This is a genomic window from Aquibacillus rhizosphaerae (genome assembly GCF_030282825.1).
In the GTDB taxonomy this organism is placed as follows: Bacteria; Bacillota; Bacilli; order Bacillales; family Amphibacillaceae; genus Aquibacillus_C; species Aquibacillus_C rhizosphaerae.
Map to the genome: position 1 here is coordinate 57672 of NZ_JASTZU010000041.1, position 57671 is coordinate 115342.

Below are 57671 nucleotides of genomic sequence, written 5' to 3' on the forward strand. Positions count from 1 at the left end.
TCTTCTCTTTATTTTTTTCATGGAACAGAATCATACTTAGTACAAGATCTAAAACAACAAATACTTACATACGCTTTATCAGAAGAAGATAAAGATACAAATATATCGATTTATGATTTAGAAGAAACGGAAATTCAAGAAGTCATTGCTGATGCAGAAACCTATCCTTTTTTTGGAGAGCAAAAGGTAATTTTTGTTCATAATCCAATGTTTTTGAAGGCTAAACCAGATAAGGTTTCTGTTGAACATAACTTGGACATACTTCAATCTTATCTTCTCCATCCTGTGGACTATTCAATCATCGTTTTTATAGCTCCTTATGAAAAAGTAGATGAAAGAAAAAAGATCACTAAATTAATGAAGAAACAGTGTGAGACCGTAGCTTGTGACCCAATTAAAGAATGGGATCTCTCAAAATGGATAGAGAATATTGCTACAAGTTTTAATGTAACGATAGAAGAATCAGTTTTTGAATTAATCGTTCAAGAAGCAGGGGCAAACCTGCTCATGCTTCAAAATGAAATAGAAAAGATGGCAACGTTTGTAGGTGAAGGTGGGACAGTTAGTATGGAGGTAGCTGAGAAGTTGCTTTCACATAATTCAAATACTTCAGGTTTAAAGCTAGTCGATGCAGTTATAACAAGAGACTTAAAAAAAGCGATTACGATTTTTAAGGATTTAGAAAAAATGAATGAAGATGCTATTCCTCTGTTAGCCTTGCTTGCTTCACAATTCAGAACGATTTTCCATGTGAAGGTCCTGAAACAAAAAGGTTATAGTCAACAACAGATGGCACAACAATTGAAGGTTCACCCCTATGTAATCAAAATGTCGATAAGTAGGGAGAAAACTTTTTCATCGAACGAGTTAAAAGAAATTATCCATGTTTGTACAGAAACAGATACGAAAATAAAGCAAGGAAAGATGGATAAATCGTTAGCTTTTGAACTACTTTTATATCAATTAATTAATCGGAATTCATTAAATAAACAAGTTATAAGAGCATAGAGGAATTTTTAAATCCATGTGATATTGATTCACATGGATTTTTAATGTCCAGTGGATAACTGAACTATTAGCATGTGCAAATCCAAGTCCAGCTAAAGCCCGTCTGAGTCTTATGTTAAACATCTTTGTGGTAAAGAGTAAGACATAGTTGTTCGTATTAATTGCACTGTGAGAAAGGCGCTCTATCAAACTTATTCAAAGTAAAAACGACCCATGATTGGATCGTTTACTGTTGGTCATTTATAAGCAATTGTTTGTTAGGCACTTAGTTCGTTAACTTTTTTAGTTAAACGAGCTTTTTGACGGTTGCCTTTATTTTTATGGATAATGCCTTTTTGAACTGCTTTATCAATTTTTGTAACAGCTTTTTGTAGTGCTGCCTGTGCATTTGTTGTGTCTTTACCTTCAACTAGACTTTCTACACGCTTAATCTGAGAACGCATGTCTGTCTTGATTGAAATATTGTGTGCACGTTGGTCGTTGTTTGTACGAACACGTTTGATTGCTGATTTTATGTTAGCCATTTATATTCACCTCCATAGTAAAAAACGTTCAAATAACTAGTTTGGAACAAAAGTCATTGTACCAAAGCGCGGTCAAGTTTTCAAGTAGCAATCTTTTAAAACAACCGATATTTGTATGTTTTATTTAAAATAAGGCAACCCTAATTATAAAAAGGGAGGCTTTTAATTTTATGAAAAAAGACAATCAAGATAAGCAATTATTTCAAGTGCGGACAGATTTAGCAGTAGAAGCAAAAGATATGTATGTAGAAAATGAAAAAAAAGAAGATAGACAGATTAAAGGTGTTCAAGTTAAAGAAAGAAATGAAGGCGATATTAATGTTACTTATGTACAAATAGATGAAACTGGTGCTACTTCTTTAGATAAAAAAGCTGGAAATTATATTACGATTCATTCTGAAGGGGTAAAACGACAAGATACAAAGATGCAAGAACAAACTGCAAAAATACTAGCAAAAGAATTAATAGAGTTAATTCGTGAAAGTAATATTCCAAAAGATGCAACTTGTTTAGTCGTTGGACTCGGTAATTGGAACGTTACACCTGATGCCCTGGGCCCAATGGCTGCTGAAAAAGTTTTGGTCACTAGTCATTTATTCAAACTTCAACCTCAATATGTTGCTGAAGGTTATCGACCTGTATCTGCAATGACCCCTGGAGTAATGGGGATAACTGGAATAGAGACAAGCGATATTATATTTGGAGTTATTGAAAAGACTAAGCCAGACTTTGTTATTGCGATTGATGCATTAGCATCTCGTTCTGTGGAACGTGTGAATGCGACAATTCAATTATCCGATTCCGGTATTCATCCTGGTTCAGGTGTCGGAAATAAACGTAAAGAAATTAGTAAGGAAACTTTAGGAATACCCGTTATTGCACTTGGTGTTCCGACAGTGGTGGACGCAGTTACAATTACAAGTGATACGATTGATTTTGTCCTTAAGCACTTCGGGAGAGAATGGAATGAGCGAAATAAACCTTCAAAGGCGTTAACTCCAGGAGGAATGAATTTTGGTTCTCGAAAATTAACCGATGAAGATTTACCTCATCCTGAAAAGCGAAAAGCTGTTCTAGGGATGATAGGAGAGTTAACGGAGGAAGAAAAAAGGTCGTTAATCAAAGAAGTACTTACCCCATTGGGACACAATTTAATGGTTACACCAAAAGAAGTGGATGGGTTTATGAAGGATATGGCCCATGTCATTGCTGAAGGGGTAAATGCAGCACTTCATGAAAATGTAAATATTAAAAATTTTGGCTCCTATACAAGATAAATATTATCCTTAATATTTTTCTAGTAAATAAGATAGTTTACGTATCCGTTTTTTGACAGGTAGTTAGCATGAATGATAATGGAGGTGGTTATTCCTCTCGGATTTTATTGCGCATTATAGAAAAGTTTAAATTGATAAGTATAGCTGATTTTTTAAAAAAGAGATTCAACAATTTTGTAATACACGTTCTACTTTCTGAACCATCGTCATAGAGTCTACTAAAGATGATAGAAAGGTTCAGAAAGGATGGAACGATGAATAAACCAAATATAAACTCAGTCCGAGAAATAATTATAAGATCTAAACCTTGGAAGAAGTTAACAATATTAATTGCAAGTGTTTTAGCTTTATTTATTTTTATTGGATTATTAACCACAATACAACCAGCTTATAGACTTTACTCATCAACAATTAGTGAGTGGACAAGTCAGATTCAAGGTTCTTCTTTTCTATATTTATTACGAATGGAGAACAAATCATTTGATCAAGCTTTTCCTGAGGATAAAGAGTCTATTGATTTATCATATTTAGTTTTTGAAATGGCTACCAGTGTTAAACCAAATGATGCTAGAAGTTTACTAGGTCGAGAATTACCGGGATTTGAAGCCTACGACAGGCAAATATTAATCGCAGGGGAAGGAACAGACTATACTAATTTAACAGCAGAATCTACTCCTCCATTAGAAGTTGTTTTAGAAGATCGAGAAGCTGATATGCCAGATGACGATACGGATGGAACGACCGAGGAAGAAGATGTACCAAATGATAGTGCAGAGCAATCAACTGGAGAACGGGAAGTAGTTTTTATATATAGCACACATAATCGTGAATCTTTTTTGCCGCACCTTCCTAAGACTGACGAACCGGATAACGCTTTTCATCCAGAAGTTAATATAACAAAGGTGAGTGAACAGCTTGCAAAGGAATTGAAAAATCAAGGGATTGGGTCAGAAGTAGACACTACCGATTTTATGACTATCTTACTAGAAAACGATTGGAATTATACAACCCATTCTTATCAAGCTTCTAAACCTATCGTGGAAACTGCACTTGCTAATAATAAGGATTTGAACTTTGTGTTTGACCTACACAGAGATAGTACAAGAAGAGATGTGACAACCAAGTCAATTAACGGTGAAGATTATGCGAAGTTAATGTTTGTAATTGGAGGAGACAATGCTAATTACGAGCGGAATCTTAAACTAGCTTCAGAATTACATGAAAGGTTAGAACAACGTTATCCAGGTTTAAGTAGAGGGGTAGAAAAGTACGGAGGAGCAGGAAGAAATGGTGTTTATAATCAAGATGTTTCTAATAATGCTTTAACAATTGAATTTGGTGGCGTAGATAATAACATGGATGAATTATATAGGTCAGCGGAAGCTTTAGCGAAAGTATTTAGTGATTATTATTGGGATGCTGAGAAAGTCCAAGGAAATCCCTAAAATCGGAGGTGCCAAGATGACAAAAGTTCTAGTTTCTATGCTATTGATGGTTATTTTATTTATGGGTGGGGTTCTATTTGGGATCGATCAAGCAAATGAAGGAATAGCTAATACTAGGGGATACACAGCCACTAACTTTGAAGATGCCATTGATTCAGGAATAAATGAAGATGGTTCTTATGAAGTCAACGTAATGGGTGAAGATTTTGAACAGATAAACTTAGAGGATAAAGAGCTAGAATATGAAGAGGTTCAAACAAATCATTTCACCCAAAAGCTTGCTGGTAATTTGGAAAATAGTGTGAAGTGGTTCTATAATCAGGTCATCGATACTGCATACCAAATAGCACAAGTCTTTTTCTAGGAAATGAAAATAGTAATAGATTGAAAAAAGTTAATAAAATAGGTCGAAGTATTCTTAGTAGGGGCTTCTAAAGCATGTTAAGTGGACATGATTAAACAAGTGCGAATCGAATTATCAAACAAATTATGCTGTTCTAAACCAGACTGATTGAGGATTAACTTTATTTTTATTGAATCTAATTGCTTCGACTGCTATAATCAATCCTAGTATTGTTGCTCGAAAATAGGAGTGATCACCATTGACAAAAGGTAGAAATCAGAGTAGAGTACGAAATTTTTCAATTATTGCACATATTGATCACGGGAAGTCGACATTGGCTGACCGTATATTAGAAAAAACGAAAGCACTAACATCTAGAGAAATGAAAGAGCAGTTCTTAGATGGAATGGATTTAGAACGTGAACGCGGAATCACAATTAAACTTAATGCTGTTCAATTAAAGTATCAACAAGAAAATGGCGATGAATATTTGTTTCATCTTATTGATACCCCTGGTCACGTCGATTTTACATATGAAGTATCTAGAAGCCTTGCTGCTTGTGAAGGTGCTATTTTAGTAGTAGATGCTGCCCAGGGAATTGAAGCACAAACGCTTGCTAATGTTTATTTGGCTTTGGATAACGATTTGGAAATTATCCCAGTTATAAATAAAATTGACTTGCCAAGCGCTGATCCAGAAAGAGTAAAGCAAGAGATTACGGATGTAATCGGAATTGATGGCGAGGAAGCTATCTTGGCCAGTGCCAAATCAGGTATTGGAATCGAAGAGATTTTATCGCGTATTGTCGAAAAAATACCTGCACCTTCGGGTAATCCGGAGGAACCATTAAAAGCATTAATTTTTGATTCTTTATATGATTCTTATCGGGGTGTTGTTGCCTATGTATGTATTAAAGAAGGATCTGTAAAAGTAGGCGATAAGATTAAAATGATGGCTACGGGTAAAGAATTCGAAGTAAATGAAATTGGTGTGTTTACTCCGAAACCAGTTCCGCAAAATGAGTTATCGGTAGGAGATGTTGGTTACTTAACAGCATCGATCAAAAATGTTGGCGACACAAGGGTTGGTGATACAATCACTCTAAGCAATAACCCTGCAGAACAGGCGTTACCAGGTTATCGTCGCTTAAATCCTATGGTTTTTTGTGGGTTGTATCCAGTGGACTCTAATAATTATAATGATTTAAGAGAAGCTCTTGAAAGACTAGAATTAAATGATTCGTCTTTGCAATATGAGGCAGAAACATCTCAAGCATTAGGTTTTGGTTTCCGATGTGGTTTCTTAGGTCTTCTTCATATGGAGATTATCCAAGAAAGAATTGAAAGAGAATTTAACATTGATCTTATTACTACAGCACCAAGTGTTATTTATCAGGTGCAACTTACTGATGAGTCTGAATTGCAAATTGACAATCCGTCATTTATGCCAGATACACAAAAAGTAAAAGAAATCCGGGAACCATACGTAAAGGCAACAATTATGGTCCCAAATGATTTCGTAGGGGCAGTTATGGAACTTTGCCAGAAAAAACGTGGTGATTTTCTAGATATGCAATACATGGATGATAGTCGTGTCAATGTTGTCTATGAAATTCCATTATCTGAAATTGTTTATGATTTCTTTGATCAGTTAAAGTCTCAAACTAAAGGTTATGCATCATTTGATTACGAAATGATTGGATATAAGGAATCCACCTTAGTGAAAATGGATATATGGTTAAATGGTGAAACAATAGATGCACTGTCCTTTATTGTTCATAAAGACTTTTCGTTTGAAAGAGGAAAGCAGATAGTAGAGAAATTGAAAAAATTAATACCTAGACAACAGTTTGAAGTGCCAATTCAAGCAGCAGTAGGAAATAAAATTGTTGCGCGTTCAACGATAAAAGCAATGCGTAAAAACGTACTTTCAAAATGTTATGGTGGCGATATTTCAAGAAAAAGAAAATTGCTTGAAAAACAAAAAGAAGGTAAAAAACGCATGAAGATGGTAGGGTCAGTTGAGGTACCACAAGAAGCATTTATGGCCGTTCTTCGTATGGATGATGATTAATAGTAGCACCTTGGCCCTTGTCGATTAAGTTGACAAGGGTTTCGCACTTATAATAAAGGTATATAACTTTTATTGTTCTGTGTTTCTAAAATTTATAGAATTCTATGTAGCTACTATGTTGATTTGCGCTCCGTGAAACGCTTCAGCTTTCTCGGAAGAAAACCGTTCCCTGAAAAAGCCCCCCTTTTTATGCAGCGCAGATTGTAAAAAATGGCAGAAATCCAGGTCAAGCGGATTTTTGATCATTACGAAGGTTTAAAATCTTTCATAAAGCCCAAAATTAAAATCACTAAAAATAAGTGTTAACCAAAATACAAGGAGATGAAATTTATGGTTTCATCCGTTTATATCCATATACCATTTTGTGAAAAAATTTGTCATTACTGTGATTTCACAAAATTCTTTTATGAAGAAAAGATGGCCGATGATTACATTGAAGCATTAAGAAAAGAAGTATCAACATATATTAAAGAACCTAAGAAAAAAATGAAAACTATTTTTGTTGGTGGAGGAACACCAACTGCATTAAACAACCGACAACTTGAAAGCTTACTAAAGATTATCGATAGTCATTTTGATGTTGGACAATGTGAGGAATTTTCATTTGAAGCAAATCCTGGAGATTTGAACAGAGAAAAGATAAAGTTATTAAAAGATTATGGTGTAAATCGTATCTCGATGGGTGTTCAGGTATTTGATGATGTGATGCTAGAACAACTTGGTAGACTTCATCGGATTGAAGATGTGTATGCAAATGTCGATGCGCTTAAACAATATGGTATTAACAACATTAGTATTGACTTAATTTATAGTTTGCCAAACCAGACTTTAGACCATTTAGAACGAACATTGAACGAGGCACTATCATTCGATTTGCCACATTACTCTGCATATTCACTACAGATAGAACCTAAAACCGTATTTTATCAAAGGTATAAAACAGGAAAGTTAATAAAACCAAAAGAGGAAGTAGAGGCAAATATGTTTCAACTTCTAAGGGGAAAAATGCAGTCACATGGCAAAATGCAATATGAAATCAGTAACTTTTCGATACCTGGATATGAGAGTCAACATAATCTAACTTATTGGAATAATGATTATTATTTCGGTTTTGGAGCAGGGGCACATGGTTATTTACCAGGTAAGAGAATTGTTAATTTAAGACCATTCCCAGCATATGTTAAAAAAGCAAATGAAGACGGGTTACCCGTATTACACACAGAAGAAATTGGATTGAAAGAACAAATTGAAGAAGAAATGTTTTTAGGATTGCGTAAGTTACAGGGAGTTTCAAAGAATCAGTTCCTTAACAAGTTTGGGGTAGAGATGACGGACCTTTATAAACATGCAATCCATATCCTTTCGCAAAAAGGATGGGTACAGGAGAATGACGACTGCCTTCAATTGACAGAGGATGGTCTTTTGTTTGGAAATGAAGTTTTTCAAGAATTTTTGTTAGAACCAGATTCTTTGAAGCTTTCGAATTGACAATCGCACTAGCTTTTGATAATTTAATAATAGATTTAGCACTCGTTAGCTAAGAGTGCTAACAGAGGTGATCATCGATGTTATCAAATAGACAATTGTTAGTACTACAAGTTATTATTGATGAATTCATCCAAACGGCGCAACCGATTGGTTCACGTTCTATTTCTAAAAAGGATGAAGTGTCATTTAGTTCTGCTACAATTCGAAACGAAATGGCGGACTTAGAAGAGCTGGGTTTTATTGAAAAAACTCACTCTTCTTCGGGTAGAGTACCTTCAGAAAAAGGATACCGCTTTTATGTAGACCACCTATTATCTCCTTTTCATTTGTCAAATAATGATATGAGTATGATTACACACACGTTTGAAAAGGGTATGGTTGAATTTGAGCAAGTTGTTCAAAAGTCAGCTAAGGTGTTATCAGACTTAACTAATTACACTTCAATTATTTTAGGACCTGAAGTTTTTGAGACAAAGCTAAAGCAACTACAAATAATTAGCTTATCTCCACAAACTGCAGTAGCGATATTAGTTACAAATACAGGTCATGTAGAACATAGGTCGTTTAGCGTCCCTACAGAAATTCATCCAAGTGATTTAGAGAAGTTGGTTAATATCTTAAACGAAAGACTAGTTGATGTACCAATTATTCAACTACATGAGATGCTTTCAAAGGAAATTGCAATATTACTGAACACTTATACGGATGATTTTGACTTAGCATACCATTATTTAAGAGCTGCATTATTTGACGAACAACCAGTGAAACTTTATGTTGGTGGTAAGACGAATATAATGATGCAACCCGAATTTAAAGATGTAAACAAAATAAGGTCGCTTTATTCCATCATAGAACAAGAAGAGGAAATGGCTGATTTGCTTCGTTCTAGTAAGGATGGTATTAAAGTATCTATTGGCCAAGAAAACAAAATGGATGCTATGCAACATTGCAGTTTAATTACTGCGACGTATTCGCTTGGTGACCAACAAATGGGTACCATAGCTTTATTAGGACCAACTCGAATGGAATATTCACGTGTTATCTCACTAGTTAATGTGCTTTCTGCTCGATTAACTAAGACATTTCATTCTTGGTATTAATTTTCCTAATAAAGGGTATAGATGGAAGTGGTGGGGAGTTTTCCCATCCTTTATTTCTGTTTTGCTGGACATACTAGCTTTAAACTTTGTAGTCCAGCAATAATTTGTAAAACGAAATGATTTATTTACAGAGTCATTCGTGATATATTCAACAAGGCTATATTATAGGATGTTTTAGGAGGTGACAGTCGTGGAAAAAAAGGAAGAAGTGCATGAACAAAATAACACAGAAGAAGTGGTAGAAGAAGTAGATCAAGAACTTGTTGAAGAGGATACAAATGAAGAATCTAGTGATACTGAGGATTCAGAAATCGAAGTCCTACAACGAGAAAAAGATGATATCTATCAACGATTGTTAAGGGTGCAAGCTGAATATGATAATTTCCGCAAACGTACACAGAAAGAAAAAGAAGCGGATCGTAAATATAGATCGCAATCACTTATAACAGAATTATTGCCAGTAGTTGATAGCTTTGAAAGAGCATTACAGATAGAGATTAAAGATGAATCTGCTGGGGGTGTCGTAGAAGGCCTGAAAATGGTGTATCGACAATTAGCAGATGCCTTGCAAAAAGAAGGCGTTGAAGAAATTAAAACAACGGGTGAATCATTCGATCCACACTTACACCAAGCGGTCATGCAGGTGGAAGATGATCAATATGAATCCAATGTTGTCGTAGAGGAATTGCAAAAAGGATACAAACTAAAAGATCGGGTTATTCGCCCGGCAATGGTAAAAGTAAACCAATAAATTACATATGTAGTAAAGGAGGAAAAAGTCATGGGAAAAATTATCGGAATTGACTTAGGTACAACAAATTCTTGTGTCGCTGTAATGGAAGGTGGCGAATCAAAAGTAATCCCTAATCCAGAAGGGAATCGCACTACACCATCTGTAGTCGCATTTAAAAATGGTGAACGTCAAGTAGGTGAGGTTGCAAAACGCCAAGCCATCACGAATCCAAACACAATTCAATCAATAAAAAGACATATGGGAACAGACTATAAAGTGGAAATTGAGGGGAAAGAACATACTCCTCAAGAAATTTCAGCTATTATCCTTCAGCATATCAAATCTTATGCAGAAGACTATCTTGGAGAAACAGTTGATAAAGCTGTAATTACAGTACCTGCTTATTTTAATGATGCAGAGCGTCAAGCTACAAAAGATGCTGGTAAAATTGCAGGTCTTGAAGTAGAACGTATCATTAACGAACCTACAGCTGCAGCACTAGCTTATGGTATTGATAAAGGGGATCAAGATCAAACTATTCTAGTATATGACCTTGGTGGTGGTACGTTTGATGTATCTATCCTTGATATCGGTGATGGAGCATTTGAAGTGGTATCTACTGCAGGTGACAACCGTTTAGGTGGGGATGACTTTGATGAGTTAGTTATTGATCACTTAGTGGCTGAATTTAAAAAAGAACAAGGTATCGACTTATCTAAAGATAAAATGGCACTACAACGTCTAAAAGATGCAGCTGAAAAAGCTAAAAAAGATTTATCTGGTGTAGCTCAAACACAGATTTCTTTACCGTTTATTACAGCAGGGGAAGCTGGACCACTACACTTAGAAATGAACTTAACTCGTGCTAAATTTGATGAATTAACTTCTAGTCTTGTAGAACGTACGATGGCTCCAACACGTCAAGCTCTAAAAGACGCTAGTATGTCTGCAAGTGATATTGATAAAGTTCTTCTAGTTGGTGGTTCTACTCGTATCCCAGCTGTAGTAGAAGCGATTAAAAAAGAAATTGGAAAAGATCCTTCTAAAGGCGTAAACCCGGATGAAGTTGTTGCACTTGGTGCTGCAATTCAAGGTGGAGTTTTACAAGGAGATGTAAAAGACGTTGTTCTTTTAGATGTTACGCCACTTTCTTTAGGTATTGAAACAATGGGAAGCGTGACAACTAAATTAATTGAACGTAATACAACAATTCCAACTAGTCATTCACAAGTATTTTCAACTGCTGCCGACAATCAAACGGCTGTTGATATTCATGTCCTGCAAGGGGAACGTGAAATGGCTTCAGATAACAAAACACTAGGTCGTTTCCAGTTGACTGATATTCCACCAGCACCACGTGGAGTTCCTCAAATTGAAGTATCTTTTGATATTGATTCAAATGGTATTGTTAATGTTCGTGCTAAAGATTTAGGAACGAATAAAGAGCAATCAATTACCATCAAATCATCTTCAGGTCTTTCTGATGAGGAAGTAGAACAAATGGTGCGAGATGCTGAAGAAAATGCAGAAGAAGATAAAAAGCGTCGTGAAGAAATTGAACTTCGTAATGAAGCGGATCAAATGATCTTTACAACGGATAAAACAATAAAAGATCTTGGCGATAAAGTTTCGGAAGAAGAAAAACAACAAGCAGAAACAGCAAAAGAAGAGCTTCAAAAAGCAATAGAAGCTGATGATATCGAACAAATCAAAGAAAAGAAAGAAGCACTTCAAGAGCAAGTTCAAGCTCTTTCTGTTAAGCTATATGAACAAGCTGCTGCAGATGCGCAAGCACAAGCTGGTGCTGAAGGCGGAGAAGAACAAGGCGAAGATGTTGTAGACGCTGATTACGAAGAAGTAAATGATGATGAAGAGAAAAAGTAATACGTAAAACTTTAGGCGAGCAAACTTAGCTAGTAAACATGAAAAGTCAAAGTCAGGTTCTTCTTGACTTTGACTTTTTTCATAAATGTTCGCTACATAGTTATCTGTTTCATACCGCGGAAATATAGGAGAAAGTCATAGTTTTTATAAGATGAATACATTTGCTCTAAAAATAGATTCAATGTTATTATAAACTCTATGCAAAAGAAGAGTCGGGAGAGTGATCGTCAAGTGAGTAAACGAGACTATTATGAAATTTTAGGTGTTTCTAAAGATGCATCAAAGGAAGAAATGAAAAAAGCTTACCGTAAGTTAGCTCGAAAATATCACCCAGATGTTAACAAAGAGGAAAATGCTGCTGATAAGTTTAAAGAAGCAAAAGAAGCGTACGAAGTATTAGGCGATGAGCAAAAACGCGCACAATACGATCAATTTGGCCATTCAGGGCCACAGGGTCAAGGATTTGGTGGCGGATTTGGTGGTGCAGAAGATTTCGGTGGATTTGGCGATATTTTTGATATGTTTTTTGGTGGCGGTCGTCGCCGCGATCCAAACGCACCTAGACAAGGTGCTGATTTGCAATATACGATGACATTAGATTTTGAAGAGGCTATTTTTGGAAAAGAATCAGATGTTGAAATTCCGAAAGAAGAATCTTGTGATACATGTAATGGTTCAGGAGCTAAGCCTGGAACAAGTCCTAAAACGTGTACACATTGTAACGGTTCAGGGCAACTTAATATGGAACAAAACACACCGTTTGGCCGTGTAGTAAATAAAAGAGTGTGTCACCATTGTCAAGGATCAGGAAAGATTATTCCCGAAAAGTGTAATACATGTGGTGGAGCGGGAACAGTTAACAAACGTAAAAAGATTCACATTAGTATTCCAGCTGGAATTGATGAAGGACAACAAATAAGAGTTTCAGGTCAAGGTGAGCCGGGTGTTAATGGTGGACCATCTGGTGATTTATATGTTGTTATTCAAGTTAAACCACATGAATTTTATCAACGTGAAGGCGATCATATATTCTGTGAAATGCCAATTACATTTGCTCAAGCTGCACTCGGTGATGAAATACAGATTCCAACCGTACATGGAAAGGTGAAACTAAAAGTACCAGCAGGAACGCAAACAGGGAAAACTTTCCGTTTAAAAGGAAAGGGAGCACCAAATGTTCGTGGTTATGGACATGGAGATCAACATGTAAAAATTAGGGTCATTACACCGACTAATCTAAATGAACGCCAAAAAGAACTATTAAGAGAGTTAAATGATATTAGTGGAGATAAAGCGACAGATGAACATGAAGATTCGTTTTTTCAACGTGTAAAAAGAGCATTTAAAGGTGAATGATAAAGATTCAGTAAAAAAAGCTTGATAGCATATGGTTTTGCAATTTGATTTATCATTTAGATAAAAGTAATAAATGGCCCAACTGACCATGTTTTAATTTGGTCTAAATATAGACGAAATGAGTTGATCTTTTGAAGTGGTCTGAATTAAGCATCCATACTACAAATGAGGCAATTGAGCCAATCTCTAACATATTACATGAAGCAGGAGCGAGTGGGGTTGTCATCGAAGACCCAAGCGATTTGCTCCAAGAACGTGATACATCCTTTGGAGAGATTTATGAGTTGAATCCAGATGATTACCCAGAAGAAGGTGTCATGCTTAAAGCCTATTTACCTATGAATAGCTTCTTAGGTGAAACGGTCGATGAAATTAAGCAGGCTGTAAATAATTTACTGATTTATGATATCGATTTGGGTGTAAATCAAATTAGTTTAAGCGAAGTTAATGAAGAAGAATGGGCAACTGCGTGGAAAAAATACTATAAGCCTGTGAAAATATCAGAAAGAGTAACGATTACTCCTACTTGGGAGGATTATTCACCTGTTTCAAGTGATGAGCTCATCATAGAATTAGATCCGGGAATGGCTTTTGGAACAGGAACACATCCTACAACTGTATTAAGTATCCAAGCGTTAGAGCGATATATTAAAAATGGCTATCATGTAATAGATGTGGGTTCAGGTTCTGGAGTCTTAAGCATTGCTTCTATTTTATTAGGCGCAAAAAAAGTGGATGCCTATGATTTAGATGATATAGCTGTGAAAAGCACCAGACTTAACGCAAAGTTAAATAAAGTAGATAACAAAATCAGCTCAAAGCAAAATAATCTGTTAAACAATGTTAATCAGCAAGTGGATATTATTGTATCCAATATATTAGCTGAAATTATCATGCGCTTTGAGCAAGATGCGTTTGATTGTCTTAAGTCTGGTGGTTTTTTTATCACTTCAGGGATAATTCTAGCAAAAAAAGAACAGGTGAAAGAGGCTCTGATCTCTGCTGGATTTGAAATTATAGAAGTGAATCAAATGGAAGATTGGATTTCTATCATTGCAAAGAAACAGTAATAAAGGCAGGTGATCTTGTTGTGCAACGATATTTTATATCTTCCTCTAATTGGTCTGAGGATGGAAAAGTAGTTATTACGGGTGATGATGTTCATCATATCGTCCGTGTCATGCGAATGGATGTAGATGATGAAATTATATGTACTCATCCTAACGGTGAAGCGGCCATTTGTAAGATTATAGAAATATCATCTGATAAGGTATTTGTTAATATAGTTAATTGGAAAGAAGAACAAGTTGAATTACCTATCCATGTTACAATTGCACAAGGATTGCCAAAGGCTGACAAGCTAGAGTTGATTCTACAAAAAGGTACAGAACTCGGGGCAAACAAGTTTATACCATTCCAGGCTTCACGATCAATTGTGAAATGGGATCAAAAAAAAGCCGATAAAAAAATAGAACGTTTTAATAAGATCGTAAAAGAAGCAAGTGAACAGTCACATCGAACACGAATTCCTCATGTTAAATCAGTTTATAGCTTTCAAAAGCTATTAGAGGAAAGTAAGGATTATGATGTTAAGTTATTTGCGTTTGAAGAAGAAACACGTTCTAAACAATCTGAAAAGCTCAGTCATATTTTTGATGAAATAAAATTAGGCCAGTCTGTAATTGCTTGCATAGGTCCAGAAGGTGGCTTTGCTTTAGATGAGGTGACTCTTTTAAAGGAATACGGTTTTTCACCTGTAAGGTTAGGGCCAAGAATACTTAGAACTGAAACTGCTCCTTTGTATTTCTTATCAAGTATTTCCTATCATTTTGAAGAATTGAGGTGATGAAATTGCCTACAGTAGCATTTCATACATTAGGTTGTAAAGTTAATCATTATGAAACAGAAGGAATATGGCAAAAATTCAAGGCAGAAGGTTATGAAAGAGTGGATTTTGATCATTCCTCAGATGTATATGTGATTAATACTTGCACAGTAACCAATACTGGAGATAAAAAAAGTAGACAAATTATTCGTCGTGCCATTCGTAAAAATCCAGAGGGAGTAGTATGTGTTACCGGCTGTTATGCACAAACATCTCCGGGTGAGATTATGGAAATTCCAGGTGTAGATGTGGTCGTTGGTACACAGGACCGTGGTAAAATGATTGATTACATTGAAAATCACAAAATAAATCGTCAGCCTATAAACGGTGTGTCTAATATTATGAAAAACCGTGTTTTTGAGGAAATGGATGTTCCTGCATTTACAGATCGAACAAGAGCATCGCTGAAAATCCAGGAAGGCTGTAACAATTTTTGTACTTTTTGTATCATCCCTTGGTCGCGGGGTCTGTTGCGTTCCAGGGAACCAGAAAATGTCTTGAAACAAGCGCAACAACTAGTGGATGCAGGTTATAAAGAAGTAGTATTAACTGGCATACACACTGCTGGCTATGGTGAAGATATGAAAGACTATAACTTTGCAAAGTTACTACGCGAACTTGAAACGAAAGTGGACGGCTTAAAGCGGATAAGAATTTCATCAATTGAAGCAAGTCAAATTACAGATGAAGTAATCGAGGTACTGGACCAATCAAAAAAAATTGTTAGACACTTGCACATTCCACTTCAATCTGGATCCGATTCAGTCTTGGAAAGAATGAGAAGGAAGTATTCATCAACTTTTTATAAAGAAAAAGTTGATAGAATAAAACAAGCTTTACCAGGTCTTGCTATTACATCTGATGTTATTGTTGGTTTTCCTGGTGAAACCGAACTGGAGTTCATGGAAACATATCGGTTTATTCAAGAAATTGGTTATTCTGAGTTACATGTATTTCCTTTCTCTAAGCGAACTGGAACTCCTGCTGCCCGAATGGATGATCAGGTAGAAGATGATATTAAAAATGACCGTGTACACCAACTAATTGAATTATCAAATCAACAAGCCAAAGGATATGCATCGCTTTTTGAGGATGAAGTATTAGAAGTCATACCAGAAGAGAAATATGATAGTCAAGAAAGTGAAAACTTACTTGTCGGTTATTCCGATAATTATTTGAAAGTTAAATTCGAAGGAACCGAAGATATGATTGGCAAGATTGTGCGTGTCAAAATTAATAAGGCAGGATACCCTTATAACGAAGGAACCTTTGTGAAAATTATGGATGAACCAAATATAAAACAGAATATAGAAATGTCTTCATAAATGAAACCCGGTATTACTGGGTTTTTGTTTTGTAATAAATCTAGAATAAAAAACAAATAGTAAAGGTTAAGCTGTTTTTATTGTCTATGAAGATAATAAAATTTGCAGATTTTATATAAATTGGTATTTTTGTTGTAGAGATGCTATCATTTGACTGAATAATCGAAAAGGAAGGTAGAATAATGAATAATATAGCAAAGATGATCGACCATACACAATTGAAACCAGATACAGTGAAAGAAAAAATCAATCAGATTATTGAAGAAGCACGCGAACACGAATTTGCTTCCGTTTGTGTTAACCCCTATTGGGTCTCGTACTGTTATAGTAAACTTAAGGATACTGATGTAAAGGTATGTACTGTTATTGGATTTCCGCTTGGTGCTACTACATCAGAAACAAAGTCTTTTGAAACAGAACAAGCAATTAAGAACGGTGCTACAGAAGTAGATATGGTAATCAATATAGGTGCATTGAAAGATAAAGATTATGATACAGTAGAGAACGATATAAAAATGGTGGTAGATACTGCAAGAGGTAAAGCCCTAACAAAAGTTATTATTGAGACTTCTCTTCTAACTAACGAGGAAAAAGTAAAGGCTTGTGAATTAGCTAAAAAAGCAGGTGCTGATTTTGTGAAAACATCTACCGGTTTTTCAGGCGGTGGAGCAACGATAGAGGACATTACTCTAATGAGAAACACTGTTGGACAAGAGGTGGGTGTAAAAGCTTCTGGTGGTGTCCGTAACCGTCAAGATACGGAAGCGATGATTGAAGCAGGTGCTACGCGTATCGGGGCTAGTTCTGGTGTTCAAATTATTGCTGATGAGCAGGGCCAATCAGGTTATTAAGATGTTGTATAACACCTTTCGTATATACGAAAGGTGTTATTTTTAAAATTTGTCATAGAAATTTTTATTTTTTGAATTTGATAGAAAGTGTGAAGTGAAACTTAATTATGATTTTAGTGGTAAGGTAATACGTCGTTGCGGAAAACACTAGTTTTTCATAGGTGTGTTTTAGCCTACTCACGAGCAAATGTTATCGATAGGCCGAGTTACCGCAGGCCCAAAGAGCGTTTCCTTAAAAAAGAACAACACTCTTTTTTGTGTGAGATGTAATTTCACTGGAGATTTTGATTCTGTGGGGCTTTCAACTGTTGCTTTCCCATAATACCACTCAAGCATCATTGCAACGTAAAAGAATTATACAATAGTTAAGAATACTAGTGCAGACTTTATGAACAATAACTTCTTAAGAATATACAATCTATTTTTATTACCGATTTTGTTTAACTTAATTATTTACCATGAAATTTATAAATGAATTTTTCAAATAAACTAACAAAAGGTAAGAAAAATAAAACCGAAAAAACATTAAAAAGTACGGAAATATGAGCCAGCTGTTCTTTTACATCTGTCGCAAGCAATTGAGCTATATCTGTAAGCCAATCAAGGAACGGAATAAACATTAAAACACTGAGAACATTAAACCAGATATGCGCCATTGCAACTAACTTAGCCTCTTTCTTTGTTCCAATTACTGCTAATAAAGCAGTGACGCATGTCCCAATGTTAGACCCAAGAACTATAGCGATGGAAACAGCCAAGGTAATTAACCCTTCATTTAAAATGCTCATGGTAATTCCAATTGTCGCACTAGATGATTGAATGATTCCACTAACGAGTATGCCAATTAAAACGCCAAAGGAAGGGATGTTGTTAGCCCAATAAAGACTGTCGGTAAGAATAGGCATTTCTGTTAATAGTTGTGCCAATGATTCAAATCCATCCAGAGCTACAAAAATAGTCCCTAAACCTACTAAAATTGCTCCGATACTAAATATAGTTCGATTGTTAATAAATATTAATACAGAGCCAATAATAACAAAAGATGTCTCAGGAATGACGTTTGAAAATGCCATTAACTCTCCAGTAACAGTGGTGCCGATATTAGCACCAAATATAATACCGATAGACTGTCTAAAGGTTAAGAAACCTATGCTAACAAAGCTTATCGTTAATACCATAATCAATGAACTACTTTGTAAGATGGCAGTAGCAATAATACCAGTAAGTATGCCTAAATATGTATTTTTCGTAAAGTTAGCTAATAAATATTGCATCTTACTATAAGAAAGTTGATATAAACCTGTCCTTAATATTGTCATTCCTAAAAAAAACAACATAATAAATACAGCTGTTAAAGATACTAAATCTCCCACCGTCTTCACCTCTATATCATTGTATGGACAAGATTTATAAACATGAGAAAAATTTTTATAATGAGTCAATTTCATAATTACCTTATTCACTCATCTAAGAGCAATATATAGTTTGAAAATGGTTTTATCCAACTATATATTGTTGGAAGTGACGAGAAAATTGGTATTATGAAATTGATTAAATACATAAAAATTAAAATAATTCATGTATTATTCTAAAATAAGTTGACCAGGAAAAATCATTATATTATAATTGGCGATAGGCATATGTGGTAATACATATGTCGCTATAAATTTGTTGTATGCTTCGGAGGGAGGGAAATTAGCATGTCAAACACAACTCGCGTTCGTAAAAACGAGTCTCTTGAAGATGCTCTTCGTCGCTTTAAGCGCAGTGTATCAAAAAACGGTACATTGGCAGAATATCGTAAAAAAGAATTTTATGAAAAACCTAGTGTGCGTCGTAAGAAAAAGTCTGAGGCGGCTAGAAAGCGTAAGTAATTAAAGAGGGTGTAGAGAGCAAATGTCATTATTGGACCGTCTGAACCAGGATATGAAACAAGCAATGAGGAATAAAGATAAGCTATCATTAGGAGTTATCCGAATGGTTAAAGCTTCTTTACAAAATGATGCTATTAAACTGGGGAAGGACGCTTTATCTGAAGAAGAAGAATTATCTGTTTTGACTAGAGAGTTGAAACAGCGTAAAGATTCCCTCCATGAATTTAAAGAAGCTGGACGCGATGATCTTGTAGCGAAACTTAATGATGAAATAAAAGTTTTACAAGTATATATGCCAGAGCAGCTATCTCAAGAAGAGCTTGAAGAGATTATCGTACAAACCATTAATGAGGTAAATGCCACTTCTAAAAAGGAAATGGGTAAAGTGATGGGTGCTTTAATGCCTAAAGTTAAAGGTAAAGCAGATGGCGGACTAGTGAATCAACTAGTGATGAAACATTTATCATAATTTACCCACATACGATTATAGATTAGTAAGGCATTATTGTTTCTAAGAATATATCCCTTGTCACAAAGTGACAAGGGATTATTTATTAAATAAATAATACATATTTGTGAAACCTTATAATTAACGTTACCGTATACATTGTTATGTCGATAGAAAGGAGGATTGGGATGCGACTAACTAGATTTATACCCATTATACCGCTCCTTATTGCGATTAGCTGTATTTTAATGATGCCACTTCAAGAAAACACTGCTCTCGCAGATGGTGAAGGAAAGTTGGTTTATGTTATACCAATAGAAAAAGAAGTGGAACGTGGTCTAGAAGCATTTTTACAAAGAACTACAAATGAAGCGATTGAAGCTAATGCTGATCACATCATATTCGAAATAGATACACCAGGTGGTAGAGTAGATGCAGCTGAAAATATAGGAGAGATACTACAAAATGTTGAGATACCTACCTCTTCTTTTATAACAAGTCGAGCGTTATCTGCAGGGTCTTACATAGCGCTTAACACGGATAATATTTTTATGAAGCCTCAAGCTACGATAGGTGCGAGTGGAGTAATCAATTCAGATGGAACAGCTGCAGAAAAAAAAGCTCAATCTGCATGGATTGCTGCTATGACAGGGGCAGCAGAGTCTAAAAATAGAAATCCATTATATGCAAAAGCAATGGCTGATGCTGAGATTGATTTACCTGAGTATGGCGCTGGCAAAGGGGAGTTTTTAACACTGGATGCTAATTCAGCTGTTAAGGTTGAATACGCCGAAGCAATTGTAAATCACCGTACAGAATTGTTAAGTAATTTGAAATTAACTAATGCAACTGTGGTTGAAATGGAAGTTACAATCTCAGAAGAAATAGCTAGGTTTTTGACAAATCCAGTAGTAGTTCCTATATTGTTATCATTAGCTAGCATTGGGTTAATTGTTGAACTGTATTCTCCAGGGTTTGGTGTTCCAGGTTCCATCGGTTTATTATCCTTAGTTTTATTCTTTTATGGACATATTGTTGCTGGATTAGCTGGATATGAAGCGATAATATTGTTAGTATTAGGTATTGGACTAATAGTAGCAGAAATATTTGTTCCAGGTGGTATTTTAGGTATCATAGGTGTAGGGGCAGTCGTCGGCTCCTTATTATTATCAACGAATGATATTGGGTACATGGCAATGAGTATTGGAATTGCTCTATTAGTTACAATTATCGTTTCTGTGATAATGTTTAAGAGAATGGGACTAGAAAAAGGTATATTTAGACATATTATCCTAAAAGATGCGACGACAACGGAAAGTGGATATGTGTCTACAGTAAATCGTTTAGAGTTAATTGGTTTAGAAGGTAAAACGGTTACACCTCTTCATCCGAGCGGCACCGCTCTGTTTGATGATGAACGAATGGATGTTGTATCCGAAGGCGGCTTCATAAATAATGATTCTTCTGTAAAAATTGTAAAAGTGGAAGGATCTCGAATCGTCGTTCGTGAAACAAATAAATAGAAATAGAAATAGGAGGAAATAAATATGGAATTGAACGAACTGATGCCGATTATTTTAATCGGGATAATTATTATTGCTGTAGCAGTATTATTTACATTTATTCCAGTAATGCTTTGGATTAGTGCTTTAGCTGCTGGTGTTCATGTTAATATTTTTACACTTGTAGGGATGCGTTTAAGAAGAGTAGTTCCTGCTCGAGTAATTAATCCGTTAATCAAGGCACATAAAGCAGGACTTAATGTTAATACAAATCAATTAGAGAGTCATTACTTAGCAGGTGGTAATGTTGATAGAGTGGTAAATGCATTGATCGCTGCCCAACGTGCTAACATTGAGTTGATTTTCGAACGTGCAGCTGCTATTGATCTAGCAGGCCGTGATGTATTAGAAGCTGTACAGATGAGTGTAAATCCTAAAGTTATTGAAACACCATTTATTGCTGGTATTGCGATGGATGGTATTGAAGTAAAAGCAAAAGCAAGAATAACTGTACGTGCTAACATTGACCGTCTAGTCGGTGGTGCTGGTGAAGATACAGTTATAGCTCGTGTTGGTGAAGGTGTCGTAAGTACAATTGGTAGTTCTGAAACACATAAGAAAGTATTAGAAAACCCTGATTCGATTTCTAAAAACGTATTAAGTAGAGGTCTAGATGCAGGAACAGCATTTGAAATCTTATCGATTGATATTGCTGATGTCGATGTAGGGAAAAACATTGGTGCGATGTTACAAACAGACCAAGCTGAAGCAGACAAAAATATTGCACAGGCTAAAGCAGAAGAGCGTCGTGCGATGGCTGTTGCACAAGAACAAGAAATGCTTGCTCGTGTACAAGAAATGCGCGCGAAAGTTGTGGAAGCTGAAGCCGATGTACCATTAGCGTTAGCTGAAGCTTTACGTTCTGGGCACATGGGTGTTATGGATTATATGAACTATAAGAATATAAATGCGGATACAGACATGCGTGATTCTATAGGCAAGATTTCTAAAGATGAAGATGAAGAGTAAAAGGTAATCCTCGAAAGGAGGGTTTTTGATGGAAGATTTGTTTGGAATGATTATTCCATTACTAGCAGCGGCTGCTTGGTTGTTCGGTTCGTTTAAAAAGCAAGATGAAAAGAATAAACCAGCCGAAAAAAATCAGCATCCGAGACCAACTTCGACGCCATCCGGGAGAACTGACTACGAAGTAAGTTCGCCTGTAGATGATTATGATGACTCATCTACTAAAATGGGACCACAAAGATATTATGAAGAGAAGAAACAGCAATTAGATCAACTGAAAGATCATATGGAGATTGGTGGAAACATCACATCTGGTCAAAGAGAACAAAACAGCATGATAAATGAGGTTTCCAGAAAAGGAAAGAACAAGAAAACGAATAAATCTCCTAGTAGTAGAAAAAGTGAAACTTTTTCTATTGCTAAAAATATGTCTAAACGTGGATTAGCAGAAAGTATTGTTATGGCAGAGGTATTAGGACCACCAAAATCACAAAAGCCACATCGTAATATAATGCAGAATCGAAGAAGTTAGTAAAAAACTCTGTCACAAAAGTGACAGAGTTTTTTTATGGCCATTAGGGTTAAATGTAAAATTACGGGCAAGCAAAGACTTTTTCGTATTGACTTCTTATAAACGAGGGAGTCTGTTTGTTAGGTTTAAAAACTAATTTTAGGCAATTTGTGCTCATATTTAAAATAGACTCATTTCTTATAAATCTAAACATAAGTATAGCTTATACAGTACTACATTCACGACCTATGAAAACAGATAAGGGGTGGGCTTGCGGTAAAGCAGTCATTTCATAAGTTTTTCCTGTTCTTATACAATTCATAGTTTCATACATATGTATGTGAGGGGGGGCATCTTAGATGAAAAAATGGCAACAACGCATCGGTAGTTGGTTATCTGACCACCTCGAACTACCTTCCGATGTGGTCCTCGAACTACCAAGAATTACTATGATAGGACAATTACACGCATACATAGAAAATCATCGAGGATTATTATTATTTTCTGATAATGAACTTCGACTAAATATGGGAAACGGTTATTTAAAAATAACTGGAAGTAATTTTGTTTTAAAAATGATGTTACCGGAAGAAATTTTACTTGAAGGTACAATCAAAGAAATTATTTTTATAGACAATTAGTTTATGAAAGGATGGAAAGGTGGAAATTCTATGAGGCATACACAGGGTGTATTTTTTACAGGTTATGTAACAATAAAAGTAATGGGTTACCACCCTGAATTATTTTTTGATCTTTGTGCAAGAAATAACATAACAGTTTGGAATATTAAGAAACTAAGTGATACAGAATGTAAAGGGAACATTAAACTGAAAGACCTAAGTAGCGTAACCTCACTTCGTCGTAATACAATTTACAAAATCTCCTTCATAGAAAAAAATGGTCTTCCATTTTTAACGGCAAAAATCTTGTTTAAAAGACCATTAGTTATTGGTTTGTTATTAAGTATCTTATTTGTCTTTTTCTTATCTAATATTGTCTGGGATGTTAAAGTTAAAGGGGTTCACCCCGAATTAGAAAAAAGAATCATAACCGAATTAAATAAATATGGTATTCAACCAGGAGCACTGAAATTAAAAATTGGTTCTCCTGGAGAAATTCAACAGCAGCTATTAAATGATATTCCTGAATTACTTTGGGTAGGTGTAACAGAAAAAGGGACAACTTATCACTTAGAGGGTGTAGAGAAGACAGTTGTGGAAGAGAAGGAAGAACATGGCCCAAGAAATTTGGTAGCATCCAAAGAAGGCGTTATTGTGGATATGTTTGTTTCGAAAGGACAACCTTTAGTAAATGTAAATGATTTTGTTGAAAAAGGTGATATCTTAGTATCGGGTGTTTTAGGGAAAGAGAAAAACGATAAGGAAAACGATAAGGAAGAAGATGAGGAATCTGATGAGAACATGGTGGAAGCAGAAGCAGAAATTATTGCAAAAACTTGGTATGAAACAGAAGTAAATATACCAATAAAAGCGAATTATGAAGTGTTAACTGGAGAAAATAAAAAGAAATACTATTTAAGATTTGGAGACTTTCTCCTGCCAATCTGGGGATTTTTAAACCCTGAGTATGAAAACACCGAAGTCGAGTCAACGCAAAAAACTTTAAACTTTTTAAAATGGGAACTTCCAATTTCCTTTGTGAAACAAAAGATTCAAGAAAAAGAATTGGTGAATGAGACAAGAACAACGAAAGAGGCAAGAACAGAAGCAATTAAACAAGCAACCAAAGATTTACAGAAAGATCTTGGTCATGAAGCAGAAATATCTTTTGAAAATGTTTTGCACGAACGTATAGACAATGGTAAAGTAAAATTATCGTTATACTTTACTGTATTAGAAGACATAACAAAACCACAACCATTATCTCAAGGAGATTGATTATGCCTGAAGATTTAAAAACTATTGACTTACAATTAGACAACCCAAGTGAAGCTTTGAGCTTATTTGGAACTGAAGACAAACATTTAAAACAAATCGAAGAGCAATTAAATGTTTCGATTGTAACTAGAGGAGAACTAGTAAGGGTATCTGGATCTGAAGAAGATATTCAAATGATAGAGGATATTTTAATGGCTTTGTTGAAGATAATTAAAAAAGGTCTTACAATTGCTGAGAGAGATGTTGTTTATGCTGTTGAACTAGCTAAGAAAGGTAAAATTAATCAGTTCGAAACATTGTTTGAAGATGAGATAACAAAAAATGCAAAAGGAAAATCTATCCGCGTTAAAACGCTTGGACAACGTAATTATGTAAATGCGATAAAGTCAGATGATCTTGTTTTTGGAATAGGTCCTGCAGGCACGGGAAAAACGTATTTAGCTGTTGTAATGGCTGTGAATGCATTGAAAAAGGGATCGGTTAAAAGGATAATATTAACACGTCCTGCAGTAGAAGCTGGAGAAAGCCTCGGGTTCTTACCAGGAGATTTAAAAGAGAAAGTGGATCCATACTTACGTCCGCTTTATGATGCCCTCCATGATGTTTTAGGCAATGAGCATACACTTCGTTTAATTGAGCGTGGCACGATTGAGATTGCACCTTTAGCTTATATGCGTGGTAGAACGTTAGATGATGCATTTGTTATTTTAGATGAAGCTCAAAATACTACACATGCACAAATGAAAATGTTTTTAACTCGGTTAGGATTTGGTTCCAAAATGGTTATTACAGGTGATATTACCCAAGTTGATTTACCAAGAGGAGTTAATTCTGGATTGAAGGTTGTAGAAACAAAGTTGAATCCAATTAAAGGAATATCATTTATATATCTCAAACAATCAGATGTTGTGCGTCATCCTCTTGTGCAAAAGATTATCGATGCATATGAAAAGCCAGGAGAATAAGTGTGAGATTCAGGCTTATTTTAAGACCCATAAATTTGGGTCTTATTTCTGTATTATAAGGTGTGTGTTAAAAGGGGAATAGTGTATGAAGACTAAATGGGATAAATTGATTAGATTATCAAAAAATCAAAAAAAATGGATGAAAATTTGTTTACCTGTTCTCTTATTAGGATGTTTTTACTTTCTTTTGACTTTTTCGAATGTATTTACTGAGACATATGATATTGAAAGGTTTAGCAATGCAAAAGAGACTATTCGTTCCCCTATTACAATTGAAAATGAAAAAGAGACTGAAAGTAAGAGAAGAGAAGCTGTTCAATCTGTAGAGGATAGGTTTAATGTATCTTCAGAAATAACTCAGGAAAGAATAGGGTATGTCGAAGAGTTGTTTGAGGCAATTGAAATATTAGGTGAAGAGCATAAAACAAGTGAGAATGAGGAAGAAAGTATTCCTCTTACAAGTCAAGAAAAAATTCAACAATTACAACAATTATTAAGTCCAGATATTTCAGACTCACTTACTACTGAAGAACTCACAAAACTGGTTGAAGCAAGTTCTCATGAGAGAGCACTTGGAAAAGAATTGTTAACGACATCTTTATATGATGTGTTGAATGAAGGTGTTCGCTCCGAAAATGTACAAGCAGCAAAAAGTAGCGTAAATCAGAAACTGCGTTATTCAAGCTTGGATGAGACCTTTAAAGAGGCACTTTTAGCCATAGCTAGATTTGCTGTTGTAGAAAATTCTTTTTATGCCGCGGATAGAACAATGGAAGCTGAAAAACAAGCAATCAATAATGTGGATCCTGTTATGATTCGTGCTGGAGAAGTTATCGTAAGAGAGGGTCAAACAATTACCAATGAAGTTTATGAAGAATTAGCTTTAGTTGGTTTACTTAATGAAGACCGGAATATTTATCCTGTAATCGCTTTAAGTGTGCTCATTATATTATTAAGTGGGATAATGATATATGAAATCGGGGCATCTGCAAAAATTAGAGACTTAGATAATGGAAAATTAGCAACTATTTTCATTATATCTATTTTAACCGTTGTTATTATGAAGTTTGTTAGCATTTATACTACACCTGTAAATCAGTTGTACTTGTTAGTTCCTGCGGCAACTGGATCCATGTTATTGAAGATACTAGTGCATGAACGTTTAGCAATCGTTTTTTCGTTTATCTATGCGATTGTAGGGAGTATTATTTTCAATTCGGAAATTACTGGCTCTTTGAACATGGAAGCTTTTATCTATTTGTTATTCACACAAATAGCTGGTGTTATTTTTCTCATGAGTGTTAAAGATCGAACTGCGATTGTCAAAGCGGGTGCAGGGATTTTAGTGATAAATCTATTAACGATATTAATTTTTTTGTTATTATCATTTGAAAAATACACGGTTTATGATTCCTTATTACTTGGTGGATACGGGGTTGCGGCAGCTTTTCTGTCCTCAGTTTTAACTATTGGTATGTTACCGTTTTTTGAAGCTAGTTTCGGGATTCTTTCAGATACTAAATTGCTTGCTTTATCCAGTCCAAATCATCCTTTGTTAAGAAAGATACTAACAGAAGCACCTGGAACATATCATCATAGTGTCATGGTTGCAAATATTAGTGAAGCTTCTTGCGAGGCTATAGGTGCAAATGGTTTGCTAGCTAGGGTGGCTGCGTATTATCATGATTTAGGAAAGACATTAAGACCACATTACTTTATTGAAAACCAAATGGGGATTAAAAACCCACATGATTTTATTGAACCGATTCAAAGCGCTGAAATAATTATTAGTCATCCTTATGATGGTGCAGCAATGTTGAAAAAGCATAAGTTGCCAAAGGAAATTATTGATATTGCTGAACAACATCATGGCTCCACCTTATTGAAGTACTTTTATTTCAAGGCTAAAGAAACAACTAATGAAATAAATGAAGAGGATTTTCGTTATCCTGGACCAAAACCTCGTACAAAAGAAGCGGCAATTGTATCTATTTGTGATTCTGTTGAGGCCGCTGTTAGATCGTTGAAAGAACCAACAAAAGCTAAAATTGACGAGCTAATTAATTCAATTATTAATGATCGTCTTATGGATGGGCAACTAAATGATAGTTCTTTGACTTTTAGAGAGTTAGAAGTTATTCAGAAGTCAATTAGTGAAACATTAAATGGAATTTACCATTCTAGGATTCAATACCCTACCGAAAAGGAAATAAAGGAGGCAAAATAAATGCGTATTGATTTTCACGATGAAACGAATTCAATCAAAGAAGATTATGTAGACATGATTCAGCGCTTATTAACTTTTGCATGTAAAGAAGAAAATGTTACGCAGGAGGCTGAAATATCTATTAGTTTTGTTGATGACAAAGAAATACAAGAGATAAACCGAAATTATCGACAAATAAATAAACCTACAGATGTTATTTCATTTGCGCTTGAAGAAACCGGAGAGGGAGAAGTTAAAGTTATTGGGGAAGACCTTCCTATAGTTCTAGGAGATATCGTTATATCAGTTGAGAGGGCCAAAGAGCAGGCAACTGAGTATAATCATTCCTTTGATCGTGAGCTAGGTTTCTTAACATTGCATGGCCTCCTACATCTATTAGGATACGATCATATGAATGAGGTAGATGAAAAGCGAATGTTCCAAAGACAAGAGGAAATTCTCCATGCATTTGGACTCCCAAGACAATAAAAAGCGTAGAGTAGGCTTTAGTTGTGCGATTAATGGGATTAAATCAGCCATCAGCTCAGAAATAAATATAAAGATTCATCTTATAGCCACGATCATTGTTATTTTTGTAGGTTTTTTATTTCAGATTTCTTTGTTTGAATGGGCAATTCTCTTACTAACAATTGGCTCTGTATTGTCTTTTGAAATGATTAATACGGCTATGGAACGAGCAATGGATTACCTTGCACCAGAGTTTCACCCATTGGTTGGTTTAGTAAAAGACTTATCAGCTGGTGCAGTCTTTATTTCAGCATTAACGTCTATATTAGTTGGGAGTATTATTTTTTTACCGAAAATAATACAATTAATTTGGTAATGAATATGGCAAAATGTTAACCAAAACTCTTATTGCAGAATAGGCAATAAGAGTTTTTTTGCTTATACGATTATAATCAAACTTACCATTCATAATCGTTTTCGGACTTGGTAAGTCAACAGTGGGAAAGATTTACTATTTGCGGTTTTGTTCATGAAGATGATCTAAGTTCTGCAGGTACAGCAGGCTGAAGATCAACGAAGGAACCAAATAAAATGATGAAAAGCATTGAAGCAATAATATTTAATTACGGTTATAACATACCCTTTGCGAAATTTGTAGTTATATAAGAAGGAGTTATAATTTTAGCAGCAAAAATTTATGAACAAATCTTTGCTACTAGAACCTAAAAATATGAATGAGTTATAAATATTATGCCATCATTTTAATAGAGGTTTTGTCGAAAACATGAAAGAGTCTTCATTTTATAGTAAAATAAGGGTAATCATAATAAATGAATCGACATCACAATGGAGGAAACAACATGGATAATATACACAAGTCAGGTTTTATCACTATTATAGGCAGACCAAATGTGGGGAAATCAACTTTTTTAAATCACGTAGTAGGTCAAAAGATAGCAATAATGAGTGATAAACCTCAAACTACTAGAAACAAGATACAAGGTGTTTTAACAGAAGAAGACGTGCAATTCATATTTTTAGACACACCGGGTATCCATAAGCCAAAGCACAAACTAGGTGACTTTATGGTAAAAGTAGCAGAACATACTTTAAATGAAGTGGACGTTGTAATGTTTATGATCAATGCAGCTGAAGGTTACGGACGTGGAGATCAATTTATATTAGATCGTCTTCAAAATGTAAAAAAACCAGTTTTTTTAATAATAAATAAAATTGATCAGGTTCATCCTGATAAACTCTTGCCATTAATTAATCAGTACAAGGACAAGTATGATTTTGAAGAGATTATACCAATCTCTGCTTTGGAGGGAAATAATGTTCCTCATTTGCTTCAGGTACTTAAAAAACAGCTACCTGAAGGCCCGCAGTATTACCCTGAAGATCAAGTTACTGATCATCCAGAACGGTTTATAATCGGTGAACTTATTAGGGAAAAAGCCCTACAATTAACTAGAGAAGAAGTACCGCATTCGATTGCTGTTGTCATTGAAAATATAAAGCAAAAAGAAACTACCGAAAAGTTGCTCGTACAAGCGACTATAATTGTAGAAAGAAAGTCACAAAAGGGTATTATTATCGGTAAACAGGGTTCTATGCTAAAAGACATTGGAATGAAAGCCAGAAAAGATATTGAAGGGTTGCTAGGTACAAGAGTGTTTCTCGAATTGTGGGTAAAAGTACAAAAAGATTGGAGAAATAAGCAACATCAATTGAACGAATATGGTTTTCGAAGTGATGAATATTAAGAGCTCCTATACATGGAAAATATTTTAACACATGCAAATATGGCTACTTGGTAATTCTATTATTAGGCACGTAACTTAACTGATAGAAAGGTGGGGTTTCTTGTGATCGACATGTCATGGAAAATCTTTAGTCAGACAGGAAACATAGAAGCCTATTTATTATTAAAAGAATTAGAAACTGTCTATGATAAAGATTCGGGTGCACAAATGGATAAAGAAATAACTGAGATAGACTCACACTTGTAAATAGCGATAAGGGAAAGGTGAACTTTTTTGTTTGAAAAAGTGGAAGGAATTATCTTACGGACACAAGATTATGGGGAAACACACAAAATTGTTACGATTTTAACTAGAGAAAAAGGAAAAATAGGTGCAATTGCAAGAGGTGCAAAAAAACCGAAAAGTAGAATGGCTGCAATTACGCAGCCATTTATACATGGGTCATATTTAATTCAGATGGGTTCAAGCCTGGCTACTTTACAACAAGGTGAAGTATTAAGTTCTTTAAGGAAAATTCGTGAAGACATAATAAAAACTGCATATGCAACTTATATTGCTGAGTTAACAGATAAACTAATTGATCCAAAATTGCAGGATCCTTTTTTGTTTAAGCAATTATTTCAAACGTATCAATGGATTTCTGAAGGTAAGGATCCTGAAATTCTAACCATAATTTATGAGTTGAAAATGTATAAGTTAGCCGGTTTTGCACCTGTAGTTAATCGTTGTGTATCTTGTAATAAGAGAAATGAATCATATGCCTTTTCAGTTATGGAGGGCGGGCTAATATGTACTTCTTGTCAATGGAAAGATCAGGGTGCTACTAATTTGTCGAACAACATTATTAAGTTGTTATATGTTTTTTCTGAGATTGACGTTGAAAAAATTGGGAATATTTCAATTAAAGAAGAAAACAAGAAAATACTTCAACATCTAATGGAAATGTATTATGACCAATATGGCGGTTATTATCTTAAATCAAAGAAATTTTTAAAGCAGTTAGACTTATTGCGATAAATATATTATAGTTGACAAAGAATACTTTATTTACTAATATTTAAGACAAATTTGAAATTTTGCAATGATGGAGATTATAACTTACTGTATCTACTTTTGTAGCGAGTCTGGGATGGTGTGAGCTGGACAAAGGGACGTGAGGAAGGCACTCTTGAGCAAAGATTAAAAAAGTGGCTATTTTTTAAATAGCAAATAGGGTGGAACCGCGGAAATCCCGTCCCTATGTTTCCTTTTTGGAGACATAGGGACGGGATTTTTTTACAACATAGTATTGCCCTGTGGATAACTGACTATTAGTATGTGCTACGTCCACCTACAGCCCTATCCCGCCCTGAGTGTATAAGTCAATCCTCTATGTGGCAAAAAACGAAACGAAGAGGCTAGTCTTAACTATGTCGGAGATGAGCCAGGTGGCCCGCGCTTTTGTTGCACATAGAAAATTATTCAGTCGGTTTTAAATAAAGAACTAGGGATTTTAAAAACTTAATGGAGGTTGGTAAAGTGAATATTCAAGAAATGATTTTAACCTTACAAAAACATTGGTCAGATCAAAATTGTATTTTGATGCAAGCTTATGATGTAGAAAAAGGTGCTGGAACAATGTCCCCAATGACATTACTTAGAAGTTTGGGGCCAGAGCCATGGAACGTAGCGTATGTAGAACCTTCTAGAAGACCGGCAGATGGTAGATACGGGCAAAATCCAAATCGTTTGTACCAGCACCATCAATTTCAAGTAATTATGAAGCCATCACCTGATAATATACAGGACTTGTATTTAGATTCATTAAAATCATTAGGTATTGACCCTTTAAAACATGACATTCGATTTGTTGAAGATAATTGGGAAAATCCAACCTTAGGTGCTGCAGGATTAGGGTGGGAAGTTTGGTTAGATGGAATGGAAATCACACAGTTTACTTATTTCCAACAAATTGGTGGACTGGAAGCAAGTCCAGTCGCTGTTGAAATTACATATGGAATTGAGCGACTAGCTTCCTACATTCAAGATAAAGAAAATGTGTTTGATTTAGAATGGACGAATGGGGTAACCGTTGGTGATATATTTTATCAACCGGAATATGAACATTCAAAATATACATTTGAGGAATCGGATACAGATATGTTATTTAATCTCTTTTCAACATTTGAAAATGAAGCAAAACAAACAATGGATAAAGGCCTAGTCTTTCCGGCATATGATTACGTTCTGAAATGTTCACACACTTTTAATTTGCTTGACGCAAAAGGTGTTATATCTGTGACTGAACGAACCGGTTATATTGGAAGAGTAAGAAATTTAGCAAGGGAAATAGCAAAATTATACGTGGAAGAAAGAGAACGTTTAGGATACCCGATGTTGAAAAAGGAGGCAATCAACAATGACAGTAACTAATGTTTTGTTTGAAATTGGCTTGGAAGAAATGCCTGCGCGATTTCTAAATGATGCCAAAGAGCAATTAGAAAGTAAAACGGACGCGTGGCTAAAGGAATTAAGACTTCCTTATAAGGATTTAAAAGCGTATGTGACGCCTAGAAGACTTGCTATTGTAATAACCGAGATTGCTGATAAACAACCAGATATTGAGGAAGAAGTGAAAGGTCCTGCAAAAAAAATTGCTTTAGATAAAGAAGGTAATTGGTCGAAAGCGGCGATTGGTTTTTCAAAAGGACAGGGAAAGTCAGTAGACGATATTTACTTTAAAGAAATTAAGGGAATTGAATATGTTCATGTAAATAAATTTATTAAAGGTCAGCCTACGTCGGAATTATTACCAGCATTTAAGGATGTATTTTTAAGTTTAACTTTCCCTAAAAATATGCGATGGAGTAATTTGAATCTCCGTTTTATTAGACCAATACGTTGGATTGTGGCATTACAAGGGTCAGAGGTATTACCCATAGAAATTGCCGGAGTCCATTCTTCAAATACCACAAAAGGACATCGTTTTTTAGGACAGGATATTGTGTTAAATGATGCCTCAGAGTATCAAGAAAAGCTAAAAAGTCAATTTGTTATTGTAGATCCAAAACTACGTGAAGAAATGATTGTACAAGGAATTAAAAATATTGAACAAGAGAATTATTGGCAGATTTCTATTGATGCGGATTTACTAAATGAAGTAAAGCATTTAGTTGAGTATCCAACTGTATTTCATGGGTCATTTAGTGAAGAATTCTTAGTTGTTCCTGAGGAAGCTCTAATTACTTCAATGAAAGAGCATCAAAGATACTTTCCGGTTAAGTCTTCAACTGATAAATTATTGCCTCATTTTGTCGCAGTTCGTAATGGGGATGAAAATCATATCGATATGGTGGCAAAAGGAAATGAAAAGGTACTTAAGGCTAGATTATCAGACGCTAGATTTTTTTATGAAGAAGATCAGAAGCAAACAATTGATCAAAATATAGAAAAGTTAGGAAGAATGGTTTTTCAAGAAAGTCTTGGAACTATTGCAGATAAAGTAGCTAGAGTAGTCCGTATTACGAAGAATATTTCAGATTTAATAAACGTTGACAACCAAACGGCGAATAATGCGGTCCGTGCAGCTGAAATCAGTAAATTTGACTTAGTTACACATATGGTTAATGAATTTACAGAGCTTCAGGGAATTATGGGTGAAAGGTATGCTAGTTTATTTGGTGAAAACGAACGTGTAGCAACAGCAATCAACGAACATTACATGCCTAGACACTCTAAAGATAACTTGCCTTCAACAAGAGAGGGTGCAATCGTAAGTGTAGCGGACAAGTTAGATACAATTGTTGGTTGCTTATCAGTAGGTATTATTCCTAGTGGTTCCCAAGACCCTTATGCACTTCGTAGGCAGGCACTCGGTATTCTGCAAATCGTGAACGATCAGCGTTGGAATATAAATCTAGAATCATTATTCGAAATAACACAAGATATATATGAGTCACTGGATGTTAATACAATAAGTAGAGCAGAAATTAAAGCGAATCTAAATGAATTCTTTAAAGCAAGAGCAATATTCCTGATGAAAGAATTGAAAGTAGACCATGATGCAGTCGATGCAGTACTTACAGGTGGAATTGGAAATTACGCTTTTGCAATAGATAAGGCATTACTTCTTACTGAAAAACGATTAGATGAATCGTTTAAAAATGTACAAGAAGCACTTGTTAGGACGATAAACCTGTCTGAAAAGGGTACTGATAAAGGTGTAAATGAAGGTCTATTTGAGAACTTGCAAGAAGAAAAACTATACAAAAAGTATCAAGAGATTTCCGGTCCTTTTGAAGCTGCTCTTGAAAAACACAAGCACAAAGAAGCTATTGAAATTCTTAGTGAGTTGGCTAAACCAATTCATGACTTCTTTGATAATACGATGGTAATGACTGAAAATGAGCAAGTAAAAGCTAATCGACTGTCTTTGTTAAATAAAATAGCAACATTAATTTTTAAATTTGCAGATTTAACAAAAATACAGTGGAAACAGCAAAAGTAGGTTGGGAGGTTAAACGTATAAATGAAAAAACCAACCGTTTACGTTATCTCTGATTCAGTTGGTGAAACAGCGGAATTCGTAATGAAGGCTGCTTTAAGTCAATTCAAATACGATGGGGAATATGTAATGCACCGTCTACCTTATGTAACAAGTAAGAGTGTCTTGAAGGTCGCAGTGCAGCACGCCGAAGAAACAGGAGCGATAATTGGCTTTACACTTGTTAATCCTGAATTCAGAAGTTACTTAGAGAATGAGGCCATGAATAAAAAGGTTGAATGCATTGATATTATGGGTCCCATGATTTCTGCTATGCAACGATTATTTAAGCAAAAACCTAGACTGGAGCCAGGGCTAGTCCATCAACTTGATGAGGATTACTTTAAGAGAGTGGAAGCAATTGAATTTGCTGTCAGGTATGATGATGGGAGAGACCCAAGAGGGATATCTAAAGCTGATATTGTGTTGATTGGAGTATCAAGAACTTCAAAAACACCGTTATCACAATATCTTGCACATAAGCAATTGAAGGTAGCAAATGTACCGATTGTTCCCGAGGTAGAGCCACCTAATGAACTATTTTATGTTGATCCTAGAAAGTGTGTTGGCTTAAAAATAAGTCCGGTAAAACTAAATGATATTAGAAAAGAACGTTTGAAATCTCTAGGTCTTGGTGATCAAGCTAGTTATGCCAATATGGATAGAATACATCAAGAGCTATCTCATTTTGAAAACATAATTGAACGAATAAAGTGTCCAGTTATTGATGTTTCAAATAAAGCGGTGGAAGAAACAGCAAATATAATACTTAATATGATTAATAAAACTTATTGAGAAGCGGGTGAGCTTTTATTAAAGTAATTGTTATATTTTGAATTTACTTTAATAAGCTAGTTTTAACTAATAAATTTTTAAACCTACTTACCTAAAACTTAAAAGAACCCTTGTTAATGAATGAATTCATAAAGCAAGGGTTCTTCAAATGATGATCACTGATTTTATCATCTTTATTTAAAAAGATAAGAAAAAATCATAGCAATTTTATTTTTTTTGTATTATAATTAATTTTTGTGTAAAAATGATTCTAAGTATACCTATAAATGACTTAACTTCTTATAGTATTCTGAAAAGTAAAACTTTCATGCAAAAGGAAGGAATATACTAGTTATTGTAGAATAAGTAATATGGTTCATGTAATTAGCATGACTCATACGAAACAGAATCCTACATATGTATTATGCACTATCCCTTTTTTAGCTTTACATCCTTCGACAAGTCAAATTATTATAGACAACTTATCCATCTTGATTTTACTCTTTTTGCAACTTTAGTTTATTACCAACGATAAAAAGGTATATTGAGTAGTAACAATTTTCACAAAAAATTTTGGTCTTTTAAAAAAAATTGTCGAAACAAAAAGGATTTTCTTCATATTTTATAGAATAAAAGTAGACATGGTGATATGTATGCCTAAACAGATTCCAGAAGAAACGATTGAAGAAATTCGTAAATCCAATGATATTGTGGATGTTGTTGGAGAATATGTTCAGTTAAAAAAACAGGGTAGAAACTTTTTTGGGTTGTGCCCTTTTCATGGTGAAAGTACGCCATCTTTTTCTGTTACACAAGATAAGCAAATTTTTCATTGTTTTGGTTGTGGAAAAGGTGGGAATGTTGTCACATTCATAATGGAAATCGAGGGTTTCAATTTTTATCAAGCCATTGAGTTCCTAGCGAATAAAAGTGGTCATTCGCTTCCTGATCACATACCAAACCAAGATAAACATCAAAGTAAAGAGAACCAAGATGTTTTAAAAGCTTATGAATGGTTAACTAAATTATATCATCATTTATTGCGTCATACAAAAGAAGGTAAGGAAGGTTATCATTACCTTAAAGAACGAGGTTTTACTGATGATATTATTGATACTTTTCAGTTAGGTTTTTCTCCAAACTCTAAGGAGTTTACCGTTCAATTTTTGGAGAAAAAGGGTTATCACCGCCAAACAATGGTAAAAGCTGGGTTATTATCTGCAAATGAAGAAAATCAAGTAACTGATCGATTTCGCGGCAGAGTAATTTTTCCTATAAGAAACCATTTAGGCAAAACTGTGGGGTTCGGTGGACGTTCGATAGGAAATCAGGAGCCTAAGTATTTAAATAGTCCTGAATCAGAATTATTCCAAAAAGGGAAGTTATTATACAATTTTGATTTAGCTCGTACATCGATACGTAAGGAAGAGGAAGCGGTTCTTTTTGAAGGTTACATTGACGTTATCTCGGCCTATAAAGCTGGAGTAATCAATGGTATTGCAACATTAGGGACATCGATGACTGAGTCACAGGCGAAATTACTTAGACGTTATGTCGAAACTGTAGTCATTTGTTATGATGCTGATAAAGCAGGTTTTCAAGCCTCTTTTAAAGCCGCTAAACTATTAAAAAACGTGGGCTGTAAAGTAAAAGTCTCTTCGATGCCAATAGGATTAGATCCTGATGAATATATAAAGACATATGGTGCTGATCGTTTTAAAACTGAGGTTATAGAAGCTAGTGATACTTACATGTCATTCATGATGAAGTATATTAAAAAAGATTATAATCTAAATTTAGAAGGAGATCGCATACAATATGTTGAAAATGTAGTTGATGAGATTTCATTAATTGAACGGCCAATTGAAAGAGAGCATTACTTAAAAGAATTAGCAAATGAATTTGAATTATCAATCGATACGTTATCACAAGAAATCCAGTCGCGTAGGCAAAAGATAGGATTTAAGCAGGATAAGCCACGTCAATCTAGCCATACTAAGATAACAAAAGACTTTACTAAAACTAAAAAAAAACTAATGCCAGCATATTATAATGCGGAACGACATTTAATTGCTTATATGATTCAGGACACTTCTATAGCCGAGAAAGTTAAAGAAGAGTTAGGTGGTGCTTTTAATGTTGACGAACATAAAGTTATTGTTACTTACTTATATGGCTACTATGAAGAAGGATACACACCTAACGTAAGTCATTTTATTGAAAAACTTCCGGATTCAGATATTCAAGGTTTAGTGGTCCAGTTATCAATGGTTCCTGTTAATCAAGATATTAGTGATAAGGAAATTAATGATTACATTCGAACGATTCGTGCTGAAAAAAGTGAGAAAGAAACAATTAAATCCTTAAGAGTTGAACAAAAAAATGCAGAAAAACAAAATGATCATGTTAAAGCTGCACAGATTGGAATGCAAATTCTTGAGATTCAAAAACAAATTAAGAATTCAAATCATTGATATAGAAAGCAAGTTTGGAAGGAGGGGCACTCATGGCAAATAATAAGCCATCACGTTCAAAAGAAAATGAAAACGAACTTACTTTAGAACAAGCAAAAGAACAATTACTTGTACTTGGTAAGAAACGCGGTGTTCTTGCTTATGAGGAAGTCGCGGAGCGTTTATCCAATTTTGAATTGGAATCAGATCAAATGGACGAGTATTATGAGTTTTTAGGAGAACAAGGTATAGAAGTTATTGGTGATTCTGAAGAGGATCCAAGTATGCAACAACTTTCAAAGGAAGAAGAGTTTGATTTAAATGATTTAAGTGTTCCACTTGGAATAAAAATTAACGATCCAGTTAGAATGTATTTAAAAGAAATTGGTCGTGTTGATCTTCTTTCGGCAGCAGAGGAAATAAGCTTAGCAAAACGTATTGAAGAAGGAGAAGAAGAAGCAAAGCGTCGGTTAGCTGAAGCCAATTTAAGGCTTGTAGTAAGTATCGCTAAGCGATATGTTGGTCGCGGTATGCTATTCTTAGATCTTATTCAAGAGGGAAATATGGGCTTAATAAAAGCTGTTGAGAAATTTGATTATCGTAAAGGTTACAAATTCAGTACCTATGCAACTTGGTGGATACGTCAAGCGATAACAAGAGCAATTGCTGATCAAGCTCGTACGATTCGTATTCCAGTGCATATGGTAGAAACGATAAATAAATTAATTCGTGTACAAAGACAACTATTACAGGACTTAGGACGAGAGCCTATGCCTGAAGAAATTGCAAAAGAAATGGAACTTACTCCTGATAAGGTTCGTGAAATTTTGAAAATTGCACAAGAACCAGTTTCTTTAGAAACACCAATCGGGGAAGAAGATGATTCCCATTTAGGTGATTTTATTGAAGATCAAGAAGCTACTTCTCCTTCAGATCACGCAGCATATGAATTATTGAAGGAACAGTTAGAGGATGTTTTGGACACATTAACAGACCGTGAAGAAAATGTACTTCGTTTGCGTTTTGGTTTAGATGACGGCCGTACTAGAACACTTGAAGAAGTAGGCAAAGTTTTTGGTGTTACAAGGGAACGTATTAGACAAATTGAGGCCAAGGCATTAAGAAAACTTCGTCATCCTAGCAGAAGTAAACGACTTAAAGATTTCCTAGAATAATTTTTTTACAGCTCAGTCATTGTACGTAAATCGCAATGACTGTGCATTTTTATATCGCTCAATGTGGGGTTGTTGCAATGTCAGATGATAGAACAAAGATTATCATCAAGGAAATCAACTATTGGAAGCAATATAAAATGTTACCAACTGAGTATTGTGACTTTTTATTAGCACTATATACAGAAGGTGAGTCAGTTTCTGAGAAGCAAGAAGATGTAATTTCGATTAAGGAAAAACTTTTTCATATCTTTGTTTATTTTTCAAATTTCTTAATACTACCACTAATCTTTCTTATAATTTATTTTACTGAATTGAAGTTTATATTGCAAATGCTTCTAGTTTTTATTTTTATGACTATATCATTATATTATTATCGATTTTTCAAAAAAAAAGCTGAACTAAACGAAGTATTTTCTTTAGTTTTATTATTACTAAATTCATTTTTAGTATCAGTTCATATAATGAAAGTATTTTTCGATTCTTTTTGGATTACCAATATTATTGTAATTGTTAATTGCCTAATCTGGATTTGGATTGGTTATAGTATCAAAATAAAGTTTATGATTATATCTGGAATTATTGGTATGCTATTATTAATAATTTATTACTTTATTTAAAATTCTTATATATTTTCCCTTTTATATAGTGCAAATTTAAAGTAAAATATAACTAGTTTTGTTATATCTACTATTTATACTTTATAGATTAGATTATTCAAAATATGTAATGGGTGCTTGAACGAAAATCCTTTTTTAGGGGGATTACATAAGGAGGACAAATTGACATGAAAAGAAATCCAGTTATTCCTTTTGCAATCATTGCCGTATTAGGAATTCTAACGATGATCGTTTTATCAATTGTAGGATTAGATCAACAGGATGATATTGCTCAAGGTGATGATGAGTCGAGTGAAGAGGAAGTACTAACTGATCCACAAGAGATTGTACAAAGTTGTATAGGGTGTCATGGTAATGATTTACAAGGTGCAAATGGGCCAAGCTTGCAACAAGTTGGTAGTAAATATTCGGCAGAAGAAATTCTTAACATAATACAAAATGGTAAAGGTACAATGCCTCCAGGAGTTGTTGAAGGAGAAGAAGCTGAGATTTTATCAGAGTGGTTAGCAACAGAAAAAAAATAATGACTTTTGAAAGCTTTCTGAGATAAAATTCAGAAAGCTTTTCATTTATATAGAAGCAACATAAAGTATATAATAATTTATGAAAAAACTATTAAGACTTATGCTCTTTATGAAGGGAACAAGTAGAGAGTATTTAAATGTTTAATATTCAGTTGAATTTTGGAGGGCATCATCCCATGAATAAAAAGAACATATCTGAACGCTTACAATTGGTAGCCTCTTTTTTACCTAAAAGAGCTTTCTTTGCTGACATAGGATCAGATCATGCTTATTTGCCATGCTTTGTATGTATAAATGATAAATATGCAAAAGCAATTGCAGGTGAGATTAATGAAGGACCGTATCAAAGTGCAAAAAGAACAGTAGAGGAATTAAAATTACAGGAGCAAATAGAGGTTAGAAAAGGTAATGGTTTGGCTGTTATTAAGGAAACAGAAGTAAGTCACGTAGTTATTGCGGGCATGGGTGGGAGTTTAATATCGACCATTTTAGCCGAAGGGAAAGCTAACCTTAAAAAAGTAGAACGCATTATTGCTCAACCAAATGTAGATGCTGATACTGTTAGAAAATGGTTTTTTAACAATAACTACCATTTAGTTGATGAAAAAATTATCAAAGAGGATGGACGTATCTATGAAGTTTTAGTCGGTATAAGGGGGAATGCTGGTGAAAGTCCTTATACAAAAGAAAATCTAGATAGGGAACTCCTATTTGGACCCTTCCTATTACGTGAAAAAACAGAACCATTTAAAGAAAAATGGAGAAGTGAGTTAGAAAAAAAACTCCTTGCTCTCGAACAAATTAAAAAAGCAAAAATACTTGATGAAAATAAAATCAATCAATTCAAATCCGAAATAGCTGCTATCGAGGAGGTTTTATAGTATGAGCAAATCAATTCTTGCTAATGATCTAATTAGAAAGTTTGAACAGTGGGCACCAAAAAAATTAGCCTATAATTGGGATAACGTTGGTTTACAAGTTGGAACATTAAATAAACAAATAAGCAAAATTATGATTACATTAGATGTGTTAGAAAACGTTGTGGATGAAGCTATTGATAAAAGTATTGATTTGATAATAGCTCATCACCCATTATTATTTAACTCTATTAAAAAAATTGATATTGATAGCCCTTCAGGTAGAATTATTAATAAATTGATTAAGCACGATATTACTGTTTACGCAGCACACACAAACTTGGACATTGTTGATGGTGGGGTAAGTGACATGCTTGCTGATCAACTAGATATAAAAATTACAAATGTTTTACTTCCTTCAGATACAGATCAATTACAAAAGCTAATCGTTTATGTTCCGGAAAGTCATGCCGACTTTTTAATCGAAGCAATGGGTGCTGCTGGTGCTGGTTATATTGGTAATTATAGTCATTGTAGTTTTAAAACGACAGGAACAGGAGCGTTTAAACCAATGCAAGGAACCAATCCGTACATAGGAACAGAAGGTCAAACACAAGAAGTCCAAGAAGTGAAAATAGAAACAATAATTAAAAAATCTCAAATACCTGTACTAATTCCTCTTGTAGAAAAGGTGCATCCGTATGAAGAAGTTGCCTATGATTTAATTCCATTAGAGAATAAAGGAAGCGAGATAGGTGCGGGAAGGGTTGGAGATTTACAAGAAAGCATGACACTAAATGCTTTTTGTGAGTTTATAAAAGAAAGATTCGATGTACCGGTCCTTCGCGTTACAGGAGATTTAGAAGCTCATGTAAAGAAGGTAGCAATATTAGGTGGCAGTGGTAAAGGTTTTATTAGTGAAGCAAAACAACTAGGTGCAGATGTTTATGTGACAGGTGACATGACCTTCCATGAAGCGCAAGATGCAATGGGATTAGGGTTAAATGTTGTTGATCCTGGACACCATGTAGAGAAAGTGATGAAACAGGTTGTAAAAGCCTTTCTAGATAAACAAATTGTAGAAATGGATGCAGATGTAGAAGTAATTACTTCTACATCAAATACAGAACCATTTCAATTTTTATAGAATTATTTATAGTCATAAAAAGATGAGCTTGGTAGATACCAAACTCATCTTTCTTAAAAGCTAAGTAAGTATAAAAATTTGGAGATGTCTAGCTTCAGCGCCTAATCCGCCTGAGGTCTTAAGTAAAACATCTTTGTGATAAAGAGCCTAACATAGCTGTTCGTTTTAAGCTTGTCGGGATTAAGAAGGCGCCCTACTTTTCTTATTTTTTAGCTTTTATTTTAGGTAAGATTTTGTGTTTTTCTACCTTAGATTTTAAATCCCACGATAATTTACTATCCGTTTCATATCCCTCAATAAATCTAATTACCTCTTTTGTTATAGGCGTTGGTGTTGAAGCGCCAGCTGTAATAGCAACTTTGCTAACACCTTCTAACCACTCAAGTTTTATTTCTGATACATCAGCAATACGATAAGCTGTTGTTCCGGCATGTTCCTCGGATACTTGAGCTAATCGGTTAGAGTTATTACTCCTAGGATCACCAACTACTAGAGTTAAATCAGCATCTTTTGCCTGTTCTGAAACAGCCTCTTGTCGCACTTGAGTAGCCATACAAATTTCCTGAATTAATTCAGTTTGTGGATATTTTTCCTTTACACTTTGCATGACGTCATAAACGTCCCATTGACTCATGGTAGTTTGATTTGTAACAATGATTTTTTCAGATGTTAAATCAAGTTTATTTACATCTTCCTCGGTTTCAATTAGGTGGACATGACCAGGAGCTACACCAACTGCACCTTCAGGTTCAGGATGGCCCTTTTTTCCAATATAAACAACTTCATATTTTTCGGCTACCTTATCTCGAATAAGGTCATGTGTTCGAGTTACATCTGGACATGTCGCGTCTAGCACAGTTAAACCTTTGCCCTCCGCGCGTTTTTTGACTTCAGGTGACACACCATGAGCTGTAAAAATCACAGTCCCCTCATCAATACCTTCTAGTAATTCCGCTCGGTTTTTACCGTCCAACGTGATAACACCTTCATTTTCAAAAGCTTCCGTAACGTGTGCATTATGAACAATCATTCCGAGAATATATATAGGACGGGGTAGATTTGGATCTCTTACTGCATTTTGGGCAATCACCATTGCATCTACTACTCCGTAACAATAACCACGTGGAGCGATTTTGATTACTTCCATTCTTACTCCCCCTCTTTTAGTTATAATTTTTTAGCTTTTAGGGCATTAGTTTTATTATAAAGGTAAAACTAAAAGTTGACAAAGATAATCTAATTAAATATTGATAATTCTAGTCAAATTCAATAATACTTTAGAATGTAAATTATAAATCAGTGTGCAATTTTGTATTATCTAACCTATAATAGGAAAGGTAGTAACCAATGATTTGAAATAAAAGGAGTATTTTCATGAATAACCATCAATTTAAACAGTATTCTCTTCAACCAATTGTAAATGAAGTGATTGATAAATTAGGCTTTAATGAGCCAACACCAATCCAACAGAAAGTAATTCCTGCATTATTAAGAGGGGAAAGTGTTATTGGCCAGTCTCATACCGGTTCTGGTAAAACACATGCATTTTTATTGCCGCTAATCAGTCAATTAGATGAAGATAAGAAAGAAGTTCAATTTGTAATTACTTCTCCTACTCGAGAGTTAGCAACCCAAATATATGATGAAGTTAAGAAAATAATTACTTATGCTCAGAAAGAAAATCAGTGGACAGCAAAATTATTCATTGGTGGTACCGATAAGAAAAGAACGATTGAAAAGCTAAAGGATCAGCCTCAGATTGTTGTCGGAACCCCAGGAAGAATCTTTGACCTTATTGAAGAAGGGGCGTTAGACATTTATTCTGCCAAATCTTTTGTAATAGACGAAGCAGATTTAATGTTAGATTTAGGTTTTATTAAAGAAGTTGACCAAATATTGGTCCGCGCAAATGCTGATATACAACTTATGGTGTTTTCTGCAACAATACCGGAACGCTTACAACCATTTTTGAAAAAATATTTACAAAATCCTTCCTATTTTAATATGGAGGATCGCTTATCACCTGAAACGATGGAACATCGATTAGTACCACTTCGGCATGGACAAGTTTCCGAGTTAATTTATAAAATTTCAAAAACTATCCAGCCATATCTTGCAATCATATTTACAAATGGAAAAGAATTGGCAAATGATTTAGCTAAAGAATTAACGGAAAAAGGCTTGGAAGTAGGTTTAATTCATGGTGGTTTAACGCCTAGAGAAAGAAAAAGAGTATTAAAAGATATTCAAGGATTACGTTACCAATATATTGTGGCAACAGATCTCGCTGCCCGAGGAATAGATATTAAGGGTGTTAGTCATGTAATTAATGCTCAGATGCCTAAGGAAGAAGAATTCTATATTCACCGTGTTGGTAGAACTGCACGTGCAGGTTTAGAGGGTACAGCAATTAATATTTATACGGATAATGATATACAATTGGTGCAAAAGTTAGAAAAGAAAGGACTAACTTTTGAAAGTTACGATATAGTAAATGGTGAATGGAAAGAAACAAAAGCTTGGAATGAGCGCGCGAAGCGGAAGCAACAATCAAATGAACTAGATAAGCAAGCGTGGAGAAAAGTGAAAAAACCTAAAAAGGTTAAACCAGGTTACAAAAAGAAGATGAAATATCAACAAGAAAGAGCTAAAAATAAATTAAACAGAAACAATAGATCCAAAAAATAATATTTTGTGATAAAATCACTTTTAAAAGTTAGTAGATTATAAATACAAAGAGAGAGGTGCAAGTGTTGAAAATAGGATCACATGTGTCGATGAGTGGGAAAAAAATGTTGTTAGGATCAAGTGAAGAAGCAGCATCATATGGTGCTACAACGTTTATGATATACACAGGAGCGCCACAAAATACCAGAAGACGTCCAATAGAAGAATTAAATATTGAAGCTGGTACTGAACATATGAGAGCGAATAATATGCTTGATATTGTTGTACATGCTCCATATATAATTAACTTGGGAAATACAACTAAAAAAGAGACATTTGAATTAGGAGTCAATTTTTTACGCAATGAAATAGAGCGTACAGAAGCACTTGGCGCAAAACAAATTGTTCTTCATCCAGGCGCACATGTTGGTGAAGGTGCTGATAAAGGAATCGCAAAAATTACAGAAGGTTTGAATGAAGTGCTTTATTCTGGGCAAGATGTTCAAATTGCTTTAGAAACGATGGCTGGTAAAGGCACTGAAATAGGAAGGTCATTCGAGGAATTAGCAAGAATTATTGAAGGTGTTAAATATAATGAAAAACTTTCAATATGTTTAGACACATGTCATATTCATGATGCAGGATATGATCTTGTTAACGATTTTGATGGTGTATTAGAAGAATTCGATCGTGTGATTGGAATTGACAGATTAAAGGTTATTCATGTAAATGATAGTAAAAATGAACGAGGTGCTGGAAAGGATAGGCATGAAAATATTGGGTTTGGTCATATCGGTTATGATGCGTTACGCTATGTTGTACACCATCCCCAATTAAAAGATTTACCTAAGATTTTGGAAACGCCATATGTAGGTGAAGATAAGAAAAATAAAAAACCTCCATACAAATTTGAAATTGAGATGTTAAAAGAAACTGAATTTATTTCAAATCTTAAAGATAAAATTTCAGCCCAATAAAAATAGACTCATGAGCATTATTCTGCTTATGAGTTTTTTTGTTCGCCCAGCATGGGCGAACTCTAACGGGTGAAAGTCCCAAGTACGACCTAGTAGCGGTAAGTACATAGCTGAAAGCAAGGGTGTCCATGGTGACGTGGAATCTGAAGGAAGCTCGATGCAAACCTCTGGTCTGACGAACAGAAACCATATAGGAGGCAACGTATGAGGATAAGACTGCAAAAGAAGTTAAAGTCCTATAGCTACTTTATCATACGGTGTATATGTGGCAGATAGATGGAGGGAAAGAGTTCGCACCTTAACTGGGGAGGTCTCACTGGTCTGTGACAAAATCTTGTAGTGATACAAGACTGGATAGTGAGAAGTCAGCCGAAGCCGTAGTAGTGAAGATATCTCATGAAAGTGAGAAGGAGCAAAGGGCTGAACAATTTTATCGTTATAGAAAATCCAATTGGGAGAGGAAAAAGACCACTGGCATAAACGCGGAAAAGTGGATACCTACCTACGAGAAGGAAAGGAAATAACAAACATGTACGAAAGAAAACTAATCGACAAAATACTGGACAATGATAATCTTAACCAAGCATTCAAACAAGTGAAAAGAAATAAGGGTGCTGCCGGATTCGATGGAATGAGTATAGAAGATTTAGATGGACATCTATTGAAAAACAAGGATGAAATTATCCGTCAAATCCGACAAAGAAAATACCAACCTCAGCCGGTTTTAAGGGTGGAAATTCCTAAACCAAACGGCGGAACGCGACTTCTGGGAATCCCTACTGTAACGGATAGGTTAATTCAACAAGCGATTACCCAAGTTCTTACCCCTATGTTTGATAACCAATTCAGTGAAAACAGTTATGGATTCCGACCAAGGCGATATGCGGAAATGGCAATTCTGAAGGCACTTGATTTTATGAATGATGGTTACGATTGGATTGTGGATATTGACCTGGAACGTTTCTTTGATACGGTACATCACGATAGGCTTATGAACCTAGTATCAAGAACCGTGAATGATGGTGATGTCATCTCCCTCATTCGGAAGTTCTTAGAGAGTGGCGTACAGATTGATGAGGAATTTAAAGAAACAGTGATAGGTACGCCGCAAGGTGGGAACTTATCGCCGCTTCTTAGTAATATCATGCTTAACGAACTAGACAAGGAATTAGAGTCTCGTGGGCTTCACTTCGTAAGGTATGCAGATGATTGTATCATCATGGTTAAAAGTGAAATGTCAGCGAAACGAGTAATGAGGTCAGCCACAAAATTCATTGAAGAAAAACTAGGATTGATTGTCAATGCCAAGAAATCAAAAGTGATAAGACCCAATGACCCGGATATGAAATTTCTAGGGTTTGGCTTCTTTAAAGATTATCAAGCTGAACTATATAAAGCGAAACCGCACCAAAAATCAGTTGAAAATTTCAAGTATAAACTGAAACAACTGTCTAGAAAGAACTGGGGAGTTGATACGAAGTATCAAGTGGAGCGAATTAACCAGTTAATAAGAGGCTGGGTCAACTACTTCAGGATTGGCGATATGAAAACACTGCTTGGAAAAATAGACTCCCATACAAGATTTCGATTGAGAATGTGCGTTTGGAAAAAGTGGAAAACAGCTAAGAATCGTCGAAAGAATCTAATCAAACTGGGAATGAATAAATCCAATGCCTACAAATATAGTCACACAAGTAAAGGGGCTGCTCGCACGGCATACTCGTGGGTACTTACCACGACAATAACAAACAAGAGATTAGCCAAATTCGGGCTAATCTCTTGTAAACAACATTACAGTAAAGTACATGTTTAGTATAAAGTTGAACCGCCGTATACGGATCCGTACGTACGGTGGTGTGAGAGGTCGGATAATCAACTAATGATTATCCTCCTACTCGATGTTTCTTTTGTAAGTGTTGTTGATTTTTAATCGCACTTGATAGAAAGTTTGCACTAACTCTAACGTGATATATTTTCTTTTCAAGAGTTAGGCACTGCGGAAGTTCACTACGCTTTTCACGGGCTTGCACTGAGCCTCCTCAATCGCAAGAACGCTTCCTTGAAAAAGAACAACGCTTTTTCTGCGTGTACGGGAACAGCAAATGTTTTAGATGGATGTGGCAAGTAATCGCAGTCCCACTAGCTGAAGGTCCACTCAGAAGCGACCTTTCCTGAGTTAGCTGAAGCCGCGCCCGAGGAAAGCGAAGTATTCTGACAAAACGGAATACCACTTAAGCATGATTACATTGTAAAATAACTTTTGCGAAATTTTAAATAGTTAGTGCAAACTTTATATACATTTAGTCAGACACAGACATTTATTTAAACCAAGACTCAACACCATATTCTTTTATTAGCTTACTGAATAGGCGCTGTGTTTTTTGTGCGGTTTTAATATCTGTTAATTGTGCTAGTTTCTTAAACATTTGTAGTCGGTCTTTTTCTTCAAAAGGATCCAGCTGTGTTTTACCTAGATACGAAGTAATCTGCTGCGCTTGCTTTTTAGTAAGTGGAATCTCATATTGTTTACTATAATTAAGTAACTCATCCACACTAATCTTTTTTAATTTTTTTACAGCCATCTGTTGCATAAAGCTATTCATATTTAGCCAAACTCCTTATTTGTTTTTAAATTATACATATTAGGGTACATAGTGAGTAAACGAGAATTAAAAGTTGTTAATAGTGATATATTCTATGCATGAACAAAAGGAATGTTGACATTTTGGAGGAGTGTTTCATTTGCAATAATTTCTTTAGTTGGTTAGTATGTTTTGCTGAAGGTCGCATAGACATATGTAGTGCTTTTCAAAATAAGGAGTGGGTAATATGATTAGTATTCTAAAAAAAGGTACCATTGCTTTTTTATTAGTAAGTACAATTTATTTATATTATTGGTTTGATGAACATCAAACTGAAATAACGTCGTTAGAAAAGGAAAACAACCAATTAGAATCCGAAAACACACAGTTACTAGCACAAGCAACTTATATGGATTCTAAATCGGAGAATGATAATGAACAGTTAGAAAATGGCTATGACGTATGGCCAAAATTAGAAGAAACAGCTAACGGTATGGTGGAGGAAAGTGATGGAGCATTTAAAAAATCCTGGGCGCTATATCTTGTTAAAGAATCACAAAATTATGATATAGATCCGTTTATTGTTTATGAGTTACTAAAGGTTGAAACCGGGGCTAAATTTGATCCGGAATTAGTTGGACCTGAAACAGCATACGGACAAGCATATGGGATGGCTCAATTCATGAAAAACACCGCCCCTTGGATTGCAGATATGGCGGATCTTCCATATGAGGATGAATTATTGTTTGATCCGTATTATTCCATTCAGTTATCTCTTGTCTATTTAGATTTCTTGCATAACCAATATGATAATTGGGATGAGGCTCTAACAGCTTATCATCGAGGCATGCAAGGAATGGAGCAATATAAAGAGGATAATGGGCATGCTAAAAGTAATTATGCAATACGAATACAGACAAATGCGGAAGACCATCAGACTATTGCTCTTGCGAAATAGAAAGAATTTAAGGATTACAGGATTCATTACTGTAATCCTTTTTTATAAAATAGGAGATGTGTAGCCAACGCTTACCATGCCCGAGGTCTTAAACTTGTCGAGGGTAAGCAAAGCGCTTTTTCTTTTTACTAAGTTGCTTTTAAGTTAGTGCTAGTTCTTTTTAGAAAAAATATTTCCTTATTTAGTGAAAAGTTCCTCGTAATAAATTCGAGTAAGTCCATAGACTATAAAGGCACCTCGAGATAAGAAAGTGAGGGTTTATAAATGGACGAATCGAATCGTAACCGAGAGAACGAGGAAGTCGAACAAGCCCCGAAATTTGGGGAAGAAGAGCCTGATGTCATTAGTGCAAGGCAACAAGGGGCACAAGACCGCCCTCCTGTTGTAGAAGACGAAGAGCTTTATTCCCTAGACGAAGCATATAAGAGGGATGAGGAAATAGCGCAAGAGTTAACCGCAAATGAGTTTAACCGACCAATAAAATCAGCAGAAAAAGAAACGGAAATGAAATCGGAAGTAAAAACCGGTTTTGGATGGCTTGCTTTAGTTTTAGCAGCATTGTCATTTTTTGTGATGCCTATTGTATTAGGAGCTGCTGGGATTATTTTTGGTTTTATTGCAAAAGGTCGAGGTGCAGATACGCTGGGTAACACAGCTATTATTGCGGGTGCTATTTCAATAGTTATTACACTATTTATTGCTCCCTTCGTATAATGAAAAAAGCTGGCTCATATGAGCCAGCTTTTTTATAATTGTTCTTCTTTTTCTAATGCTTGCTTTGCCAAAAACTCTTCAGCAATTTTATCTACTTCTTTTTTTAATTCTTCTACCATGATATCTTCTGGCACTTTTCTAATTATCTCACCGTGTCGGAATAGTAAACCTTCACCTCGTGCACCCGCGATGCCAATATCAGCTTCTCTTGCTTCACCAGGTCCATTTACAGCACAACCTAGTACTGCAACTTTTATTGGAGCTTTTATCGTTGAGATATAATCTTCAACTTCGTTAGCAATCTTTATAAGATCAATTTCAATCCGACCACATGTTGGACAAGAAATTAATGTTGCGGCATTGGATGCTAAACCAAATGTTTTCAACAATTCTCTTGCAACTTTCACCTCTTCCACAGGGTCTGCACTTAAAGAAATACGCATCGTGTTTCCGATGCCTTTACTCAATATTGCGCCCATTCCAGCAGCACTCTTTATACTTCCAGCAAATTGGGTGCCTGATTCTGTAATGCCAAGATGTAATGGATAATCGATAACAGCAGCAGCTTTTTCATAAGCTTCAATTGCCAGATGAACATCAGAAGCCTTAAGAGAGACGATAATATCATAGAAGTCCAAATCTTCAAGTATTTTAATATGGTGAAGAGCACTTTCAATCATTCCATCTGAAGTTGGATAACCATATTTCTCTATAATATGTCTTTCCAATGATCCAGCATTTACGCCAATTCTAATTGGTATCCCTTTTTCTTTAGCGGCATTGACTACAGCTTCCACTTTATCTCTCTTACCTATATTACCAGGGTTGATTCTAATTTTATCAGCGCCGCCTTCAATAGCTTTAAGCGCTAATTTATAATTGAAATGTATGTCAACTACCAAAGGAATATTAATTTGTTTTTTAATTTCTGCAATAGCATCTGCTGCTCTCTCATCAGGACAGGCCACACGAACTATTTGACAACCTGCTTCCTCAAGTCTGAGTATTTCCTTAACGGTTGCTTCTACATCATGTGTCTTTGTTGTAGTCATGGACTGAATAATAACTTCATTTTTGCCACCGACCATAACGTTCCCAACTTTAACTGGGCGTGTATTTTTTCTGTGAGTTAAAGTCATAAATTTAAATCGCTCCTTTATTTGATTGCGTCGCGAATAGTATTGATAAGTATCATTGTCCATTATAATGGCATTACGCCAAAATGAGAAGTAGCAAACGCATAAAAATATATTAATTATTGTATATTGGGAACAGATAAGTTGTATTTGTTTCAATTTCATGGGGACTAATACCGGGATTTAATTGTTCAAAGTCAGTTATAATCTGTTCCATTTGTATTGAATCTTTCTCATTGTTTAATGATTCTACAATAGATAAGACTGTATCTCCTGGCATAGCTGTATAACTTTTAACTTTAAATCTAACTGTTTCATCTGGCTGGTTGTTATCATTTGATTTTACTTCCTCTGGTTTGGATTCTTTCTCCACGACCTCCTTAATTTCACTTTCTTCATGGTTGTTCGTATCTTGAATAATTGTCCCAACAGTTAGATCTTTAAATATACTTATTATTAGAAATAACATAGTTAATGTAAGGCATGTTTTTTTAAAAAATCCCATAAATATTTGCCTCCTTGTCTATACATACTTATTCTACATTTTTATTAAAATCCTTTTTTGAAACTTATATTGTTTTTAGTCGTATTTATATTATAGTGGAAGTAAGAGGAGTGATATGGATGGAGTCTATTTCAGCAGATTGGTTAAGTTTTGTAATCGTTGGATTAGGAACATTATTTTTAATTGGTGAATTATTAGTAAATATGAAGGGTTTCTTTGGTTTACTAGGTCTCGGGTTTATAACCGTTTATTTTTTATCTTATTTAGACCCAGGAATGTTTTTTGTCATGTTAGCTATCTACTTTTTAGGTTTAATATTAATTGTTATAGATGGTAAAATATTAAATGATGGTTCGCTTGCCACAATTGGAGCTGTCTGCATGATTATATCTGTAGGTTTAAGTTCCCCAAATTGGACGGCTGGTCTATATGCAGTAATAGGTGTAGTAATAGGTGGTGCTAGTTCTTTATTGTTTCTAAAAGTTTTTAAAAGAAGAAATATGTGGTCAAAGTTAACATTAATGGACCAATTAACAAGTGATAAAGGATATAATACAATGAATAATTCCTATACTACTCTTATAAATAAAGAGGGTATAACGGTTACTGACATGAGACCAGTTGGCACGATTAGAATTGATGAAGTAGATTATAGTGCTATTACAAACGGGCAGTGGATTGAGCATGGGACAATAATTAAAGTGGAGCATGTAGATGGAACAAGAATTCTTGTATCAAAACTGAAATCTGATGCAAAATAGAAATAAGTTAAAAAGTATTCTGTTAAAACGGAATACTTTTTTTGTTGAAGTTGGATCTTTTTAGATGGCGAATTTATAATTAAATATATAGAAAGTTTGTGAATAATTTTAAAAATATATTGTCATGATTAAAATTCAGAAGAATATGTCGTATTTTGGCGATTTTGTTAAAACAATTGTAAATTTAGTGTAAAGAAACGACGAAATTTCTTTACAAAATCTATACGAATAATTAATAATGTAAAAGGTGCTTATTATATAACTAATTTTTAAGGATGAAGGGATGAAAGTCCAGTGGATATCGATGTGCAAACGCTGATTTTTGAATTTGTTGGTGGACTAGGTATTTTCCTATTAGGATTAAAGTTCATGGGTGATGGTCTTCAAAAATCTGCTGGGGACAGACTAAGAGACATATTAGATCGATTTACAAGTAACCCTCTGATGGGTGTATTAGCCGGAATTATTGTAACTATATTAATTCAGAGTAGTTCAGGTACCACTGTACTTACAGTTGGATTGGTAAATGCCGGATTTATGACATTGAGGCAATCTATAGGTGTCATCATGGGAGCAAATATTGGTACTACTGTTACTGCTTTTATTATTGGTGTCGACCTAGGCGCTTATTCATTGCCTATTATGGCTGTGGGAGCATTTATGCTATTTTTCTTTAAAGCTAATAAAATTTCATTTTTAGGTCAAACAATCTTTGGTTTTGGGTCCTTATTTTATGGTTTAGAACTAATGAGTGGCGGAATGAAACCTTTACGTGATGTACAAGCGTTTCAAGATTTAACTGTAAGTATGAGTGATAACCCAATTCTCGGTGTAGTAATTGGTACATTATTTACATTTATTGTTCAAAGTTCTAGTGCAACAATTGGAATTCTACAAGGTTTATATGATCAAGGTGCTATTGAGTTATCCGCTGCGTTACCAGTGTTATTTGGTGACAATATCGGTACCACAGTCACAGCTATTTTAGCTTCTATCGGTGCTAGTATCGCTGCTAAACGTGCAGCTTTTACACATGTAATATTTAACCTAATAGGGACAGCGATATTTTTAATTGGATTAAAGTATTACACAATGTTTGTTGAACTTTTGAAAGTTGAGTTTAATTTAAATCCGGAAATGACGATTGCTTTTGCTCATGGTTCTTTTAATATTGCAAATACATTGATTCAGTTTCCTTTCATCGCAGCGTTGGCAATTTTAGTAACAAAATTAATTCCAGGTGAAGATGTCATCGTAGAATACAAACCTAAGCACTTAGATCCAATATTTATTCAACAATCACCTTCTGTAGCGCTAGATCAAGCGAAAGAAGAAGTAATTCGTATGGGTGAATACGCGTTTAAAGGTCTAGAAGAAGCAAAGAATTATTTAAATACTCATCATCAAAAACACGCAGACATGGCGATACAAATTGAAGGTGCTCTAAATAATCTTGATAGAGAAATTACAAATTATTTGGTAAGTCTATCTGGAACATCATTTTCTGAGTCTGATAGTACTAAACATTCCGCTTTACTTGACTCAGTTAGAGATATAGAAAGAATTGGTGACCATTTTGAAAATATTATTGAACTGGTTCAATATAAAATTTCAAATAAAGTAGTTATTACAGAACAAGCACAAGAAGATTTAAATGAGATGATTGATTTAACGCTTATTACTGTGAAGCAAGCTATTGAGTCATTGGGAGAAATGGATCGAGAGGCAGCGCTTGAAGTTGTTCAAAAAGAAAATCGGATTGATGATATGGAGCGAGCATTTCGTAAAAAGCATATTATAAGACTTAATGAAGGTGCATGTTCAGGAACAGCGGGCATTGTTTTTGTAGACATTCTTAGTAATTTAGAAAGAATAGGTGACCACGCTGTTAACATTGCAGAAGAAGTTCTAGGTGAAAAAGGCTAAAAGCCTATTTTAAAAGCTAAGAAAGTATAAAAAATTCTAGAGATGTCTAGCTTCAGCGCCTAACCCGCCTGAGGTCTTAAAACGAACATCTTTGTGGTAAAGAGCACCACATAGATATTCGTCTTAAGTTTGTCGGTGTTTAGCAAGGCGCCCCTAGCTTTTCTTATAATAGGGCATCATAATATTAATGGATGCCCTATTATTTTATCTAGTTATCTAATGAAATAAAATAAATAAAAAAAAAGTCTTGAATCGTTTCTCAGGACGTGCTATATTATTTTTGTTGCCAATTTTTAAAGTTTTAAAAAAGTTGTTGACACATTTCGAAAAAGATGTTATATTATATATCGTCGCTTGATTGAAAGAAAAAATAAATCAACAGACAACATAACTAATAAGTTAGTAGTACATTATTATTCCACAGTAGCTCAGTGGTAGAGCTATCGGCTGTTAACCGATCGGTCGTAGGTTCGAATCCTACCTGTGGAGCCAATTTGGCGGTGTAGCTCAGCTGGCGAGAGCGTACGGTTCATACCCGTGAGGTCGGGGGTTCGATCCCCTCCGCCGCTACCAAATTTTAAAATTGTATTATGGCGGTTGTGGCGAAGGGGTTAACGCACCGGATTGTGGTTCCGGCACTCATGGGTTCGATTCCCATCAGCCGCCCCATAAAGAATTTAAACAAGGACCCTTAGCTCAGTTGGTTAGAGCTATCGGCTCATAACCGATCGGTCGCAGGTTCGAGTCCTGCAGGGTCCACCATTTAATGAATTATACTTACTATAACCTATTGTTTAGCAAGTATAAGTATATCAATAGTGAAAAGTTTAAATAATTCGGAGGAGTACCCAAGTCCGGCTGAAGGGATCGGTCTTGAAAACCGACAGGGGCTTCACGGCCCGCGGGGGTTCGAATCCCTCCTCCTCCGCCATTAACATTATTGAGTTACATAGTTTGATTTTCAAATAAAATGGCTCGGTAGCTCAGTCGGTAGAGCAACGGACTGAAAATCCGTGTGTCGGCGGTTCGATTCCGTCCCGAGCCACCATTTTTAACAAGCGAATAGTAGCTTGTTTTTTTTGTTTTTTAAAATATGTAAATCAACTTTCCGATAGATAATAAGATAAAAGAGATTTGGGAAAATAATGCATAACAGTTGCATGATATCTGATGCTTTGATAATCTTGCTTTGAAAGGGAAAAACGTAACATTTTGTGAACGTTTCTCTTACATACTATAAAAGGAGGAATTAAAATGGCTAAATTTGAACTACCAGAATTACCTTATGCATATGATGCGCTTGAGCCTCATATTGACAAAGAAACAATGAATATTCACCACACGAAACACCATAACACTTATGTTACTAAATTAAATGGTGCGTTAGAAGGGCACTCTGATTTAGAAAATAAATCATTAGATGAACTTTTATCTGATCTAAACAGTATTCCAGAGTCAATTCGTACAGCGGTTCGAAACAACGGTGGTGGACATGCTAATCACAGTCTTTTCTGGACTTTACTTTCACCTAATGGTGGGGGAGAACCTACAGGAGAGTTAGCTAGTAAAATTAATGATAAATTTGGTAGCTTTGACAAATTCAAAGAAGAATTTGCTGCTGCAGGTGCTGGCCGTTTTGGTTCTGGTTGGGCATGGTTGATTGTTAATAATGGTGAACTTGAGATTATAAGCACACCGAACCAAGATACACCTGTTATGGAAGGAAAAGCACCAATCTTAGGACTAGATGTCTGGGAACATGCTTATTACCTTAAATATCAAAACAAACGTCCAGATTACATTGCTGCATTTTGGAATGTAGTTAATTGGGATGAAGTTTCAAAATTATATGAAGCTGCAAAATAAATATAGTTAACAATAAAAATAACCTTTAGCTTATAAGCTAAAGGTTATTTTTATTGTTAGACAATTTTAATATAAGAAAAATAAAAAAACATATATCTTGTATCCGCTCTTCTTCTGTATATCTCTTTGTTATTTGAAAATAATAAAAGCAGATATGTAAAGGAGACAGGAGCTATATGAAAAAAAGCTTAAACATGCTAGGAGATATTGAAATAGATCGTGACTTAAAACTTCTATTAACAATCGGGGGACTGTATGCACTAGCTACTTTTCTCTCCAATACATTTGTTAACATATATTTATGGAAGCAATCTGGTGACTATGTCAATATTGCTATGTATAATATTGCAGTTTATATCATGCAACCTCTAACTTTTATATTAGCAGGTAGATGGGCAAAAAAAGTCGATAGGGTAATCGTTTTGCGGCTTGGGGTAACTTTTTTATCTTTATTTTTCATGACTGTTTTAGTAGTAGGGGAAAGTGCAGCAAAATACAACGTACTACTAGGTGCATTACTTGGTATTGGCTATGGCTTTTATTGGTTAGCTTTTAACGTGCTTACTTTTGAAGTAACTGAACCAGAGACACGTGACTTCTTTAATGGATTTCTCGGTCTAATGCAATCTTTCGGGGGTATGATTGGACCAATTCTTGCAGGTTATATAATTTCTAGATTAGATAACTTTCAAGGGTACACCATTATATTTACCATTTCATTTATTCTCTTTGCTTTTGCTGTTGGTTGTACGATGTTTTTAAACAGAAGGTCCGCTAAAGGCAATTTTTCCTTTCGTCGTATTATTAGAGAAAGGAATAATAACAAAGATTGGAAAAGAATTCTTTACGCACATATTTTCCAAGGTTTAAGAGAAGGTACGTTTGTTTTTGTTATATCTGTATGGGTTTTTATTGCAACACAAAGTGAATTAGCTCTAGGTACGTTTAATTTAGTTTTCTCGGGATTCTCGTTTGTTTTTTACTTTTTTGCAACAAAGTTTATAAAACCACGAATGCGAAAGTGGGCGATCTTTGTTGGTGGCCTTTCTCTTTATCTGGCTGTATTTCTAATCTTAATTCATACAAGTTTTACAACCTTACTTATATATGGTGCAATAATAGGATTGTCTTACCCTATTTTTACAGTTCCTTATATTTCAATGACATTTGATGTGATTGGAAAAGCATGGAAAGCAGCGGAAATGAGAATAGAATATATCGTTGTTAGAGAACTATTTGTTAATTTAGGAAGAGTTATGTCAATAGGGATTTTTTTAATTGCAGTAAATGTATTTCCAGCAGAAAAGATAATCCCATATCTCTTGATGATTTTAGGTGTAGGACACTTTGTTATTTACTTTTTCATAAAAGATATTACGTTCCATGGAGTAGTTGAAAAGGAAAAAGTTCCTTTAAAAAGGGAAATAGCAGATCAAGAAAATAGATGAAAATAATGTATAGTGTCAATAAGACTAAGATGTTATACTATTAATTAAATGCTTTATAATTTCAGTTGAACAGGCCTTACACTTGTTCAACTTTCTATTTGTATA

54 protein-coding genes and 6 tRNA genes (1 of these 60 only partly in view) are annotated in these 57671 nt (G+C 34.9%); 53 read left to right on the top strand and 7 right to left on the bottom strand.

All coding sequences use genetic code 11. From position 1 onward, the window contains the following. A protein-coding gene (gene holA, locus QQS35_RS13620) for a DNA polymerase III subunit delta (RefSeq protein ID WP_285932767.1) crosses the window boundary here: on the top strand, positions 1–1008 show its 3' portion. Its footprint begins 45 nt before the window's first position; 1008 of the gene's 1053 nt are visible here — the last part of the coding sequence; its start codon lies beyond the left edge, outside the window; it ends in the stop codon at positions 1006–1008. Positions 1009–1265: 257 nt separating this feature from the next. On the opposite strand, the gene rpsT is transcribed toward holA, so the two are convergent. Beyond that, positions 1266–1532, bottom strand: a complete 267-nt coding sequence (rpsT, locus tag QQS35_RS13625) for a 30S ribosomal protein S20 (RefSeq protein ID WP_285932768.1) — start codon at positions 1530–1532, stop codon at positions 1266–1268. A gap of 170 nt (positions 1533–1702) precedes the next feature. On the opposite strand from rpsT, the gene gpr reads away from it, so the two are divergent. The 13 genes from gpr to deoC all read left to right on the top strand — a co-directional run bounded on the left by gpr (position 1703) and on the right by deoC (position 17293). Continuing rightward, a complete protein-coding gene (gene gpr / locus QQS35_RS13630; RefSeq protein ID WP_285932769.1) occupies positions 1703–2809 on the top strand; it encodes a GPR endopeptidase in 1107 nt (368 codons plus the stop codon). A gap of 254 nt (positions 2810–3063) precedes the next feature. After that, the gene (gene spoIIP / locus QQS35_RS13635) at positions 3064–4254 is read left to right on the top strand and encodes a stage II sporulation protein P (RefSeq protein WP_285932770.1); all 1191 of its coding nucleotides are present in this window, start codon (positions 3064–3066) and stop codon (positions 4252–4254) included. Between the two features lie 16 nt (positions 4255–4270). Further along, the gene (locus QQS35_RS13640) at positions 4271–4618 is read left to right on the top strand and encodes a DUF3679 domain-containing protein (protein WP_285932771.1); all 348 of its coding nucleotides are present in this window, start codon (positions 4271–4273) and stop codon (positions 4616–4618) included. A gap of 238 nt (positions 4619–4856) precedes the next feature. After that, on the top strand, positions 4857–6671 hold the full coding sequence (gene lepA / locus QQS35_RS13645; protein ID WP_285932772.1) for a translation elongation factor 4: 1815 nt from the start codon (positions 4857–4859) through the stop codon (positions 6669–6671). Positions 6672–7001: 330 nt separating this feature from the next. Then, the gene (hemW, locus tag QQS35_RS13650) at positions 7002–8159 is read left to right on the top strand and encodes a radical SAM family heme chaperone HemW (RefSeq protein ID WP_285932773.1); all 1158 of its coding nucleotides are present in this window, start codon (positions 7002–7004) and stop codon (positions 8157–8159) included. Positions 8160–8236: 77 nt separating this feature from the next. Beyond that, positions 8237–9259 carry a heat-inducible transcriptional repressor HrcA gene (gene hrcA / locus QQS35_RS13655; protein ID WP_285932774.1) on the top strand — a complete coding sequence of 341 codons (1023 nt, stop codon included), beginning with the start codon at positions 8237–8239 and terminating at the stop codon, positions 9257–9259. A 190-nt stretch (positions 9260–9449) separates the two neighbouring features. Further along, positions 9450–10010 carry a nucleotide exchange factor GrpE gene (gene grpE / locus QQS35_RS13660; protein WP_285932775.1) on the top strand — a complete coding sequence of 187 codons (561 nt, stop codon included), beginning with the start codon at positions 9450–9452 and terminating at the stop codon, positions 10008–10010. 30 nt (positions 10011–10040) lie between these two features. After that, complete coding sequence (dnaK, locus tag QQS35_RS13665; RefSeq protein WP_285932776.1) at positions 10041–11876, top strand: molecular chaperone DnaK; 1836 nt, start codon at positions 10041–10043, stop codon at positions 11874–11876. Between the two features lie 231 nt (positions 11877–12107). Further along, on the top strand, positions 12108–13232 hold the full coding sequence (dnaJ, locus tag QQS35_RS13670; RefSeq protein ID WP_285932777.1) for a molecular chaperone DnaJ: 1125 nt from the start codon (positions 12108–12110) through the stop codon (positions 13230–13232). A gap of 131 nt (positions 13233–13363) precedes the next feature. Beyond that, complete coding sequence (prmA, locus tag QQS35_RS13675; RefSeq protein WP_285932778.1) at positions 13364–14302, top strand: 50S ribosomal protein L11 methyltransferase; 939 nt, start codon at positions 13364–13366, stop codon at positions 14300–14302. Between the two features lie 20 nt (positions 14303–14322). Next, complete coding sequence (locus QQS35_RS13680) at positions 14323–15078, top strand: 16S rRNA (uracil(1498)-N(3))-methyltransferase (protein WP_285932779.1); 756 nt, start codon at positions 14323–14325, stop codon at positions 15076–15078. Between the two features lie 5 nt (positions 15079–15083). After that, positions 15084–16442 carry a tRNA (N(6)-L-threonylcarbamoyladenosine(37)-C(2))-methylthiotransferase MtaB gene (gene mtaB, locus QQS35_RS13685; RefSeq protein ID WP_285932780.1) on the top strand — a complete coding sequence of 453 codons (1359 nt, stop codon included), beginning with the start codon at positions 15084–15086 and terminating at the stop codon, positions 16440–16442. Between the two features lie 182 nt (positions 16443–16624). Beyond that, positions 16625–17293, top strand: coding sequence for a deoxyribose-phosphate aldolase (gene deoC, locus QQS35_RS13690; RefSeq protein WP_285932781.1), 669 nt, complete (start codon positions 16625–16627; stop codon positions 17291–17293). 449 nt (positions 17294–17742) lie between these two features. Here the strand turns inward: deoC and QQS35_RS13695 are convergent, their stop codons facing one another. After that, on the bottom strand, positions 17743–18666 hold the full coding sequence (locus tag QQS35_RS13695) for a Na/Pi symporter (RefSeq protein ID WP_285932782.1): 924 nt from the start codon (positions 18664–18666) through the stop codon (positions 17743–17745). Positions 18667–18993: 327 nt separating this feature from the next. On the opposite strand from QQS35_RS13695, the gene rpsU reads away from it, so the two are divergent. The 23 genes from rpsU to QQS35_RS13810 all read left to right on the top strand — a co-directional run bounded on the left by rpsU (position 18994) and on the right by QQS35_RS13810 (position 42026). Continuing rightward, entirely contained in the window at positions 18994–19167 is a 174-nt protein-coding gene (rpsU, locus tag QQS35_RS13700) for a 30S ribosomal protein S21 (protein WP_285932783.1), read from the top strand. Between the two features lie 22 nt (positions 19168–19189). Next, on the top strand, positions 19190–19636 hold the full coding sequence (locus QQS35_RS13705) for a GatB/YqeY domain-containing protein (RefSeq protein WP_285932784.1): 447 nt from the start codon (positions 19190–19192) through the stop codon (positions 19634–19636). A gap of 167 nt (positions 19637–19803) precedes the next feature. Further along, on the top strand, positions 19804–21138 hold the full coding sequence (locus QQS35_RS13710; protein ID WP_407933967.1) for an NfeD family protein: 1335 nt from the start codon (positions 19804–19806) through the stop codon (positions 21136–21138). 24 nt (positions 21139–21162) lie between these two features. After that, positions 21163–22146 carry a flotillin-like protein FloA gene (gene floA, locus QQS35_RS13715; protein WP_285932785.1) on the top strand — a complete coding sequence of 328 codons (984 nt, stop codon included), beginning with the start codon at positions 21163–21165 and terminating at the stop codon, positions 22144–22146. A gap of 28 nt (positions 22147–22174) precedes the next feature. Then, complete coding sequence (locus QQS35_RS13720) at positions 22175–22675, top strand: hypothetical protein (RefSeq protein WP_285932786.1); 501 nt, start codon at positions 22175–22177, stop codon at positions 22673–22675. A 338-nt stretch (positions 22676–23013) separates the two neighbouring features. Beyond that, positions 23014–23295 carry a sporulation protein YqfC gene (gene yqfC / locus QQS35_RS13725; protein WP_285932787.1) on the top strand — a complete coding sequence of 94 codons (282 nt, stop codon included), beginning with the start codon at positions 23014–23016 and terminating at the stop codon, positions 23293–23295. Between the two features lie 30 nt (positions 23296–23325). Beyond that, positions 23326–24552 carry a sporulation protein YqfD gene (gene yqfD, locus QQS35_RS13730; protein WP_285932788.1) on the top strand — a complete coding sequence of 409 codons (1227 nt, stop codon included), beginning with the start codon at positions 23326–23328 and terminating at the stop codon, positions 24550–24552. A gap of 2 nt (positions 24553–24554) precedes the next feature. After that, a complete protein-coding gene (locus QQS35_RS13735) occupies positions 24555–25517 on the top strand; it encodes a PhoH family protein (RefSeq protein ID WP_285932789.1) in 963 nt (320 codons plus the stop codon). An 85-nt stretch (positions 25518–25602) separates the two neighbouring features. Continuing rightward, positions 25603–27744, top strand: a complete 2142-nt coding sequence (locus QQS35_RS13740; RefSeq protein WP_285932790.1) for an HD family phosphohydrolase — start codon at positions 25603–25605, stop codon at positions 27742–27744. Then, a complete protein-coding gene (ybeY, locus tag QQS35_RS13745; protein WP_285932791.1) occupies positions 27745–28212 on the top strand; it encodes an rRNA maturation RNase YbeY in 468 nt (155 codons plus the stop codon). It begins immediately after the preceding gene. Continuing rightward, complete coding sequence (locus QQS35_RS13750) at positions 28187–28567, top strand: diacylglycerol kinase family protein (RefSeq protein ID WP_285932792.1); 381 nt, start codon at positions 28187–28189, stop codon at positions 28565–28567. The genes ybeY and QQS35_RS13750 overlap by 26 nt, the downstream gene beginning before the upstream one ends. A 484-nt stretch (positions 28568–29051) precedes the next feature. Beyond that, complete coding sequence (gene era / locus QQS35_RS13755; protein ID WP_285932793.1) at positions 29052–29957, top strand: GTPase Era; 906 nt, start codon at positions 29052–29054, stop codon at positions 29955–29957. Between the two features lie 102 nt (positions 29958–30059). Next, positions 30060–30203 carry a YqzL family protein gene (locus QQS35_RS13760; protein ID WP_285932794.1) on the top strand — a complete coding sequence of 48 codons (144 nt, stop codon included), beginning with the start codon at positions 30060–30062 and terminating at the stop codon, positions 30201–30203. Positions 30204–30230: 27 nt separating this feature from the next. Next, positions 30231–30974, top strand: coding sequence for a DNA repair protein RecO (gene recO, locus QQS35_RS13765; protein ID WP_285932795.1), 744 nt, complete (start codon positions 30231–30233; stop codon positions 30972–30974). A 501-nt stretch (positions 30975–31475) separates the two neighbouring features. Then, positions 31476–32369, top strand: a complete 894-nt coding sequence (glyQ, locus tag QQS35_RS13770; protein ID WP_285932796.1) for a glycine--tRNA ligase subunit alpha — start codon at positions 31476–31478, stop codon at positions 32367–32369. Beyond that, complete coding sequence (gene glyS, locus QQS35_RS13775; protein WP_285932797.1) at positions 32356–34443, top strand: glycine--tRNA ligase subunit beta; 2088 nt, start codon at positions 32356–32358, stop codon at positions 34441–34443. Before glyQ ends, glyS begins: the two co-directional genes overlap by 14 nt. A gap of 21 nt (positions 34444–34464) precedes the next feature. After that, the gene (locus tag QQS35_RS13780) at positions 34465–35274 is read left to right on the top strand and encodes a pyruvate, water dikinase regulatory protein (RefSeq protein WP_285932798.1); all 810 of its coding nucleotides are present in this window, start codon (positions 34465–34467) and stop codon (positions 35272–35274) included. Positions 35275–35906: 632 nt separating this feature from the next. Next, positions 35907–37727, top strand: coding sequence for a DNA primase (gene dnaG, locus QQS35_RS13785; protein WP_285932799.1), 1821 nt, complete (start codon positions 35907–35909; stop codon positions 37725–37727). Between the two features lie 32 nt (positions 37728–37759). Next, positions 37760–38881 (top strand): RNA polymerase sigma factor RpoD, encoded by a 1122-nt coding sequence (rpoD, locus tag QQS35_RS13790; protein ID WP_285932800.1) that lies wholly within the window; start codon positions 37760–37762, stop codon positions 38879–38881. A 77-nt stretch (positions 38882–38958) separates the two neighbouring features. Then, positions 38959–39498, top strand: coding sequence for a hypothetical protein (locus QQS35_RS13795; RefSeq protein WP_285932801.1), 540 nt, complete (start codon positions 38959–38961; stop codon positions 39496–39498). A 167-nt stretch (positions 39499–39665) separates the two neighbouring features. Continuing rightward, the gene (gene cccA / locus QQS35_RS13800) at positions 39666–40022 is read left to right on the top strand and encodes a cytochrome c550 (protein ID WP_285932802.1); all 357 of its coding nucleotides are present in this window, start codon (positions 39666–39668) and stop codon (positions 40020–40022) included. Between the two features lie 176 nt (positions 40023–40198). Continuing rightward, on the top strand, positions 40199–40903 hold the full coding sequence (locus QQS35_RS13805; RefSeq protein WP_285932803.1) for a tRNA (adenine(22)-N(1))-methyltransferase: 705 nt from the start codon (positions 40199–40201) through the stop codon (positions 40901–40903). A 1-nt stretch (position 40904) separates the two neighbouring features. Beyond that, positions 40905–42026 carry a Nif3-like dinuclear metal center hexameric protein gene (locus tag QQS35_RS13810; RefSeq protein WP_285932804.1) on the top strand — a complete coding sequence of 374 codons (1122 nt, stop codon included), beginning with the start codon at positions 40905–40907 and terminating at the stop codon, positions 42024–42026. A gap of 202 nt (positions 42027–42228) precedes the next feature. Here the strand turns inward: QQS35_RS13810 and QQS35_RS13815 are convergent, their stop codons facing one another. Beyond that, entirely contained in the window at positions 42229–43173 is a 945-nt protein-coding gene (locus QQS35_RS13815) for a 4-hydroxy-3-methylbut-2-enyl diphosphate reductase (protein ID WP_285932805.1), read from the bottom strand. Between the two features lie 227 nt (positions 43174–43400). Here QQS35_RS13815 and QQS35_RS13820 point away from each other — a divergent pair, with 227 nt between their 5' ends. The 4 genes from QQS35_RS13820 to ltrA all read left to right on the top strand — a co-directional run bounded on the left by QQS35_RS13820 (position 43401) and on the right by ltrA (position 47483). After that, entirely contained in the window at positions 43401–44714 is a 1314-nt protein-coding gene (locus QQS35_RS13820; RefSeq protein ID WP_285932806.1) for a DEAD/DEAH box helicase, read from the top strand. 62 nt (positions 44715–44776) lie between these two features. Continuing rightward, positions 44777–45670: a deoxyribonuclease IV gene (locus QQS35_RS13825; RefSeq protein ID WP_285932807.1), complete on the top strand. Its 894-nt coding sequence runs from the start codon at positions 44777–44779 to the stop codon at positions 45668–45670. Positions 45671–45993: 323 nt separating this feature from the next. Continuing rightward, a complete protein-coding gene (locus QQS35_RS13830) occupies positions 45994–46194 on the top strand; it encodes a hypothetical protein (RefSeq protein WP_285932808.1) in 201 nt (66 codons plus the stop codon). 5 nt (positions 46195–46199) lie between these two features. After that, on the top strand, positions 46200–47483 hold the full coding sequence (ltrA, locus tag QQS35_RS13835) for a group II intron reverse transcriptase/maturase (protein WP_285932809.1): 1284 nt from the start codon (positions 46200–46202) through the stop codon (positions 47481–47483). 70 nt (positions 47484–47553) lie between these two features. Here ltrA and QQS35_RS13840 read toward each other — a convergent pair whose 3' ends face one another. Continuing rightward, positions 47554–47700, bottom strand: a complete 147-nt coding sequence (locus tag QQS35_RS13840) for a hypothetical protein (protein ID WP_285932810.1) — start codon at positions 47698–47700, stop codon at positions 47554–47556. Positions 47701–47988: 288 nt separating this feature from the next. After that, entirely contained in the window at positions 47989–48273 is a 285-nt protein-coding gene (locus QQS35_RS13845) for a DUF2624 family protein (RefSeq protein WP_285932811.1), read from the bottom strand. Positions 48274–48499: 226 nt separating this feature from the next. On the opposite strand from QQS35_RS13845, the gene QQS35_RS13850 reads away from it, so the two are divergent. Together QQS35_RS13850 and QQS35_RS13855 are read left to right on the top strand one after the other, a co-directional pair. Further along, positions 48500–49210 (top strand): transglycosylase SLT domain-containing protein, encoded by a 711-nt coding sequence (locus QQS35_RS13850; RefSeq protein ID WP_285932812.1) that lies wholly within the window; start codon positions 48500–48502, stop codon positions 49208–49210. A 264-nt stretch (positions 49211–49474) separates the two neighbouring features. After that, entirely contained in the window at positions 49475–49924 is a 450-nt protein-coding gene (locus QQS35_RS13855; protein ID WP_285932813.1) for a DUF4190 domain-containing protein, read from the top strand. Between the two features lie 32 nt (positions 49925–49956). Here QQS35_RS13855 and ispG read toward each other — a convergent pair whose 3' ends face one another. After that, positions 49957–51063, bottom strand: a complete 1107-nt coding sequence (gene ispG, locus QQS35_RS13860) for a flavodoxin-dependent (E)-4-hydroxy-3-methylbut-2-enyl-diphosphate synthase (RefSeq protein ID WP_285932814.1) — start codon at positions 51061–51063, stop codon at positions 49957–49959. Between the two features lie 112 nt (positions 51064–51175). Beyond that, positions 51176–51565 (bottom strand): hypothetical protein, encoded by a 390-nt coding sequence (locus QQS35_RS13865; RefSeq protein ID WP_285932815.1) that lies wholly within the window; start codon positions 51563–51565, stop codon positions 51176–51178. 119 nt (positions 51566–51684) lie between these two features. Here QQS35_RS13865 and QQS35_RS13870 point away from each other — a divergent pair, with 119 nt between their 5' ends. From QQS35_RS13870 to QQS35_RS13915, 10 genes are all read left to right on the top strand, one after another. Next, the gene (locus QQS35_RS13870; protein WP_285932816.1) at positions 51685–52326 is read left to right on the top strand and encodes an NfeD family protein; all 642 of its coding nucleotides are present in this window, start codon (positions 51685–51687) and stop codon (positions 52324–52326) included. 294 nt (positions 52327–52620) lie between these two features. After that, complete coding sequence (locus QQS35_RS13875) at positions 52621–54252, top strand: Na/Pi cotransporter family protein (protein WP_285932817.1); 1632 nt, start codon at positions 52621–52623, stop codon at positions 54250–54252. 417 nt (positions 54253–54669) lie between these two features. Continuing rightward, positions 54670–54744, top strand: a tRNA-Asn gene (locus QQS35_RS13880). A 4-nt stretch (positions 54745–54748) separates the two neighbouring features. Further along, positions 54749–54825, top strand: a tRNA-Met gene (locus tag QQS35_RS13885). Positions 54826–54845: 20 nt separating this feature from the next. Beyond that, positions 54846–54921: transfer RNA gene (locus QQS35_RS13890), tRNA-His, on the top strand. 16 nt (positions 54922–54937) lie between these two features. Beyond that, positions 54938–55014 (top strand) — tRNA-Ile (locus QQS35_RS13895). A gap of 76 nt (positions 55015–55090) precedes the next feature. After that, positions 55091–55183, top strand: a tRNA-Ser gene (locus tag QQS35_RS13900). A 41-nt stretch (positions 55184–55224) separates the two neighbouring features. Further along, positions 55225–55300 (top strand) — tRNA-Phe (locus tag QQS35_RS13905). A 206-nt stretch (positions 55301–55506) separates the two neighbouring features. Continuing rightward, on the top strand, positions 55507–56118 hold the full coding sequence (gene sodA / locus QQS35_RS13910) for a superoxide dismutase SodA (RefSeq protein WP_285932818.1): 612 nt from the start codon (positions 55507–55509) through the stop codon (positions 56116–56118). Between the two features lie 176 nt (positions 56119–56294). Next, positions 56295–57566, top strand: coding sequence for an MFS transporter (locus tag QQS35_RS13915; protein WP_285932819.1), 1272 nt, complete (start codon positions 56295–56297; stop codon positions 57564–57566). Positions 57567–57671: the final 105 nt, after the last annotated feature.

Coding starts and splice junctions, on each gene's coding strand:
- rpsT (WP_285932768.1), bottom strand. CDS start 1,532: ATGGCTAACATAAAATCAGCAATCAAACGTGTTCGTACAAACAACGAC.
- gpr (WP_285932769.1), top strand. CDS start 1,703: ATGAAAAAAGACAATCAAGATAAGCAATTATTTCAAGTGCGGACAGAT.
- spoIIP (WP_285932770.1), top strand. CDS start 3,064: ATGAATAAACCAAATATAAACTCAGTCCGAGAAATAATTATAAGATCT.
- QQS35_RS13640 (WP_285932771.1), top strand. CDS start 4,271: ATGACAAAAGTTCTAGTTTCTATGCTATTGATGGTTATTTTATTTATG.
- hemW (WP_285932773.1), top strand. CDS start 7,002: ATGGTTTCATCCGTTTATATCCATATACCATTTTGTGAAAAAATTTGT.
- hrcA (WP_285932774.1), top strand. CDS start 8,237: ATGTTATCAAATAGACAATTGTTAGTACTACAAGTTATTATTGATGAA.
- dnaK (WP_285932776.1), top strand. CDS start 10,041: ATGGGAAAAATTATCGGAATTGACTTAGGTACAACAAATTCTTGTGTC.
- deoC (WP_285932781.1), top strand. CDS start 16,625: ATGAATAATATAGCAAAGATGATCGACCATACACAATTGAAACCAGAT.
- rpsU (WP_285932783.1), top strand. CDS start 18,994: ATGTCAAACACAACTCGCGTTCGTAAAAACGAGTCTCTTGAAGATGCT.
- QQS35_RS13705 (WP_285932784.1), top strand. CDS start 19,190: ATGTCATTATTGGACCGTCTGAACCAGGATATGAAACAAGCAATGAGG.
- QQS35_RS13710 (WP_407933967.1), top strand. CDS start 19,804: ATGCGACTAACTAGATTTATACCCATTATACCGCTCCTTATTGCGATT.
- floA (WP_285932785.1), top strand. CDS start 21,163: ATGGAATTGAACGAACTGATGCCGATTATTTTAATCGGGATAATTATT.
- QQS35_RS13720 (WP_285932786.1), top strand. CDS start 22,175: ATGGAAGATTTGTTTGGAATGATTATTCCATTACTAGCAGCGGCTGCT.
- yqfC (WP_285932787.1), top strand. CDS start 23,014: ATGAAAAAATGGCAACAACGCATCGGTAGTTGGTTATCTGACCACCTC.
- yqfD (WP_285932788.1), top strand. CDS start 23,326: ATGAGGCATACACAGGGTGTATTTTTTACAGGTTATGTAACAATAAAA.
- QQS35_RS13735 (WP_285932789.1), top strand. CDS start 24,555: ATGCCTGAAGATTTAAAAACTATTGACTTACAATTAGACAACCCAAGT.
- QQS35_RS13740 (WP_285932790.1), top strand. CDS start 25,603: ATGAAGACTAAATGGGATAAATTGATTAGATTATCAAAAAATCAAAAA.
- ybeY (WP_285932791.1), top strand. CDS start 27,745: ATGCGTATTGATTTTCACGATGAAACGAATTCAATCAAAGAAGATTAT.
- QQS35_RS13750 (WP_285932792.1), top strand. CDS start 28,187: ATGCATTTGGACTCCCAAGACAATAAAAAGCGTAGAGTAGGCTTTAGT.
- era (WP_285932793.1), top strand. CDS start 29,052: ATGGATAATATACACAAGTCAGGTTTTATCACTATTATAGGCAGACCA.
- glyS (WP_285932797.1), top strand. CDS start 32,356: ATGACAGTAACTAATGTTTTGTTTGAAATTGGCTTGGAAGAAATGCCT.
- QQS35_RS13780 (WP_285932798.1), top strand. CDS start 34,465: ATGAAAAAACCAACCGTTTACGTTATCTCTGATTCAGTTGGTGAAACA.
- dnaG (WP_285932799.1), top strand. CDS start 35,907: ATGCCTAAACAGATTCCAGAAGAAACGATTGAAGAAATTCGTAAATCC.
- rpoD (WP_285932800.1), top strand. CDS start 37,760: ATGGCAAATAATAAGCCATCACGTTCAAAAGAAAATGAAAACGAACTT.
- QQS35_RS13795 (WP_285932801.1), top strand. CDS start 38,959: ATGTCAGATGATAGAACAAAGATTATCATCAAGGAAATCAACTATTGG.
- cccA (WP_285932802.1), top strand. CDS start 39,666: ATGAAAAGAAATCCAGTTATTCCTTTTGCAATCATTGCCGTATTAGGA.
- QQS35_RS13805 (WP_285932803.1), top strand. CDS start 40,199: ATGAATAAAAAGAACATATCTGAACGCTTACAATTGGTAGCCTCTTTT.
- QQS35_RS13810 (WP_285932804.1), top strand. CDS start 40,905: ATGAGCAAATCAATTCTTGCTAATGATCTAATTAGAAAGTTTGAACAG.
- QQS35_RS13815 (WP_285932805.1), bottom strand. CDS start 43,173: ATGGAAGTAATCAAAATCGCTCCACGTGGTTATTGTTACGGAGTAGTA.
- QQS35_RS13820 (WP_285932806.1), top strand. CDS start 43,401: ATGAATAACCATCAATTTAAACAGTATTCTCTTCAACCAATTGTAAAT.
- ltrA (WP_285932809.1), top strand. CDS start 46,200: ATGTACGAAAGAAAACTAATCGACAAAATACTGGACAATGATAATCTT.
- QQS35_RS13845 (WP_285932811.1), bottom strand. CDS start 48,273: ATGAATAGCTTTATGCAACAGATGGCTGTAAAAAAATTAAAAAAGATT.
- QQS35_RS13850 (WP_285932812.1), top strand. CDS start 48,500: ATGATTAGTATTCTAAAAAAAGGTACCATTGCTTTTTTATTAGTAAGT.
- QQS35_RS13855 (WP_285932813.1), top strand. CDS start 49,475: ATGGACGAATCGAATCGTAACCGAGAGAACGAGGAAGTCGAACAAGCC.
- ispG (WP_285932814.1), bottom strand. CDS start 51,063: ATGACTTTAACTCACAGAAAAAATACACGCCCAGTTAAAGTTGGGAAC.
- QQS35_RS13865 (WP_285932815.1), bottom strand. CDS start 51,565: ATGGGATTTTTTAAAAAAACATGCCTTACATTAACTATGTTATTTCTA.
- QQS35_RS13870 (WP_285932816.1), top strand. CDS start 51,685: ATGGAGTCTATTTCAGCAGATTGGTTAAGTTTTGTAATCGTTGGATTA.
- sodA (WP_285932818.1), top strand. CDS start 55,507: ATGGCTAAATTTGAACTACCAGAATTACCTTATGCATATGATGCGCTT.
- QQS35_RS13915 (WP_285932819.1), top strand. CDS start 56,295: ATGAAAAAAAGCTTAAACATGCTAGGAGATATTGAAATAGATCGTGAC.